The sequence below is a fragment of the Plebeiibacterium sediminum genome, assembly GCF_026013605.1.
In the GTDB taxonomy this organism is placed as follows: domain Bacteria; phylum Bacteroidota; class Bacteroidia; order Bacteroidales; family Marinilabiliaceae; genus Saccharicrinis; species Saccharicrinis sediminus.
Genome location: NZ_JAPDPJ010000044.1, coordinates 1 through 55,502, shown reverse-complemented (window position 1 = coordinate 55,502; position 55,502 = coordinate 1). Strand labels below are relative to the sequence as shown.

At 33.2% G+C, this 55,502-nt stretch carries 56 protein-coding genes; 26 read left to right on the top strand and 30 right to left on the bottom strand.

Annotated elements, in window-relative coordinates:
- The first annotated feature begins 813 nt into the window (after positions 1-813).
- The 5 genes from OM075_RS26105 (at position 814) to OM075_RS16745 (ending at position 2,730) form a co-directional block, all read left to right on the top strand.
- Complete coding sequence (locus tag OM075_RS26105) at positions 814-1,062, top strand: type II toxin-antitoxin system RelE/ParE family toxin (RefSeq protein WP_363321628.1); 249 nt, start codon at positions 814-816, stop codon at positions 1,060-1,062.
- Positions 1,046-1,354, top strand: a complete 309-nt coding sequence (locus OM075_RS16760) for a helix-turn-helix domain-containing protein (protein WP_301191693.1) — start codon at positions 1,046-1,048, stop codon at positions 1,352-1,354. Before OM075_RS26105 ends, OM075_RS16760 begins: the two co-directional genes overlap by 17 nt.
- A 224-nt stretch (positions 1,355-1,578) precedes the next feature.
- Positions 1,579-1,824 (top strand): hypothetical protein, encoded by a 246-nt coding sequence (locus tag OM075_RS16755; protein ID WP_301191692.1) that lies wholly within the window; start codon positions 1,579-1,581, stop codon positions 1,822-1,824.
- Between the two features lie 269 nt (positions 1,825-2,093).
- Positions 2,094-2,438: a type II toxin-antitoxin system RelE/ParE family toxin gene (locus OM075_RS16750; protein ID WP_301191691.1), complete on the top strand. Its 345-nt coding sequence runs from the start codon at positions 2,094-2,096 to the stop codon at positions 2,436-2,438.
- A 1-nt stretch (position 2,439) separates the two neighbouring features.
- Positions 2,440-2,730: a helix-turn-helix domain-containing protein gene (locus OM075_RS16745; protein ID WP_301191690.1), complete on the top strand. Its 291-nt coding sequence runs from the start codon at positions 2,440-2,442 to the stop codon at positions 2,728-2,730.
- 74 nt (positions 2,731-2,804) lie between these two features.
- On the opposite strand, the gene OM075_RS16740 is transcribed toward OM075_RS16745, so the two are convergent.
- The 15 genes from OM075_RS16740 to OM075_RS16670 all read right to left on the bottom strand — a co-directional run bounded on the left by OM075_RS16740 (position 2,805) and on the right by OM075_RS16670 (position 19,831).
- Positions 2,805-3,392 (bottom strand): hypothetical protein, encoded by a 588-nt coding sequence (locus OM075_RS16740; protein ID WP_301191689.1) that lies wholly within the window; start codon positions 3,390-3,392, stop codon positions 2,805-2,807.
- Positions 3,393-3,469: 77 nt separating this feature from the next.
- Positions 3,470-3,919, bottom strand: coding sequence for a hypothetical protein (locus OM075_RS16735; protein WP_301191688.1), 450 nt, complete (start codon positions 3,917-3,919; stop codon positions 3,470-3,472).
- 273 nt (positions 3,920-4,192) lie between these two features.
- Positions 4,193-5,410, bottom strand: coding sequence for a GAF domain-containing sensor histidine kinase (locus OM075_RS16730; protein WP_301191687.1), 1,218 nt, complete (start codon positions 5,408-5,410; stop codon positions 4,193-4,195).
- Positions 5,411-5,546: 136 nt separating this feature from the next.
- Positions 5,547-6,731, bottom strand: coding sequence for an acetyl-CoA C-acetyltransferase (locus tag OM075_RS16725; RefSeq protein ID WP_301191686.1), 1,185 nt, complete (start codon positions 6,729-6,731; stop codon positions 5,547-5,549).
- Positions 6,732-6,776: 45 nt separating this feature from the next.
- On the bottom strand, positions 6,777-7,505 hold the full coding sequence (kamE, locus tag OM075_RS16720) for a lysine 5,6-aminomutase subunit beta (protein ID WP_301191685.1): 729 nt from the start codon (positions 7,503-7,505) through the stop codon (positions 6,777-6,779).
- Positions 7,505-9,094 carry a lysine 5,6-aminomutase subunit alpha gene (gene kamD, locus OM075_RS16715; protein ID WP_301191684.1) on the bottom strand — a complete coding sequence of 530 codons (1,590 nt, stop codon included), beginning with the start codon at positions 9,092-9,094 and terminating at the stop codon, positions 7,505-7,507. Before kamD ends, kamE begins: the two co-directional genes overlap by 1 nt.
- A gap of 11 nt (positions 9,095-9,105) precedes the next feature.
- Positions 9,106-10,707: a lysine 5,6-aminomutase reactivase ATPase KamC gene (gene kamC / locus OM075_RS16710; protein ID WP_301191683.1), complete on the bottom strand. Its 1,602-nt coding sequence runs from the start codon at positions 10,705-10,707 to the stop codon at positions 9,106-9,108.
- Positions 10,697-11,566 (bottom strand): hypothetical protein, encoded by an 870-nt coding sequence (locus tag OM075_RS16705; RefSeq protein ID WP_301191682.1) that lies wholly within the window; start codon positions 11,564-11,566, stop codon positions 10,697-10,699. Before OM075_RS16705 ends, kamC begins: the two co-directional genes overlap by 11 nt.
- Positions 11,567-11,650: 84 nt before the next feature.
- Positions 11,651-12,928 carry a lysine 2,3-aminomutase gene (gene kamA / locus OM075_RS16700; RefSeq protein WP_301191681.1) on the bottom strand — a complete coding sequence of 426 codons (1,278 nt, stop codon included), beginning with the start codon at positions 12,926-12,928 and terminating at the stop codon, positions 11,651-11,653.
- A 97-nt stretch (positions 12,929-13,025) separates the two neighbouring features.
- A complete protein-coding gene (gene kdd / locus OM075_RS16695; protein WP_301191680.1) occupies positions 13,026-14,069 on the bottom strand; it encodes an L-erythro-3,5-diaminohexanoate dehydrogenase in 1,044 nt (347 codons plus the stop codon).
- Between the two features lie 19 nt (positions 14,070-14,088).
- On the bottom strand, positions 14,089-14,913 hold the full coding sequence (gene kce, locus OM075_RS16690; RefSeq protein WP_301191679.1) for a 3-keto-5-aminohexanoate cleavage enzyme: 825 nt from the start codon (positions 14,911-14,913) through the stop codon (positions 14,089-14,091).
- 87 nt (positions 14,914-15,000) lie between these two features.
- Positions 15,001-15,777, bottom strand: a complete 777-nt coding sequence (locus OM075_RS16685) for a CoA-transferase subunit beta (protein WP_301191678.1) — start codon at positions 15,775-15,777, stop codon at positions 15,001-15,003.
- A gap of 153 nt (positions 15,778-15,930) precedes the next feature.
- On the bottom strand, positions 15,931-16,914 hold the full coding sequence (locus tag OM075_RS16680) for a CoA transferase subunit A (protein WP_301191677.1): 984 nt from the start codon (positions 16,912-16,914) through the stop codon (positions 15,931-15,933).
- Between the two features lie 35 nt (positions 16,915-16,949).
- Positions 16,950-18,215, bottom strand: a complete 1,266-nt coding sequence (locus tag OM075_RS16675) for an aspartate aminotransferase family protein (protein WP_301191676.1) — start codon at positions 18,213-18,215, stop codon at positions 16,950-16,952.
- Between the two features lie 326 nt (positions 18,216-18,541).
- Complete coding sequence (locus OM075_RS16670) at positions 18,542-19,831, bottom strand: OmpP1/FadL family transporter (protein WP_301191675.1); 1,290 nt, start codon at positions 19,829-19,831, stop codon at positions 18,542-18,544.
- 343 nt (positions 19,832-20,174) lie between these two features.
- Between OM075_RS16670 and OM075_RS16665 the strand changes: the two genes are divergently transcribed.
- From OM075_RS16665 to OM075_RS16620, 10 genes are all read left to right on the top strand, one after another.
- Entirely contained in the window at positions 20,175-20,477 is a 303-nt protein-coding gene (locus OM075_RS16665; RefSeq protein ID WP_301191674.1) for an ArsR/SmtB family transcription factor, read from the top strand.
- A 90-nt stretch (positions 20,478-20,567) separates the two neighbouring features.
- Positions 20,568-20,804: a thioredoxin family protein gene (locus OM075_RS16660; RefSeq protein ID WP_301191673.1), complete on the top strand. Its 237-nt coding sequence runs from the start codon at positions 20,568-20,570 to the stop codon at positions 20,802-20,804.
- A gap of 6 nt (positions 20,805-20,810) precedes the next feature.
- Positions 20,811-21,290 (top strand): nitrophenyl compound nitroreductase subunit ArsF family protein, encoded by a 480-nt coding sequence (locus OM075_RS16655; protein WP_301191672.1) that lies wholly within the window; start codon positions 20,811-20,813, stop codon positions 21,288-21,290.
- A 2-nt stretch (positions 21,291-21,292) separates the two neighbouring features.
- Positions 21,293-22,003 carry an aromatic aminobenezylarsenical efflux permease ArsG family transporter gene (locus OM075_RS16650; RefSeq protein ID WP_301191671.1) on the top strand — a complete coding sequence of 237 codons (711 nt, stop codon included), beginning with the start codon at positions 21,293-21,295 and terminating at the stop codon, positions 22,001-22,003.
- A gap of 30 nt (positions 22,004-22,033) precedes the next feature.
- Positions 22,034-23,077 (top strand): permease, encoded by a 1,044-nt coding sequence (locus OM075_RS16645; protein ID WP_301191670.1) that lies wholly within the window; start codon positions 22,034-22,036, stop codon positions 23,075-23,077.
- Between the two features lie 163 nt (positions 23,078-23,240).
- Positions 23,241-24,182: a sensor histidine kinase gene (locus OM075_RS16640; protein WP_301191669.1), complete on the top strand. Its 942-nt coding sequence runs from the start codon at positions 23,241-23,243 to the stop codon at positions 24,180-24,182.
- Positions 24,179-24,823 (top strand): response regulator, encoded by a 645-nt coding sequence (locus OM075_RS16635; RefSeq protein ID WP_301191668.1) that lies wholly within the window; start codon positions 24,179-24,181, stop codon positions 24,821-24,823. The genes OM075_RS16640 and OM075_RS16635 overlap by 4 nt, the downstream gene beginning before the upstream one ends.
- A gap of 319 nt (positions 24,824-25,142) precedes the next feature.
- The gene (locus tag OM075_RS16630) at positions 25,143-26,168 is read left to right on the top strand and encodes an inorganic phosphate transporter (RefSeq protein WP_301191667.1); all 1,026 of its coding nucleotides are present in this window, start codon (positions 25,143-25,145) and stop codon (positions 26,166-26,168) included.
- Between the two features lie 118 nt (positions 26,169-26,286).
- Entirely contained in the window at positions 26,287-27,069 is a 783-nt protein-coding gene (locus OM075_RS16625) for a 4Fe-4S binding protein (protein ID WP_301191666.1), read from the top strand.
- Between the two features lie 155 nt (positions 27,070-27,224).
- On the top strand, positions 27,225-28,358 hold the full coding sequence (locus OM075_RS16620; protein WP_301191665.1) for an MFS transporter: 1,134 nt from the start codon (positions 27,225-27,227) through the stop codon (positions 28,356-28,358).
- Between the two features lie 60 nt (positions 28,359-28,418).
- Here OM075_RS16620 and OM075_RS16615 read toward each other — a convergent pair whose 3' ends face one another.
- The 5 genes from OM075_RS16615 to feoB form a co-directional block, all read right to left on the bottom strand.
- Positions 28,419-28,736: a heavy-metal-associated domain-containing protein gene (locus tag OM075_RS16615; protein ID WP_301191664.1), complete on the bottom strand. Its 318-nt coding sequence runs from the start codon at positions 28,734-28,736 to the stop codon at positions 28,419-28,421.
- Between the two features lie 112 nt (positions 28,737-28,848).
- Entirely contained in the window at positions 28,849-31,059 is a 2,211-nt protein-coding gene (locus OM075_RS16610; RefSeq protein WP_301191663.1) for a TonB-dependent receptor plug domain-containing protein, read from the bottom strand.
- Positions 31,060-31,155: 96 nt separating this feature from the next.
- Positions 31,156-31,587 carry a hypothetical protein gene (locus OM075_RS16605; protein WP_301191662.1) on the bottom strand — a complete coding sequence of 144 codons (432 nt, stop codon included), beginning with the start codon at positions 31,585-31,587 and terminating at the stop codon, positions 31,156-31,158.
- A gap of 133 nt (positions 31,588-31,720) precedes the next feature.
- Positions 31,721-31,909: a FeoB-associated Cys-rich membrane protein gene (locus OM075_RS16600; protein WP_301191661.1), complete on the bottom strand. Its 189-nt coding sequence runs from the start codon at positions 31,907-31,909 to the stop codon at positions 31,721-31,723.
- A 2-nt stretch (positions 31,910-31,911) separates the two neighbouring features.
- Entirely contained in the window at positions 31,912-34,410 is a 2,499-nt protein-coding gene (feoB, locus tag OM075_RS16595) for a ferrous iron transport protein B (protein WP_301191660.1), read from the bottom strand.
- 183 nt (positions 34,411-34,593) lie between these two features.
- On the opposite strand from feoB, the gene OM075_RS16590 reads away from it, so the two are divergent.
- Positions 34,594-35,358 (top strand): hypothetical protein, encoded by a 765-nt coding sequence (locus tag OM075_RS16590; protein WP_301191659.1) that lies wholly within the window; start codon positions 34,594-34,596, stop codon positions 35,356-35,358.
- A 47-nt stretch (positions 35,359-35,405) separates the two neighbouring features.
- Here the strand turns inward: OM075_RS16590 and OM075_RS16585 are convergent, their stop codons facing one another.
- Positions 35,406-35,777: a DUF3276 family protein gene (locus OM075_RS16585; RefSeq protein ID WP_301191658.1), complete on the bottom strand. Its 372-nt coding sequence runs from the start codon at positions 35,775-35,777 to the stop codon at positions 35,406-35,408.
- A gap of 354 nt (positions 35,778-36,131) precedes the next feature.
- Here OM075_RS16585 and nusB point away from each other — a divergent pair, with 354 nt between their 5' ends.
- The 7 genes from nusB to OM075_RS16550 all read left to right on the top strand — a co-directional run bounded on the left by nusB (position 36,132) and on the right by OM075_RS16550 (position 40,983).
- Positions 36,132-37,067, top strand: a complete 936-nt coding sequence (gene nusB, locus OM075_RS16580; protein ID WP_301191657.1) for a transcription antitermination factor NusB — start codon at positions 36,132-36,134, stop codon at positions 37,065-37,067.
- The gene (locus tag OM075_RS16575) at positions 37,068-37,484 is read left to right on the top strand and encodes a DUF1573 domain-containing protein (RefSeq protein ID WP_301191656.1); all 417 of its coding nucleotides are present in this window, start codon (positions 37,068-37,070) and stop codon (positions 37,482-37,484) included.
- A 16-nt stretch (positions 37,485-37,500) separates the two neighbouring features.
- Positions 37,501-37,815 carry a preprotein translocase subunit YajC gene (yajC, locus tag OM075_RS16570; protein WP_301191655.1) on the top strand — a complete coding sequence of 105 codons (315 nt, stop codon included), beginning with the start codon at positions 37,501-37,503 and terminating at the stop codon, positions 37,813-37,815.
- Between the two features lie 86 nt (positions 37,816-37,901).
- Positions 37,902-38,927 carry a CdaR family protein gene (locus OM075_RS16565; RefSeq protein ID WP_301191654.1) on the top strand — a complete coding sequence of 342 codons (1,026 nt, stop codon included), beginning with the start codon at positions 37,902-37,904 and terminating at the stop codon, positions 38,925-38,927.
- Positions 38,924-39,511 carry a dephospho-CoA kinase gene (coaE, locus tag OM075_RS16560; protein WP_301191653.1) on the top strand — a complete coding sequence of 196 codons (588 nt, stop codon included), beginning with the start codon at positions 38,924-38,926 and terminating at the stop codon, positions 39,509-39,511. Before OM075_RS16565 ends, coaE begins: the two co-directional genes overlap by 4 nt.
- Before the next feature lie 119 nt (positions 39,512-39,630).
- Positions 39,631-40,362 carry a TerB family tellurite resistance protein gene (locus OM075_RS16555; RefSeq protein ID WP_301191652.1) on the top strand — a complete coding sequence of 244 codons (732 nt, stop codon included), beginning with the start codon at positions 39,631-39,633 and terminating at the stop codon, positions 40,360-40,362.
- A gap of 189 nt (positions 40,363-40,551) precedes the next feature.
- Entirely contained in the window at positions 40,552-40,983 is a 432-nt protein-coding gene (locus tag OM075_RS16550) for a DUF5606 family protein (protein WP_301191651.1), read from the top strand.
- A gap of 77 nt (positions 40,984-41,060) precedes the next feature.
- Here OM075_RS16550 and OM075_RS16545 read toward each other — a convergent pair whose 3' ends face one another.
- The gene (locus OM075_RS16545) at positions 41,061-42,224 is read right to left on the bottom strand and encodes a phytase (protein ID WP_301191650.1); all 1,164 of its coding nucleotides are present in this window, start codon (positions 42,222-42,224) and stop codon (positions 41,061-41,063) included.
- A 73-nt stretch (positions 42,225-42,297) separates the two neighbouring features.
- Positions 42,298-45,063, bottom strand: a complete 2,766-nt coding sequence (locus OM075_RS16540) for a TonB-dependent receptor (RefSeq protein ID WP_301191649.1) — start codon at positions 45,061-45,063, stop codon at positions 42,298-42,300.
- Positions 45,064-45,447: 384 nt separating this feature from the next.
- Here OM075_RS16540 and OM075_RS16535 point away from each other — a divergent pair, with 384 nt between their 5' ends.
- Both OM075_RS16535 and OM075_RS16530 read left to right on the top strand, forming a co-directional pair.
- Positions 45,448-46,083, top strand: coding sequence for a response regulator transcription factor (locus OM075_RS16535; RefSeq protein WP_301191648.1), 636 nt, complete (start codon positions 45,448-45,450; stop codon positions 46,081-46,083).
- Between the two features lie 24 nt (positions 46,084-46,107).
- The gene (locus OM075_RS16530; RefSeq protein WP_301191647.1) at positions 46,108-48,369 is read left to right on the top strand and encodes a tetratricopeptide repeat-containing sensor histidine kinase; all 2,262 of its coding nucleotides are present in this window, start codon (positions 46,108-46,110) and stop codon (positions 48,367-48,369) included.
- 11 nt (positions 48,370-48,380) lie between these two features.
- Here the strand turns inward: OM075_RS16530 and OM075_RS16525 are convergent, their stop codons facing one another.
- Positions 48,381-49,619, bottom strand: coding sequence for an MFS transporter (locus OM075_RS16525; protein ID WP_301191646.1), 1,239 nt, complete (start codon positions 49,617-49,619; stop codon positions 48,381-48,383).
- 471 nt (positions 49,620-50,090) lie between these two features.
- Here OM075_RS16525 and OM075_RS16520 point away from each other — a divergent pair, with 471 nt between their 5' ends.
- Positions 50,091-50,807: a YebC/PmpR family DNA-binding transcriptional regulator gene (locus tag OM075_RS16520; RefSeq protein ID WP_301191645.1), complete on the top strand. Its 717-nt coding sequence runs from the start codon at positions 50,091-50,093 to the stop codon at positions 50,805-50,807.
- 58 nt (positions 50,808-50,865) lie between these two features.
- Here OM075_RS16520 and OM075_RS16515 read toward each other — a convergent pair whose 3' ends face one another.
- The 6 genes from OM075_RS16515 to OM075_RS16490 form a co-directional block, all read right to left on the bottom strand.
- Positions 50,866-51,063 (bottom strand): hypothetical protein, encoded by a 198-nt coding sequence (locus OM075_RS16515; RefSeq protein ID WP_301191644.1) that lies wholly within the window; start codon positions 51,061-51,063, stop codon positions 50,866-50,868.
- Positions 51,064-51,144: 81 nt separating this feature from the next.
- Positions 51,145-51,495: a hypothetical protein gene (locus OM075_RS16510; RefSeq protein WP_301191643.1), complete on the bottom strand. Its 351-nt coding sequence runs from the start codon at positions 51,493-51,495 to the stop codon at positions 51,145-51,147.
- A 101-nt stretch (positions 51,496-51,596) separates the two neighbouring features.
- Positions 51,597-52,178, bottom strand: a complete 582-nt coding sequence (locus OM075_RS16505; RefSeq protein ID WP_301191642.1) for an RNA polymerase sigma factor — start codon at positions 52,176-52,178, stop codon at positions 51,597-51,599.
- Positions 52,179-52,546: 368 nt separating this feature from the next.
- Positions 52,547-53,101 (bottom strand): DUF1016 domain-containing protein, encoded by a 555-nt coding sequence (locus OM075_RS16500; protein ID WP_301191641.1) that lies wholly within the window; start codon positions 53,099-53,101, stop codon positions 52,547-52,549.
- Positions 53,102-53,158: 57 nt separating this feature from the next.
- Positions 53,159-53,533 (bottom strand): DUF1016 N-terminal domain-containing protein, encoded by a 375-nt coding sequence (locus OM075_RS16495; protein ID WP_301191694.1) that lies wholly within the window; start codon positions 53,531-53,533, stop codon positions 53,159-53,161.
- A gap of 519 nt (positions 53,534-54,052) precedes the next feature.
- The gene (locus tag OM075_RS16490; protein ID WP_301191640.1) at positions 54,053-55,117 is read right to left on the bottom strand and encodes a PDDEXK nuclease domain-containing protein; all 1,065 of its coding nucleotides are present in this window, start codon (positions 55,115-55,117) and stop codon (positions 54,053-54,055) included.
- Positions 55,118-55,502: the final 385 nt, after the last annotated feature.

Sequence of the window (55,502 nt, the reverse complement as noted above, 5' to 3'; positions counted from 1 at the left end):
CTTAGCCTCTAATGTAGGGTTGCTTGCATACCCTACAGATTGGAGGGTTTGTTGAACTAAACAATATTCCAGCAACTAATCTGTAAAGTGTTAATCATGTGATTTTTACTTATAGTGTTTTAAATGGCATTTTTAAAGCTTTTTATATGGTTTTATCGTTGTCATTTTTGTGATATTTCAGTTAATAATAAACCATCTTAGAAATTTGCATCAGGTAATTACGGGGTGCAGGAGTCTGATTTTTCAAGTAATGGTGTATTTACGCAAAAAAATTGCTCGCTGATAATTTTAAATTCATGAACTGCTTTACAAGCTTGTTTTAGGTAAGATGCTCTACTCATTACAATTGTATTTAAAAATTACTAATGATAGAAGATGTAATTATCTTACGAATTTTGTTAGTTATAGCCTAAGCTCCCGCTTTGAGGGTTTAGTTCAACCCGCTAGAATAAAGCATATGGGGTTCGTGATATTTAGAGGTTTAGTTTGGTAATCGAAAACCGCCAAATCGCAGATTTTGCTTTAAAATGAAAATGTAAAACAAATATGCGTTTTGGCTCAGTAGAGTTTTGAAAGGTTAGGTTGCTAAATCTCCACACGCTTCATTTTTTCACCTTTGCTAATAATACATGAATATCAGATGCATATAAAATGTTATAAAATTGGAAGTAGTTGTCTAATTAGATAACTTTGTATAGAGTAAAATTTAACCAATTGGAAAACTTTAAACGGACAATACAGGTATTTGAAAATTATTTTTGGGATTTTTATAAGGTTCAAACAAAGAAGGTTCAAGACAAAATAGATTAGACAATTGGACTTGTTCAAAGCTTAAAAATAGTACCGAAAACATATTTTGACCACATTACTGGTACTGACGGACTATGGGAAATAAGGGTGAAAGTAGGTAGTGATATTTATAGAGTGTTTTGTTGTTTTGATGAAGGGATTTTAGTGATATTATTCAGTGGATTTCAGAAAAAAACTCAAAAAACACCGAAAAAGGAAATTGAAACAGCAGAACGATTAAAAAATGAATACTTCGATGGAAAAGAAAAATGATAGCAGATTGACTTCTTGGGATGACCATCTTGATAAGAAGTATGGAAAAATAGGTACAGAATCTAGAGAGAAATATGAAGAAGAGTTTGAAGCATTCAAAATAGGCGTGCTCATTCAGGAAGCAAGAAAAAAACAGAATTTAACCCAAGAGCAATTGGCAAAAAAGGTAGGAACAACAAAAAATTATATATCAAGAATAGAAAATAATGCAAGTGACATTAGGCTTTCAACATTAATGAGAATTATTCGAGAAGGTTTGGGAGGACACCTAAAGTTATCTGTTGACCTATAAAATTACTATTAGCACCATGCGCTAATAAAAAATTGCCAGTACGTTATATTTTGGAGATTTACATCTCGCATCAAGTTAGGTAATACGTCAATTGACAACTCTTTCATCCTGTAAACGTTGGGCAATATACATGTGATAGTTTCCCAATAAATGGAGTAACTGGATTAGAAGGGGTAGTTATTGATAAAAATACAGGAGAGAGGATTGAAAATGTTCAGGTAACCATGGCTTCTAATTATGAAACAATAGAAGCGAGAACTGATAAGAAAGGTTATTTTTATGCTATAGACTTTTATACTTGTGGAGGGATAATAAATAAATGCGATGACAGTTTTACTGCTATTTTCGAGAAAGAAGGATACAAAACTTTAGAACTTAAAGAAAATTATTTGTTGGATTCAGAAACAGGATATCTTAATGAAATAAAAAAAGATACAGTTACTTTTCTTATGATCCCGATAATAGAATAAACTAGTAATGTGAATCAAGGATTGAAACTTCTTTTATAATATCAATCAGTTAAGGATGTCATCCCTAAAACCCAGACTTTCTATCCTTTTCTTGATAAAAGAAAGTAAGCAAAGAAAATCAAGACTGCACCTGCTTCATTATAAAAAACTTGTTTTTATATTCACTAGTCGAGGTCAATAGTGAAACATTTATGCATGACTCAAATTCCCAAACGGTACAAAAAATATAATTGACTTTGAAAAAGTAAACCGAATAGTTAACTTTGTAGATGATTCGAAAGATAATAGCATACAGGAACAACTTTGTAGACTTTTATACAAGTCAAGATTTAAAAGTTCAAGTAAAAATTGAATATGTACTTGATTTAGTAAGGTTTGAAAGACTAGTTCCGAAGAAATTTTTTAAGTTATTAGAGAATACGGATGGAATATGGGAAGTCAGAGTAATAACTACATTTAAGAGTATTCGGATATTATGCTTTCAAGATGAAGGAGAACTTGTTGTATTAACAAATTGTTTTGTAAAGAAAACTCAAAAGACACCGAGAAAGGAAATAAAACTAGCAGAAAGATTGAAAAAAGAGTACTTAACAGAAAAACTTGGAGGACAATAAGATGAAAAACGTTACAGACTTTGAAGACTTACTAAAAAATAAGTATGGAGAAAAAGGAACTCCCAAAAGAGATAAATATGATGCGGATTCCTTAGCTTTTAGATTAGGAGTAATGCTAAAAGAAGCAAGAAAAGAAGCCAATGTTACACAAGAAGAATTAGCAGAACGTACAGGAACTAAGAAAAGCTACATATCCAGAATTGAAAGAGGACAAAGTGATATTCAAATATCCACATATTTTAAGTTGATTGAAATTGGTTTAGGTAAGCACTTAAATATATCAATAGGATAAATAGCTACGATAGGAAATACAAAATCTTATTTATAGAGAAATATGTTGTTGCTTGTTAAGGTAGTGTCTCATAACTATTGATTTAATATTTTATTTAATTTTAGCCCAAAATCACAAAGCAATTTTGTTTCCTCAATATCAACTGATTTAGGGAGTTTAAACAGGCAATATTTATCTTTAAATTCAATTTCAATTTTTGGAGTTTTTTCAAACAGGTTCACTAAATCTTTAGAGATCCAGGATCGTAATTTCTTTTCATCTTTAGTTAATACGTAGAACTTTTTGCTAAAACTTTTATACTCTTTAAAATCAATTTCCGTAGGAGAGAAAAATTCAATCAGTTTATCCATTAAGGTTTCCGGTCGAAAGTAGGAGTGACCAAAATCAATATCAGTGGCTATGAATCCGAATAAATAATCTGAATCATCAGTTTCCTGGTGTCCGCCAATACGATCAACAACCTGATAGCTATAAGAATATTGTACGTGGCATAATATAAAGTTGTTTAGGCCTTTATTAACCTGCCACGTATTTACAATTCTTGGATTTTCCTTCATATTTACCAGATCAAAATATCTTAAATCAAGGTTCTGATACTCGATGATGTTATATTGTTTTGTTAACTCGTTAAAAATATTTTGTATGGTAAGTTGGTTATTCATAATAATAGGTTTTGTTTAGTTTAAGTGTTGATATTTAATAGATTGCAATTAAGTTGTTACCCACCTTATAAATGCCTTTATTCAACAAATATTTTATAAATCGCAGTTTGTGTATCATATTCAAACGCTGAATTTTCAACTGAAATTTCGTTGTATTTTGTATAGCTGCAACATTCTCCCATTTTTCTTTCAGCATCTACATAAAAACTAAATATTTGCTGGTCAGAAATACTAATATTCAAATTCACAATTTCTGTTTCCCAACCAATGGAGCCTATCTGAATGAGGTTGATATTATCTTCAGAAATAAACATATAATCTATAGGTTCATTGTTTTTAAGCGCATTGGTGATGGTTAGGTTTTCAGGATCAAAAGTATTGTTGGTAAATAAATTTTCACCACTGGTTTTGTCCACAATTTCAAAAATAAAGTTTTTAGGAGGAGTAAAGCACTCTCCGCAATCATCATCTTTGCAACCCAAAAGAATACTTACTGTCAGGATTAATAGTAAATGGATGTTTTTCATGTTTATTATTTCTTTATATGTTTTTATTGATGATGATTTGATTTATATGTGGTTGCGTTGCGCGCATAATATTTATTGAAAGCCTATGCGTTATAAAACCTTTATCCGTTTATTGTTTGTGTATTGCCAATAACCACTTCGAATATAATATTTAATAATTCAAAATTATTGATATTTTGTTGTAGAATTATCTTAATTGGAAGATAAAATATGATTTAGATGAAAACAGAATATGGATTTTATAAGATGTGGTTGATATTTTAGATTTGAGTTTTAGATTGTTATTTTAACCGTTGTTCCTACATTGATTGTACTGTCAACATTTATAGTAGCACCAATTTTATCAATAAATTCTTTGGTTAAAATTAAGCCTATTTGTGTACTGATGTGCTCTTTAGAATTTAACGATTGTTTAATACTGTATTTAAATAAATTTTGTAAATCAGGTTCAGGTATACCAATTCCGGTATCTTTTATGGAGATAATATGTTTGTTGTTTTGCCGGGTAACTTTAATATTGATTTTACCTTCTACTTTGTTGTATTTTATTGAATTGGAGATTAGATTTCTCAAAATAGCAGTAAGCATATTTTTATCTGTATTGATCATCATTTCATCAGAATCGAAGGATGTATTTATATGAACGGATTTTAATTTAAGGGCAAGATTAAAGAACGATAAAAGTTCTTTTATGATTTCATTGATATTTACAGGCTCTATATGCGCTTTTAATTTTACCAGATCAATTTTTGACCATTTAAGCAAATTATCAAGAGTAGTAAATGATGAGGAACTAATTTGACTTAGTGATATCAATGTTTTTTTTAATTCAGATGAATTGAATTGATCAAAATTAGAAGTAATTAATTGTAAAAACTGATGGATGGTACCTAGGTTACCTCTGATATCATGCGAAATAAGAGATAGAAATTTTGTTTTTACTTCGTTAATTTCTTCAAGTTCTTTATTGTGCAGAATAAGTTGTAAATCAACCTCAATATGTTGTTTGATTTGGTGTATTAAATCAATAAAGTCATTGCTGAAGTTGTTTTCTTTGTGATCTAAAACACAAACAGTACCGAAGCATTCTCCATCAGGCCAATTGATGGGTACACCCAAATACGAAATCATATTAAGATCAATATCCGGATTGTTTATACGCCATATTGAACTTTTTAATGCATCAGAAACAATAAGTTGTTTTTGAGTACCAATTACAGTTTCGCAATACAAACCATATTTTAGAGGTGTTTTTTCGTGTAAAACATAGGGATTGTTATCGGTGTTACTTTTTAGAAATACTTCAATAGAATCTTTATTCAACCGCATAATCAGTCCCGAAGGAACGTCTACAATTTTAGCTAGTGTATCAATTAATGTCTGCCATTTTGCAATGGTTAAATCATTAATATCAGGTTTGGAATCAGATGTAATATTTACCTTTTTTAATTCGTGCGTATCGCGAATTGTAACATTTGTAAAATTTTCCATACCATTCCCCTCGTATTTTAACCTATTCAAGTTAAGAAATAAACGGGTACGTTACTAATGGTTTTGATATACAGTATTAAAAAATAGATCTATTTACATATAAGTTGATGTTAGATGTAGAGCGTAAATCAGTATGCTATACCCCTTCAATACACATGGCTATTCCCATACCTCCTCCGATGCAAAGAGAGGCTAATCCTTTTTTTGATTTTCGTTTGACCATTTCATGAATCAGTGTAGTTAAAATTCGTGTACCACTGGAACCAATGGGATGCCCCAGAGCAATAGAACCACCATTTACATTGGTGATTTCAGGATTTAGATGTAACTCCTGCATAAGAGCGAGAGATTGGGCCGCAAAAGCTTCATTGGCTTCTATAAGTTCTAGTTCTTCAAGTGACCAATTGGCTTTTTGTAAGGCCTTTTTGATGGCTTCTACAGGTCCCAGACCCATGTATGCCGGATCTGTACCATGCCAGGCGTAGGAGGCAATTTTAGCCATTGGTTTCAAATGATACTTATCGCAGGCTTGTTTGCTGGCAACAATAACAGCAGCGGCTCCATCGTTAATACCTGAGGAATTTGCAGCAGTAACTGTTCCTTCCTTTTTAAAGGCCGGACGGAGTTTGGACAGTGATTCTGGTGTTACCCCAAACCGAACAAATTCATCCTGTTTAAAAATGATTGGATCTTTCTTGTGCTGTGGTATTTCTATTGGAACAATTTCTGCCTCAAAGCGATTTTTGTTAATGGCTCTTTCTGCTTTATTTTGAGAGTTGGCAGCAAACTCATCCTGAGCTTCCCGGGATAAATGATATTTTTCGGCCAGGTTTTCGGCTGTTAGACCCATGTGGTAATGGTTAAAAATATCTGTTAATCCATCATAAATCATTGAATCTACCACGGTTTGATCTCCCATTCTATAACCTGTTCTTGCCTTTGGGAGTAGGTAAGGAGCTTGCGACATACTTTCTGAGCCACCTGCAATTATGAGTTCACTATCTCCGGCAATAATGCTTTGTGCAGCAAGTGCCACACTGCGTAAACCTGAACCGCAAACCATATTTATTGACATGGCTGTTTTTTCAACAGGGATACCTGCTTTAATGGCTATTTGTCGTGCAACATTTTGACCATGACCAGCTTGTAAGATACACCCCATTAATACCTCATCAACTTCGTTTCCTGTGAGTCCGTTTCTTTTAAAAAGTTCTTTAACTACAGTAGCACCCATTTCTGCAGGAGATATATTTGATAATGATCCGCCAAAGCTTCCAATGGCTGTTCTTGCCGCATCAACAATATAGATTTCTTTCTTCATGATTTAAGTTTTTCTTTTAAATGAGATTTTACCAAATTGATAATTTTAGTATTGCATTGCCTTACTAGCCATTTTCTCTACTATAAATGACGCCACGTTTTCCGGATAAGTACCTCTGCCAAATCCGGCATCGTAACCAAGTTCCATAGCCAGTTTATTTCCTATTCTGGGACCTCCGGCAATAACAATGATATCCGATCGGATTCCTTCAGCTTCCATCAGTTCAATTAACTCAGTCATGTTATGAATATGAACCTCTTTTTGAGTGACAACCTGAGATACTAAAATGGCGTCGGCTTTTAGTGCAATTGCTTTTTTTATCAATTCTTCGTTTGAAACCTGGGCTCCAAGGTTATAGGCTTCTATCATAGGATATCGTTCCAGTCCATAATGCTGATCAAAACCTTTCATATTCATAATGGCATCAATACCTACAGTATGTGCATCGGTTCCGGTACAGGCACCAACCACTACAACTTGGCGTTTTATATGCTCTTTGATAAAATCGTTTACCTCATAAAAATCCATTGATTTACTGACATCTTCCACTTCAATCTTATCGTAATCTATTTGTACATGAGTTTTTCCATAAACTACAAAAAAGGAAAATTCATCAGATAAAGCATTCGAATAGACTATCTCCACTTCATAGAATCCCAGCTTATGGGCATATTGTTTTGCAGCTTCATCAGCCTTGGCTGAGTGACGAACAGGTAGTGTAAAAGACAATTGAACTGCACCGTCGTTTATCGTATCGCCGTAAGATTTAATCATCATTTTATTTTCCTCCTTTCAATAGCTATTGATTTAAGTCCCAATTCATTTTCCAGATACTCATACACAGGATTATAATAGTCTGGAGATTTTTCGTAGACTCCATCCAATCCCTTTCCTCCATTTTTAGGGCGACTGATTTCAGCAAACATTTTTTGTTCGATAGCATTAAATAAGCCTTTGTTGTTTACTTCTTCTAAAAACGAAATGGTTTGATCCAGTACTTCTTTAGCTCTGTTTTGAATGAGGCCATCCTTTTTAAACTCAATATCATTGGCAAAGTCTTTTATGTTATTCATGATATATTGGGCGTTTGAAACGGCCAAAAAGCGATCTTGCATAAACGGAGTATGAATGGCTTCGGTAAGCATACCCAAAAGCAAAATGCTTTGATTGGTAGCCTTGGCAACAAAGTTGAACATGGCATTCATAATAAAACCTTTAAAAATATCTCCTGTCATATATTTGGTTGGAGGCATATATTTTAAGGGAGCTTCAGGGAATATTTCTCTGGCCATTTGAGCATGAGCCATTTCATAAAGAAATCCGTTTTCTTTATCAGGATTCATTTCAAAAGCATGTCCCAGTCCCATAAGGCGTGCAGGTAATCCGCTATCGTAGGCAAATTGCTCATTAATAAATTGTGAAGCAGTTACTGTATAAGCCTTTTCGTAGGCATCAGAAGTAGTTAAATAATTGTCTTCTCCAGAGTTGATTGTGATATCAGCAAAGGCGTTGATCATTCTGGAGAACTTCTGATCTACAAAGGTTCGATACATGTTAATATCACGGAATAAGATTCCGTACATCGAATCGTTGAGCATCATATCCAGTCTTTCAAGTGCTCCCATGGCAGCAATCTCCGGCATGCATAAACCGGAGCAGTAATTGACCAGACGAATGTATTTGCCAATTTCTTCTCCAACTTCATCTAATGCCTTACGCATGATTTTGAAATTTTCCTGAGTTGCGTAGGTACCTCCAAAACCTTCTGTTGTGGCTCCATAAGGAACATAGTCCAGCAAACTTTGTCCAGTTGTTCTGATTACTGCAACAATATCGGCTCCCTGTCGTGCTGCAGCCTGTGCTTGTTTTACATCTTCGTAAATATTACCTGTGGCAACAATTAAGTAGAGCAGGGGACTGTTTTCTTTATTTTTATACGCAGTGATCTTTTGATTTCTATAGTCCGTATTTTGTTTTACTCTTCTTGTAAATTCATGAATGAATTCCTGAGCTTTGTTCTCGATTAAAACTTTGTCTGTTAGTGTAATCGTTGATATGTCAAGACCTTCTGCAATCTGTTTGTTGAGTTGTTGCGGAGTCGCATTTTTGCGTATTAATGCATTGATATAATAAGTGGTAGCTCCAAATTCAATTTTATTACCCAGCGCATCAACAATTAAATTAGGAACCGGAATACCATCAGTGTTAATACCGTCAGCACCCAGTATTCTTAGCGTAGCTCTTTCTATAGTATCTGTTGTATGCTTTGAAATATAATCATTTACAGGTTTGACAATTTGTTTAGCTAATTGCCGGGCTTTTTCTATTTTATGCTGATCCAGATTTAGTTTTGAGTATGACATGGTTTACGGTTTTATTCAGTTCCTTTATTATTTAAATATTGATTGGCCTCTTTTAGGATATTTTCATCTAAACCTAATAGTTTGGCAATGGTAAGCGCATCAAAAGAAGGAGGAGAGCCATTGTCCTTTTCAACTTCGTATTGCATGAAAGCATTCATGACTTTTATTTTTTCATTTATGTTAGTTTTCGTTGTGTGGGTATAGAATTTTTTAAAATTGTTATCATTCAATCCTTTCATTTTGTATTTAGATACCCCATTAATATTGGGAACATCGATGAAATGAGTTGAACAGAAGCTGGTTAATTGAGTAGATTCCGATAAGTGCTTTAAAACAGCATATAAAATGGCTTTAGCCTCGGTTGCATTGGTTGTTTGAGCCAATTCATCAACTATAAATAAACCAGGGACATCCTTGCACGATAAAATCTTGTTTAAGAGATAAATTTCTTCACCAAACGAACTCAATCCTTTTGTTTCTGATTTGCTCGAATTACTGAGGATATGTATGGATTTAAAGACCTGAGTTTTAAAATTTATGGCAGGTACATAAAAACCGTATTGAGCTAATAATTGCAGAAAGGTTAGCGTTTTAAGTAAAACTGTTTTTCCTCCCATATTTGAACCAGATAGCAGTATCGTATTACGATCAAAATCTGCTGTTAACGGAGTATATTTTAATCCTGCCTTTGAATGTTCATCTTCCAGAGACAGCCATCTTCCAAGAGATACATTTATAGTTTGATCTTTGCCGAGATGAGGTTTGTTTAGATTAAACAGAACAGCCAATCTAGCTTTAGCCATATTGGTATCAATCCATTCAATATGATTGATGTATTGATTAATTTGTTGTTCTTCATGATGAATAAGACCAGATAATTGCAATAAGACCTGTTTTTCTTCCTCAGCTTCCTCGTTTAACAAATCTTCCTTTGTTAATAGGGCGTTGATATAGTCTGAAGGAAAAGCAGGTTTAACCATCATCATAAGGCTATCATAAAATTCAGTTTGAATCAGACTACTTTTAAATAATTGAGTTTTTGAATTATTTACAAGTAAGAAATCATGATCTGTAAAATCAAGATTCAGGTTACTTTTGATATTCTGGTAGATCGTTTTTTTAAGTTCGGATATTATCCTATCCTGTTCTACAATCTTACTTCTTGTTTTTAGTAAATCATCACTAAATGAAGAGGATAGATAAAATGTTTCACTTTTGTCATTATTGGGAGATAAAGCAATTAATAAAGAGGATGATTTGAAATCAATATCAATGAATTCTTTAATATTTGAAGGTAATGTTTGAGCAATTGCTTTATAATGGATTAAAAGCTTTTTAATAAGCAATAAGTCAGCGGCGTCAAAATCTTCTTTATCTAGTGTATTTAAACGGTCTGTTTTAGATAAATGGTATTCAACTTTTATGGCGTAATCAATGTTGGTTTTGATAAAATCAATAAAAAGATCCGTAGTTGTATATTGTTTTTCCAGCTCATCATAATCCACGATAAATGATGCCCTCTCTTTGGCTTCTAAACCATAAGGAGAGTGTGGTTTGTATAAATTGTAAAACCACTCAAAATTGGAAAATAGTATGGCATCTTTAACAGGCATATGGATTGATAATTAGTTCTGCATTAATGTGTTCCTGATTGTACCTTTCAATAAACTCAGTGCTTTCAATCTCTTTTAAAATCACCACAAAGCCATTCAGATTATATATGGTTTGAACTCGTATTATTACTTGCTTTTGTAATTGTATAATTTGCTTGTAGTTAAGGAAAATAGACGTGAAGTTGTCCACCTCTAAGCAGGCAATATCTTCAGGTATTTCTGTAATTTTTGAAGAGGTTAAGGCACCTTTAAGTTGGTATGTTCTTGCAATGGTATCATAATTACTATTTGATTTTAAGGATGAACTCAATGCAAGTAGTTTGCAGGTTTCAAGAGCTTTTGCAAGTGTTCTTTTATTAATGCTGATGACATAAAAGAACCCTGCGTTTTTAAATGAGCTAAGTGGTGTTTTCCTGTTTGCAGCTCCATCAATTACAATAGTCTTGCAATTGAGCTCATTCCTTAAATAATTAATAATACAGGTTAACTGGTTGTTATTCTCCGGTCCAACCAGTTCAATTTTGCCGCTTCTTAGGTTTTGTGCAATTACTATTTGACCCAAAGTTGTATAAAATGGAAAAGCCTTAAGTAATTTAAATTGACCATCGCTTTTCTTAATCATAGCAAGCGATGTAACCACTATGTCATGGGGGAATGTTGATATTTGAGGTTTGCTTCTACCATCTATCAAATCCCTGATCTCACCATCTATACCTACCGAAAGAAATGTAGGAGTGACCTCTTTTCGAATATAGCTCAAGGCCAGATTCATAAAAGTTGTTTTACCCGCATTTTTTCCATTGCCCAGGATAAATGTAGTGTGATTTAAAAACTGATATGACCAATGATTACTTAACACTTTTATTTCTTTTTAAATCATTTATTTTTAGTCAACTGCCTACTGCCCTCTGCTTACTGTCAACTGCCTACTGTCAACAATATTCTAATGCTTTCCATTTGTTCTTTGCTCTCTTCTTAATTCTTGTGGTTTCAAAGTTCCTCCTTCATTTAATAATTTAGCCACACCATCTTTTGCCCATAAAAACTCATTCTGACAATATTCGCATTTTTGAGGATCGTGACTATGGTAATCAGATGGCTGCGTGTAGCTTGATAACATACCCTCATAATTTCTAAGGACTACTCTTTTTTCAGTTTGAGATATCAAATAATCGGGCATAACAGGTATTTTGCCTCCTCCGCCAGGAGCATCAACAACAAAAGTTGGAACCGCCATTCCTGAAGTATGACCTCTTAGATTTTCAATGATTTCAATACCTTTTGAAATAGTTGTTCTGAAATGAGATATGCCTTCAGATAAATCGCATTGATAGATATAATAAGGTTTCACTCTGATCATTAGTAAATCGTGAACCAATCCTTTCATAATATTCGGACAATCATTAATGCCTTTTAATAGCACGCTTTGATTACCCAGTTGAACACCTGCATTAGCTAATTTTTCACATGCTTTTTGTGCTTCAATAGTTACTTCTTTAGGATGGTTGAAGTGTGTGTTTACGTAAACCGGATGGTGCTTTTTTATAACCTCGCACAAATGATCAGTAATACGCTGTGGAAGAACCACAGGCATTCGACTGCCTATTCTAATGATTTCAACATGATCTATTTTTCTGAGTTCAGTTAAAATATAGTCAATGCGTTCATCGCTTAAAACAAGAGGATCACCACCGGAAATAATTACATCCCGTATTTCAGGAGTATTGCGTATGTAATCAAAATCTCTTTGAAGCTGATCTTTCCCGGAACTAGTATCTGTTTCACCAACAATGCGGCGCCGGGTACAATGGCGGCAGTACATAGAGCATTCTCGTGTAACCATTAACAAAACTCTGTCAGGGTATCGATGAGTAAGTCCTGAAACCGGAGAATCGCCATCTTCATTTAAAGGATCATTAAGATCTGATGGATCAACATACAACTCCTTTAATTGGGGAACAGCCATTTTTCTAATGGGACAATCATTGTTTTCTTTGTCCATTAAAGCTGCATAATATGGGGTAATAGCCATTTTAAACTGATCCAGTGTTTGCGACAAATGATCACGTTCTTCCTCGTTCAGTTCTAGTACCTTTTCAAGCGTAGGAATATCTCTTATGGCATTTCGCATCTGCCATTTCCAGTCATTCCATTCCTCCTCTGTTACATCCTTGAAAAGAGGAATATCCTTATAATTAACATGTGCGAATTTTCTTTTCATTATGTAGATTTTTTTATTTCCTAACCCTTCTCCCTTCTCCCTTCTCCTTTTTCCTTTCTCCTTTCTCCTTTCTCCCTGTTCCCTTCTCCCTATTCCTCTACGTGTACAGCTCTTCATAAAGCGTTCTTATCTTTTCATTTCTTCTGATGATATCCAGGGCCAACTGTGCATGTCCGGCAGCATAGCCATTGCCAATAAGCATGTCAACATCTTTACCTATGCCTTCAGCTCCTAAAGCAGATTTTGTAAACGAAGTAGCCATGCTAAAAAAGTAAACCGTACCACGGTCTTTACACATTAGTATAGAGCCCATTTCGGTATTAGGAATGTTTACATTATTGATGACAACATCAGCCATAGATCCACTAGTGAGTTCTTTTATGGATTGGTAGCATTGCAAAGCATGGCTTGCATTAAGCTTTATTACCTGATGGCACACATCAACTTTTTTTAGCCGGCTTATATTTTCATCATTATAATCAATGCCAATAATCAGCCCTTTATCACCAACAATTTCTTTAGCAGCAGCACAGCAAAGCATTCCTGATTTACCTCCGGCTCCAATCACAACAACTGTATCATCTTTTTTTACCAAACGTTGGGTCTGTGCCGGAGCACCACAAACATCAAGAACAGCAAGCGAGAGTGTTTCTGAAATATCAGCTGGAAGTTTGGCATAAATTCCACTTTCGAATAGAATAGCTTTAGCGCTGACTTTAATCTGATCAATTTCAGGTTTGACTTCAATTATCTCATCGATCTTTAAGGGTGTTAACGATAATGACACCAGTGTTGCTATTCTGTCACCAACTTTGATATCAGATTGCTGCTGAATTGCAGATCCAATTTTTTCAACTGTACCTATGAGCATTCCTCCAGATCCTGTCACCGGATTTTTCAATTTACCATGCTGGGCTACAATATTTTTTATGATAGATTTAATACGGCTGATGTTACCATTTGCCTGTTCTTTTATTTGTGTGAAACTGGCTGAATCAATATTTAAAATATCCACATCAATGCGTATTTCATTGTCATATAACAGATCCATGTTGTTATTGACAACAGTTGCTGGTTGAGGTAAAACGCCTTGTGGTTCAATCACTCTGTGTGTTCCGTATTTATTTCCTTTTAATTCCATATTCTACTAATTAACAGGCTTATATTCCTTTTAATTGAAAAAGTGCTCTTACATCAGTGGGAGTTGCAATTTCATACCCGGCTTCTAAGGCTATTCTTGCAGCTCTTTCTACCATTTGGGCGTTACTTTCAGCCAATACGCCTTTGGAGTAGTAAACATTGTCTTCGAAACCAACTCTTATAAAACCATTACCAATGCTTACCGCTCCATACTGGGCTGGCAGACTGGCTTTTCCAATTCCCATTACAGTCCAGTAGGCTCCTTCTGGTAATCTGTTTACCAAAAATTGTAACAATTCAACATCATAGGGAATTCCTCCGGGTACGTTCATTACTAATCCGTAATGAAATGGAGGTTTTAATAATCCTTCTTTTATTAAAACATTGGCTGCTGTGATGTGTGAAATATCAAAACACTCCAGAGTAGGATGAACATCATATTTTTGCATTTCTTTAGCGAAACGTCTCATTGTTGGTAGGGTATTTACAATGTATTCATTACCAAAATTCACAGTACCACAATCTAACGAAGCCATTTCCGGTTGAAGTGCTTCTATTACAGCAACTCGATCATCGTCGGTCATTCCAACTGCTCCACCAGTAGTTATTTCAATTACGATGTCACACCTTTCTCTAATTAGCCGAATGGCTTCTTTAAAAATCTCAGGATCCTGAGTGGGATTGCCATCTTTATCACGAACATGAAGATGAACGATACCAGCTCCTTTTAAATAAGCTTCATAAGTCGATTGAGCAATTTCGAGAGGTGATAATGGTAAATTGGGATTTTGCTTTCGAGTGGTTTCAGCTCCACAAACAGCGCATGTTATCATCATCTTGTTCATAGTCGTGATTTTTATTTGTTAACAAAACACCCCTGGGGGTTGGGACACATAGATGTATATTTTACATTGGATCAGAAACCTTATTAGCTAGCTTCGTCCTATGATGACTTGCGTAGGATCAACCTTTTCTCTTAGTGTTTTAAGTTCTTCCTCTGTTGGCTCTAATGTTGTTTCAAATTGATCTGGTATTAATATTTCAAATTCAGTATTCTCCTGTACATCTGTCATCGTTTTGCCGGGATGTAAGGATAATAGCATCATTTCCTTAGTTTCGGTATGATAACCATAAACACCAATATCTGTTATTACTTTAAAAGGACCTGTGTTAGCAGGTAATCCGGCATCATATCTGGAATTACCTCCCTGTAAATATCCCGGCGTGGTTATAAAATCAACTTTATTGGCAAATCTTTTCTGGTTTTGAGGCGTTACTACCAGGGTTTTCCAGCAGAGAGATGCTAAGTCGTTGGCTCCACCACTTCCCGGAAATCGTGTTATAGGTTTATAGTAATCATTGCCAATTATGGTTGAATTCAGGTTTCCATACTTATCAATTTGTGCGCCGCCTAAAAAACAATAATCCACAATCCCTGCCTGGCATAATTCCATGATTTCTGCCATAGAAGTAGCTTTAAGCGCTTTATGTGTCGTTCTTGAATCTCCAACAGAAATAGGCATGGTTGGCAGGATAGGAGCGACGCCTCCGGCCTCAAATAAAATGGTGAGATTAGGGGCGTGAGTCATTTGTGCCAACATTGCAGCAGCACAAGGCACTCCTGTTCCAACAACAACCATTGCTCCATCCTCCAGATTCCTGGCTGCAATAGTAATCATGAGTTCCATAGGATTGTATCTTGCCTTCATGGTCGATTTAGTTTATTAGTTTCAAAAACTTCGAGTAAGGCTTTATCGGGCCTGTTATTGCAAAGACGATTAAGGAACGGTTCTTTGTTTTATCCAGCCTTTAAAGAACCGTTCCTTTCTTTATGGACTTTATATTTATTTTTGAGATGCTCATTAATACAAATGTTCCAGTCGTACCAGTTCTTTCATATTATTCATTCCGCCATTCTTTTCCAGATATTCATAAAAGTCTGCAGAGGAGTAAATTTGATGTTCTATAAACTTTTCAAATGTTTCCTGATCTTTTTCTGCTAAAAGCCATTTTTTAAGATGGGTTTCATCAGAAAAGTACTCACCCGGCATATTGCCTGGATAGGAACCATATGGTACTTCAATTACAGCATCTACATACCAATATGGGATGACTGTTTTTTCCGGTTCGCGTCTTATTTCTTCGTTGCTGATGATCGTTTCTGTAGTTATGATAACTTTTCTTGAGGCTTTAGAAATATCATCATCAGCTACAAGTATTCCGTTAATCTGACAATTACCAAATACATCGGCTTTATGAACATGAATAATGGCTACGTCAGGATACAGAGCTGGTAATGCGGTCAGTTTTTGTTGTGTAAAGGGGCATTCCATTTCAATAGCTGCAGAGTATTTAAATGTATCTGTACCTAGCATTACTCTGGCTGGCAGAAATGGAATACCCATGGCTGCAGCCTTAAATCGCCATGCTAATGCCGCATTTGACCATTCTGTAATTTCAATATCTCCGGACTCAAAAATACGTCTTGCATTTTTTGATAATCCCCGAGCTTCCAATCCAACAATATAGGCAGCATCACATCTGTTAAAACATTTGCCTGCACTTAATAACTGGCAATCATGGGTAGAAACATGTCCTGCAAAACCCAGATTTTTTTTCTTTTGACGTAGAATTTCATGGATAATTGCAGTGGGTATTCTAACACCTCCAAATCCACCAATAGCTAAATAATCACCATCCATAACCAGTGAACTTACAGCTTCGGATACAGATGTAAGTTTATTTTTCATGGCTTTATTCTTACCTTTAAAAAATAATCTCATATCATCTGTATTTGGAGCACCAAACAATTTTCCTAGCCCTTTATGTAATTCTTTTTCGTTCATTGTTTTTTGTTGTCAATTATCTCTTGCTTTATCTTTTATAAAACAGCCTTATATTCATACTTTTTTGTAAGGTAAATGAGAGACTCTTCAATGGCGCTTATGGTATAATCCAAATCTTGCTGCGTATGACGATAGCAGATATATCCGTGATGATAGGGTTGAAGAAATACTTTTCTTCTTATTAATTCAGTATAGAAATCATTTCTCTTGGCTTTGTAAATACCATCATTGTCTTTATCGAAAGTGATAAACATCATGGGTGGAATTCCACTAATTCTTGCACCTACAGGATACTTTCTTAACAGATTGCCAACTTGTTCATTAAAATGTGCTCCCTTTTTCCAGATCGCCTCAATTACCTTTTCCCGCTCAAGTATTTCAATGGTTTTAAGTGCTGCAACATAGCTCAAACTGTTTGGGAAAAAAGTAGAAGATATAAATACATTACTTTCACCTTCTTTCATGATATCTGCTTTTCCGGTTACTGCACCTATAGGGTAACCATTGGCCATTGCTTTGCCAAAAACAGCTAAATCAGGTGTTACTCCATAGTATTCTTGTGCCCCTCCTAAAGAAACCCTGAAACCTGTTCTTATTTCATCGAATATTAAAACAGTATGATAATGTTCACACAGTTTTTTAACACCTTCCAAAAATCCTTTTTCAGGTTCTTCGATAGGAGCTGCCAATGGATGTCCTAAAGGAGTAATTATAACAGCTGCTGTATCGTTTATATGCTCCTGTAATAACAATTCCAGAGATTCCAGACTGTTGTATTTAAACTCGTAGACATCTTCGTAAAGTTTTTTGGGGATACCTCCTTTTACCTCAACACACCAGTCGTGCCAGCCATGATAGCCACAGCGCATTACTTTATTTTTTCCGGTATAGGATCGGGCTAAACGTATGGCTGTAGTAGTAGCATCTGAACCAGTACAAACAAATAAACTCATCTCTGCACAGGGGATCAGTTCATTCAATTTTTCGGCAAGTTGATTTTGATACCTTTGAGTTAAAGAAAAGCAGAAGCCTTTATTTTGAATTTGATTTATCACCGCCAGGTCAACTTCTTCTTCTCTGTTGCCTAAAATAGTAGGTCCGTAAGCACACAAGTAATCGATATATTCATTACCATCAATGTCCTTAACTCTGCCGCCTTTACCTTCATCAAAATATATTGGGAACTCACCAGGAACAAAATTGTAAGGACGTCGGATGCCGAGTACACCACCAGGAATCAGCGCTTTTCCTTTTTCAAATTCTGCAAAAGATTTCTTTAAATTTAGTTTCTTTGTTTCCATACTTCAGAAATTGGGCGTTAAACAATAAAACGGGATGATAATGCCCAGCCATGAGTATGTAAACGGAATGTAAATTTTAGATTTTAAATAGTCAAAGTGGGCAATAAGGGTTATAAGGAGCACAGGCGGTCTGTCACCTCGATTCTTTCGAACTTATCATACATAAATTTGAAAATCCAAATCATTGCCTTAGATTGATTGTTAAATATATAACATAAATATACTAAATATGTTAAAAATATAACATGATATTTTGCAGTATTTGACTAAAATGCATAAAAAAAGCCGGAAAAATCCGGCTTAAAATCAAATGGAATAACAATTATTTAAAATGTAAATGCAATTTCTAATTCAAACTGATTCATTTCAAGTTCAATCGTTTGGTTATAACCTACAGGATTACCTGTATTGTCAAATTCAAAATCCAGTGGATTGTCTCCTTTTACAGTTGTTGACGGTGCATATACAATAGAAGCATGAATACCTTTACCGGATTCTCCAAAATATTTTGAACAGCCAATGGTAATATGGTTTTCAATGACTCCGGGAGCTAATATATTGAACATTACTTCAGAACTGGGGATTGGTTGTTCGCAATGTGAATATCCAGCTCTTAAAGTCCAGTTTTCAATTCCGGAATATTCTGTACCGATTTTAATTACTGAAATATCTTCCCATCCAAAACCCGATCCATTATCGTCACCAAGCATTGTAGTCATTACATTCATCTTATTCGATACAGCTGCAACATCCGAATAATTAATCATTTTGTAATCAGCCATCACAGCCCAATTATTGGTTATTTCGTATGCTAAACCCACAGTCCAGGTTGAAGGAATATCAAAGTCTCCCTGTTCAGCAAACAGACCCGCGTAATCATCAAATTCACCCATTAAAAGTTTTGACTGATAGCTTGCTCCAAGGGTTAACCCATCAATAATTTCGCCCATATAACCAATTTTTATTCCATAACCAAAAGAACCATCAGTTCCATTATCAGTAAGTTTTGATGGATTACGTGACATTTGAGAAAAGCCAATAAGCCCTTTTGCTTCAAAATACTGATAGGCGAGAAGAGCTGTTACACCCAAACTGTGTTTTTCTGCAATTTTGCGTGAATAAGTTAAGCCCACAAACATTTGCGCCAGATTTACACCAGTTCTTCCCGGAGCGCCAAAAGTTCCCATTTTAGTCCCTCCCATATCACTCGGTGGATAATCAGTATTCATACCTCCGTTACCAAATAGGGTGGCTGAAAAACTGCTTTGTTCATTAATCATCCAGTTAGCGCCCATACTAGGCATTAAAAATAATTTTGAATCACTTTCAACCGTACCAGGCATTAATCCAAAAGTTCCGGGCTTCATGGATGGATTGCCAGTTACGGTATATTGCCTGTTCGGATTAAAGAATCCAACTCCTATTTGATACTTTTTACCAAGTAAAACATGACCAGCAGGGTTGCCATTTAAAAGTGAGTTTTTGTACCAGGCAATGCCGGCTCCGGCTAAGCCTTTGTTCTGAGCACCATATCCAACTCCAAAATATCCATCAGTTGCATAAGTTGGAGATGATAAAAATAAAAGTACCAGAATTGCTAAATAGATGTTTTTCATGTGTTTAGTTTTTTAAATTGCCACATGGAACTCGCCGAAAAAACAATCATTCTCCTGAGGGAAAAAAGTTTCTCATGGCTCGTTTCATAGATTTAAATTTTTAATTATAGCTGATTCGAGTCTATTATTTATTAAACATCTAAAAATGTATATATAAATAATAACTAATATAGAAATATTTCTCTATATATAAGTATAAAAACGTTACAAAATGTTAAAATAAAATTGTAATCATCAGATATATTGCTTTCTGAGTGTATCAGGTAAAGAGTGTTTTAAAGAAATTTGAGAAATAAAGAGAAGTTAATATATTTGTTCGTAATTTTACGAAATAAAATACTGAATGAGTTTTAAATTAGAAATAGAAACAGTACGACAACAGAAGTTAGCACGATATGCTAAAGCTCTGGGACACCCCGTACGTGTGTATGTATTAGAACTGTTATCAAAGCAATCATGCTGTTACAGTGGTGATATTTCGCAAGAATTGCCAATTGCAAAATCAACTTTATCTCAGCATTTAAAGGAGTTGAAGGATGCCGGACTAATTCAGGGAGAAATAGAAGCACCAAGGATTAAGTATTGTATTAATAAAGAAAACTGGGCAGAGGCTCAACTTTTGTTTAAGGAGTTTTTGAAGATGTAAAAAAATTTAAGAATGATGTTCGTAGATTTGCGAATTACGAATTGAATGGTGTTTAAATAAGGAGATCATTATTTATAAAAAATTTAAGATATGGATATTAAAGTTTTAGGTACAGGATGTACCAAGTGTAAAAATTTAGAAAAAGCAACAAGAGAGGCTGTTGCTGAATTAGGTGTTGAGGCTACAGTTACTAAAGTAGAAGATATGCTTAAAATTATGGAGTTTGGAGTAATGACTACACCAGCACTTGTAGTAGATGGTAAGGTAGTTTCAAAAGGAACTTTACTCAAAGTAGATGAGATCAAAAAATTATTAACCCAACAATAAAAAATTATGAATTTCATAAAAGTATCTTTATTAAGCCTAATTGCTGTTATTGCATTTAGTTGTAATTCTTCCTCACCAAAAACAGAGGCTAAAGTTGAAGAAAAATCTTGTGCTTCAGAAGGATGTTGCTTGGGATCTTGTTGTGAAAAAGCTGATCAGGAAGTTGCTGCAGCTGATGATATCTCAGATTCAAAAGTTCAGGTTTACTATTTTCATGCTACACGTCGTTGTGCAACATGTCAGGCAGTTGAAGAAGTAACAAAAGAAACTATTGAGCAAAACTTTATAGATCAGGTTGGCTTTGTATCTATCAACAGAGAGAATGAAACAGAACTTGCAGAGAAATTTAAAGTGAGTGGTCAGACCTTATTAATTGTGAGTGGAGATAAGAGGATTGACCTTACTTCAGAAGCATTTTTAAATGCACGAACTAATCCGGAAAAACTTACCCAAAAAATTGTAGCTACAATTAACTCTTTATTATAAGTATGGATTTTCTTAATAGTCTACTAGAGAATGCACAAGTGCCCTTTTTATCAGCCTTTATTTTGGGACTGATGACTGCCATTAGTCCTTGTCCTATGGCTACTAATATTACTGCTATTGGTTTTATTAGTAAGGATATCGAAAACAGAAAGAAAGTATTTATAAATGGTATTGTTTATACTTTAGGAAGAAGTATATCATACTCAATTTTAGGTGTTTTGTTTTATGTAGGCATTAGTCAGTTTGCATTTGAAAGTGCCTTGCAACTTTGGGGAGAAAGACTGTTAGGACCTTTATTAATAGTAATTGGCGTTTTTATGCTGGGAATCATAAATATTAATTTCCCAGCATTATCAAAACTGACAAATAAATTAGAAGAGTCCTCAAAAAATAGCTTTTGGGGTGTTCTTTTATTGGGAATTGTATTTGCGCTTGCCTTTTGTCCATATAGTGGGGTGTTATATTTTGGTATGTTGATTCCAATGGCACTCAGTAGTGTCAGTGGATTGTATTTACCTTTTGTATTTGCCTTAGCTACAGGAATTCCGGTTATTATTTTTGCATGGATTTTAGCTTTCAGTATTAATGCTGTTGGTGGAATATATAATAAGATGAAATCTTTTGAATATTGGTTTCGAAGGGTAGTGGCTGTCGTGTTTTTAATAGTGGGACTTTATTATTCAATTACCATTTTATTGGGTATTCAATTATAGATAAATCACACTTTTATTAGAATTAATTTTATGATACAGAAAGTTATAGCAATAAATAAAAGTAATAATGCCTGGGTTCTTCCCTTGCTAATGTTACCAATATGGGTGTTGATTTATTGGAATTTGCAGCCAATGGCCGATTTTCTGACCGAATCAGTATTCAACTTACAATCAGGAAGTCATCTTACTGAATCCATTCGATTTTTGATTTTTGAAGTTCCAAAAGTGTTGCTTCTATTGGTGCTTATTATCTATTTTGTAGGAATAGTACGCACCTATTTTTCTCCAGAAAAAACAAGACGTCTTTTGGAAGGAAAGTCTCTGTTTACAGGAAATATTCTGGCTTCATTGCTAGGAATTGTGACTCCATTTTGTTCTTGTTCTGCCATTCCTTTGTTTCTCGGATTTGTAGAAGCAGGTATTCCTATTGGAGTTACCTTTTCGTTCCTTATTGCTGCGCCAATGGTTAATGAGGTTGCTTTGGTTCTGCTAGTTGGATTGTTTGGCATTAAAGTGGCTTTAATTTATGTAGTAACAGGGTTACTTGTGGCTATTTTATCTGGATGGCTAATCGGAATGTTTAAGCTGGAAAAGTATGTGGCTGACTGGGTATTTCAGGTTAAATCGGGACAAGGTGATTCTGAAGAGGAAAAGATTACATTCACAGATAGAATTCATTCGGGTTATAAAGCAGTAAAGGAGATTGTAGGTAAGATATGGATATACATAGTTTTAGGTGTGGCTGTGGGAGCTGGAGCTCATGGTTATGTACCGGAAGATTTTATGGGAGCTTTACTGGGTGACCAGAACTGGTATTCTGTACCGCTTGCCATTTTAATTGGTGTGCCGATGTATTCTAATGCAGCAGGTATTATTCCTATAGTCAGTGTTTTAATGGAGAAAGGCGTTTCTCTTGGAACAGCATTGGCTTTTATGATGTCTGTAATTGCTTTATCGCTTCCGGAAATTATTATCCTAAAAAAAGTATTAAAGTGGCAGTTAATAGCCATTTTTGTAAGCATTGTAGCATTGGGAATTGTAATGGTTGGCTTTATATTTAATTATCTGATGTAACTAATCGTATCATGATATTTCAAAATCCAAAATGCCTTAGTGTTTTGGATTTTTTTGTTTTATAATCTGAATGCATATTGACTTTTAGCAATCTAATTATAGTTACATGTAAATACGATTAAAAACGTATTCTTTTCATTTATAAATCTGCTAAATTTGTTAAATGATACTTCAAATTGCTATAATTCTATCTGTATTATTACAGTTTGCTGCTTTTGTAATTGCAATAAAACTTATTCCCAGAACAAAATTTAATATTGCCTGGATTAGTATTGCCATTGGATTTTTATTGATGGCTTTACGACGTTTAAACGATTTATATACTTTATTGTATGCTAAGGATGAAAGTTTTCAGGCATATATTGGAGGGTGGATTGCAGTAGTTATTTCTATAACCATGTTTATTGCATCATTTTATATTCATAAGATTTTCAATTTGATTAATAAGTTATCGGATTATAGAAAACAAAATGAAGCAAAAGTTTTGGCAGCAATTATTTCAACAGAAGAAAAAGAACGTAAGTATTTTTCAAAAGAGTTACACGATGGTTTAGGTCCAATTTTATCATCTGCAAAAATGAGTATATCAGCAATTGATAAAGCTGATTTGACAGAAAGAATCTCAGAAATTTTGAGTAAAACAGAGGTTGCTATTGATAGTGCTATTATATCAACAAAAGAAATATCATACCATTTAAATCCTCAGATATTAGAATTTTATGGTCTTGAAAAGGGGATAAAAAATTTTATACATAATATTGTTGTCGACAGAGATCTTGTGGTTAGATTTGATTCAAATCTGAAAGACTTGCGTTTATCATATAATGTTGAAGTTATTTTATACAGAATCTCATGCGAATTAATAAATAATACCTTAAAGCACGCTTCAGCATCTGATGCAAGTATTAAACTATTGGTTGATGACAGCAAATTAATATTTATGTATGAAGATAATGGAGTGGGATTTGATATTGATGAGGCTATGGATCAGGGAATGGGACTTACGAATATTTATTCCAGGGTAAAATCAATAAATGGTAGAATTGAATTAAAAAGTCGTAAGGGTAAAGGTGTTTATGTGTTTATTGAGCTAAATTTAAAATGACAGGTTTACATATAATTATCGTTGATGACCATGATCTTTTTCGCGAAGGTTTAAAGTTTTTATTGTCAACAAGTAGCTTTATTTCTCATATATCAGAAGCTAAAAATGGAGATGAATTTATCAATAGTATTCAATCTACTGTACCTGATATTGTTTTAATGGATATTGAAATGCCGGTAAAAAATGGAATTGAGGCGACTAAAGAAGCGCTTCAAATCTTCCCATCTCTCAAAATCATCGCTCTGTCAATGTATGCCGAAGAAAATTTTTACAGAGATATGATTGATGCAGGAGCAAGGGGCTTTTTGTTGAAAAATTCGAAGTTTAAAGATGTGGAACAGGCCATTGCGGATGTTTATGATGGTAAAAATTACTTTTCGCCGGAAATACTTAATTCAATTATTAAAAATTTAAATAAAAATAGTACTTCCAATAAAGAGAATACAGAGCTTTCAAAACGAGAACAGGAAGTTTTGTTTCACATTTGCAAAGGATTGTCGAATCAGGAAATTGCAGATGTTTTATATATCAGTAAACGTACAGTTGATAAACACAGAGAGAATATTTTACTTAAGTCTCAATCTAAAAATACAGCAGAATTAGTAGTGTATGCTATTAAGAAACAGTATTTTGAATTGTAAATCATAATTCTACGTATATATGCGTATTATAAAAAATACGTTTTTCCACTATTAAATTCGTTGGTTTCATTTATGATCTTTGTTTTGTTCAAAAAATAAGGATATATGCGTTTTCTGGAATCATTTGTTAATCCCGGAAATAAAAAAATAGTATCTGAATTTATCTATTGCAATGCATATGGATATTGACTATTAATATCCTTCATTTTCATGCTTTTTCTTTTAGTAAATGGATTGTAATGTGCAATAGATGAAAGCGTTGTATTAGATAAATGAGCCAGTTTAGAGTTCAGTAGTTTTAACCAATATAAAAAAAAATATGATTATTCCTTTTTTAATTCCTTGTATCATAGCTATGTTTTTAGCTATTAATATGGGAGGTAGTGGAACTGCACCTTCATTTTCTGCTATTTATGGAGCTGGAATTATAAAAAAAAGCCTGATCCCCGGTTTGTTTGGAATCGCAGTTTTTCTTGGAGCTATTTTGGGAGGTAAAGAAACTGCAAATACTTTAGGCAAGAGTATTTTGGCGCCAGAGTTAATGTCATACCCTGTTGTGTCAGTTATTCTGTTTTCAATTTCAATTTCGTTACTAATAGCTAACCTTTTTGGGGTACCTCAGTCCACAAGTCAATCTACTGTGATGGCAGTAACAGCACCTGCCGTTTATTATAATACATTAAATACGCATAAGTTATTCTATGAAATTTTACCCACTTGGTTTATTATGCCATTATTTGCATTTGTTATTTCCTATTTGATTGGTAAGTATATATACAAACCATTACGTAGGAAGGGATTTACCAGTATTTCATCTTTTAATAATAGTTTGTGGCTGAAAAGCATATTAGTGATCATGTCTTTGTTTGTAGCATTTTCTATTGGCACCAATAATGTTGCTAATGCAGTTGGTCCAATGGCTAGTTTAACTTTTAATGTTTTAAATGTTCGTCAAGAGTATTATGTACATGTGTTAATCTTAGCCACTTTAATTATTGCACCGTGTTTTGGAATAGGTAGTTCTTTATTTGGGCATTCTGTTGTTAAAAATACCGGAAAAGAAATTGTTTTATTTGGGAAAATAGAAGCGGCTATTATTGCATTTATTTCAGCAAGTTTATTACTAACAGCCTCATTGATTAAAGGGATTCCAACCTCCTTGGTTCAATTGAATGTTGGTGCTATTATAGGAATAGGTGTAGCTAAATTAGGATATAAAAATATTTTTAGAAAGACTGCTGTAAATAAGTTCTTTATTATTTGGATGGTGTCCCCGGCTATCGCTTTTTCTTTATCATATCTTTTGGTATTTATTGTTGATAATATTGAATTTCAATATCTGTAAATGATTGTTAACTGAATTCAAAATATAAAAATCTAAGCACACTCTTTATTATTTCAATTATAATTAAAATATAATATTGAGAATATTCTTACTTTTGCAGCCCTAAAGAAATAAGATCATGACTCAAAAAGTACATTTAGTATATTTTTCACCAACTAATACAACAAAAAAGGTTTTAGAAGAAATAGCCAAAGGTATTGGGTTGGAACAGATCTCGAATATCGATTTAACAAAACCACTTCAATTAACAGAAGAAATTTCAGATCGTATAGTTTTGTTTGGTGTTCCTGTATACCGCGGCAGAGTCCCGGCTGAAGCCAGTGAACAATTGAAAAAGATTAAAGGCAGAAACTCAAAAGCAGTATTGATCGCTGTATATGGAAACCGGGATTATGATGATGCGCTACTTGAATTGAAAGATATTACTGAAGAATCAGGTTTTAAAACCATTGCCGCAGCAACTTTTATTGGAGAACATTCTTTTTCTACGGAGCAATTTCCAATTGCTGTAAACAGACCAGATGTTAGTGATCTAACAAAAGCAGAACAGTTTGGAAAGAAGATTAAAAATTTACTTGAAGATCCTGCCAGATTAGGTAAAACATTTGATGTTCCAGGTAACAGACCATACAAAGAATTGGGTGTTATGCCAGAAGTATCTCCGGTTACTGATAATCAAAAGTGTGATCAGTGTGGTGTCTGTATTGATGTTTGTCCCACCAATGCAATTCTTTTGGATGAAGCAATTAAAACAAATTCTGCCTTATGTATTTTATGTTGTGCCTGCGTAAAATATTGTCCAAACGAAGCTCGTTATAACGATAGCGATTTTGTACATACTGCAGCTACAAAACTTTACACTTTTTGTTCTAAGCGGAAAGAACCTGAGTTTTTTATGTAAAGTATTTTAGGTTTGAACCTACTTTGTCAGGATATTAATCTCACTATTAACGTTTTTGTTATAGCTTGTTAACTTGATTAATTCACCAAATATTTCCAGTACATTTGTAAGCTCTGAATTTCAATATTGGAATTTCATATAAATCTCAAAAATTTATGCTTAAGGAAATTAGGAAAAATCCTATGTATTGGTATTTGCTATTGTTGACAGTAGCAATAACAGCAGGGTTTCAGGCATGGCGAACTTTATTTAATAATTATGCTGTCGATGAGGTAGGAATCAACGGACTTCAGGTGGGAGTTATTCAGTCAGTACGCGAAATTCCTGGCTTTTTAGCTATGCTTGTCGTTTATTTGTTGCTGATTATTAAAGAGCATAAATTGGCTGCGGTAGGAACCCTCGTGTTAGGAATTGGTGTTGCCACAACAGGTATCTTTCCTTCATTTTTAGGCTTAGTTTTTACAACACTAATCATGTCGTTAGGATTTCATTATTATGAAACCGTTAATCAGAGTCTCACCTTACAACATTTTTCATTACAGCAAGCACCTATAGTTATAGGTAGTATTAAAAGTTATGGAGCATTAACCAATATTTGTGTGGGTGGTATTATTTGGTTGCTATCAAAATACTTTGGTTTATCTGAGTTATTTATTGGATTTGGTATTGTTGTTATGTTGGCTGCCTCTTTTGCATTGACCAGAAAACCTATAAAAAAAGAACTACCAGCACAGCAGAAAAAAATGGTCTTCAAAAAGAAGTACTGGCTTTTTTATGTATTAAATTTTTTAAGTGGTGCTCGTAAACAAATATTTGTGGTATTTGCTGTTTTTATGCTGGTAGAAAAATATCAATTTAAAATAGAAGGTGTTGCCATGTTGTTTGTGGCCAATAACATCATCAATTATTTTATGGCTCCTGTAATTGCAAAGGGAATAAACAGATTTGGTGAGCGTGTTATTTTATCGGTTGAGTATATCTTTTTGATATTAATATTTCTTTCCTACGCCTTTATTGAGGACAGAATAACAATGATTGTGTTGTATATTTCCAATCATATTTTCTTTAGTGCATCCATGGCAATAAATACTTATTTTCAAAAAACAGGTGACCGTGAGGATATTGCACCATCCATGGCCGTTGGATTTACAATCAATCATATTTCAGCGGTTGTTATTCCTGTGATAGGAGGGGCGTTGTGGATGTTAAACTGGAGGATTCCATTTATTGCAGGAGCTGTAATTGCTGTGTTTTCTTTATATTTTGCTCAGAAGGTAAAAGTAGATTAGTAAATACAAAGAAGGGCAGAAAATCATTTCTACCCTTCACAAAATACTTTAGTATTTTTACTACTTCTTTTTAGAAGCTTCTTTTTCTTTTACAGCAGCTTCATAACCTAAATTTTCAAGTGCTTTTTGAATATTTTCAGTCGTATTTTTGTCTTCTTTAAAAGCTACAGTTACTAATTTTTGATCCAAGTCAACCACAACTTTTTTAACTCCTTTTTCATAAGGAATATTTTTCATGATTTTTTCCTTACAAGCATGGCAATCAACAGAACAAGTGTAAGTTACTTCTTTTACTTCTGCTTTTTTATCCTTAGCAAAGGTTGTTGTTAAACCAATAAAAAGGATCATAACTGTAAATAATAATTTTAAATTCTTCATAGTAATTTGTTTATAATGATTATACTTTTTAGCTAAAAGCAGTTGACTTATAGCTTTTTAATTTTTCAAATATTGAGGAAACTACTTTATCCTTGTTTACTTTCTCCTTTGTTTATTCTTTACTTAAATTATATTTGATACCCACATATACCATTCCTCCGTATAAAGGGCCCCAAACACGAGAAGCATCAAACTGGTCTCCAAAAGGATTTTCCGGATCAATAATGGCATTGTCTTGTGTAAATTCACCAATATTTTCGCCGCCAACATAAAAGCTCCAATTGCGATAATTTTTTGTTACCTGAGCCATCATTACCATGTAATTCTCTGACTCATCAGCACGAGTATTTTCTATAGAGTTATTCCCTGTTGAAGGAAGTCGTTGCTTTCCATTGAACTGAGCTGTTAAGTCAAACTGCCATTTATCAAGGTTTGTGCGATAAGAGCCGGACAGAAGTCCTTTATATTTATTTACAAAAGGAACATCGTTTTGCTCGCCACTGAAAGTGCTTTGTACATCATTAATTCTATAAGCAGCAGTCAAGTCAAAACGTTTAAATACTTCCATAGTTGATTCAATTTGGAAAATATTTGAGTATGATTTTCCATCCAGATTATAGAAATGTACCTCTTGGCTATTTCTATCCAGATCCACAACCAATTGGTTTTCAAAATCAGTTCTGTAAAACTCTAAATTTACATTAAGCTTTTTTTCTCCAACAGGAATTTCATTAACCATGGCAATTCCATAATTCCAGGCTTTCTCTTGCTTTATTTCTTCATCGAAAATAAAAGATTTTGAACTGGCTAAATAATTAGAGTTTTCACTAATTGCATCAGGAGTTCTGTATCCTTTACCAGCGCTGGCTCTAAATGTGATATGTTCTCCAATATTGTATTTTGCATGTACTCTTGGTGTAATAAATCCATCATGTAAGCTACTGTAATCATATCTTAAACCAGCCATAAATGTAAATTTATCACTTGGAATATAATTGTACTCAGCAAACACACCGGGAGTAGTTTCAGTGAATCCAACATTTTCTGTACTTCCATTAAATACAGCGTCGTTATTATCATAAACTAAGCTAGCTCCTGCATTGTAGGTATGTCTTGTATCTCCAATGTACGATTGATAAATAATGTTGGCGTAAAAATTTTGCTGAGTTACATTAAATGTGTTATTGCCATAAAATGAGTTTCTGTCAAAATAATTATAAGATAGAATTGTTCCCAGACTGGTAGATGGTCTGTTGAAAATAAAACCATTTTTTGCAAAAGCATTAAAACGCTCTACATCAACATCAATACCATATAAAGACTGTTCTGATTGATCTTTATTGTGATCAAAACCTTTTTGTCCGCCTTCTCTTTTTTCGTTGATATACGAGAAGCCAAACTTAGATGTGAATTTTTCAGATCTATAATTCCATTGATTAATGATGTTTCCCATTTTAGCCAATGGTTTATCTAAAAAGCCATCATCGTTCATATCCATCTCTCTGAAGTTTCCACTTCCCTGAACCATTAATGAGGTAGACCATTTGTCGTTTAAACTAAACGCATGACCAAAAGTAGCTTCAGTTTTGCCATCCTGGTTTCCATACAGATAAAAATGCATTTTTTCTGTACCAGAAGGCTCTTTGAGCTGAATGTTAATTTGACCGGTGATGGACTCGTATCCATTTTTTACAGCTGCAGAACCTTTTGATATTTGAATGCTTTCCATCCATGTTCCCGGAACATATTCCATTCCAAAAGCAGACTCTGCTCCACGTAATGAAGGAATATTGGCCATTGTTATCTGAGAGTATCTTCCGGATAATCCCAATAACTGTATTTGTTTTACCCCGGATACAGCATCGGCATAAGCGACATCAACAGAGGCATTGGTTTCAAAACTTTCAGAAAGGTTACAGCAGGCACATCGTTCCAACTCTTTTCCATTTACCTTTTGCACATATAAAGGATTCATTTTAGAAATGGATGTTGATGCTACTCTTTTGGCAACAACAACTTCTTCTAATTCAGCACCCTGACTCATGTACACCTCGAGAGGTTTCTCATCAATGACTTTAATGGTGTCATTTTGATATCCCACATAACTAAAAACCAAAAGGTTTTGTTGGTTTACAGGATTTAGTTTAAACGCCCCGTTACTATCAGTTATTGTTCCAACGGTAGTACCTGCCCAATAAACATTAACGCCGATAAGGGGTACCTGTTTTTTATCTTTTTTTTCGAGTACTTTCCCTTTAATATCACCAGCATAGGCTGACAATGAGAATAGCATCGAAAAAACTAAAATGTATAGTGATTTCATTACTTTAATAATCAGATGTTTCGTATTATATTTTATAGGCAATCTGAATTCAATACATGATTCTGCAAGAAATCTGATTGGTAGAAAAATAAAATACTAGCAGTCTAATTTTAAAGCTTGTTGTTGAGTTACAATATCTCTTCCTGTAAAGCTGAATTTAGGAGATTCAGGAGGTGAATCAAATAATAAATTCAAGGTTAGAGGATTTGTATCAAGAAGAACTAATACCTCGGTAAATGGCTCAAATAATAAAGATAACTCCAAAGGTTTTGGAGATTTGAGCTGTTTAGAATAGGTAAATGAAGTATTGAGTTTAAATGACTTATGAAAGGTTTTGTGTTTTTGACAACACTTACTATCATTCAATTTATGATCGTGATGATCTAAATCCGGACTACAACAATGATCTTCATGCGGGATAAGATCGTCATACAATATGGCATTTTCAGCACACAACTCTTCTGTTTCATCTATATAGAAAGAATATAAGGTCTGATGTCCATGATTGCAAAAATGATAAAAGAGCACAATTCCACTCGTACTTATTAAGAATAAGCACAACAAAAACAGAGTGAGAATTTTTTTATAGGTCTCTTTAATTATCATTATACAAATAAAAACAATATCAATTAAATAGTGTGTTAATTTTTTGTTAAAGGTTTTAGCCCAGTTTTAATGATTTATGATCAATCTGTTTTAACAAACTTCTTTTTGCGCTGCAACCACCACAACCTGATGAACAAACGCTCCCTTTATTGTTTGACGTATTATAAATTAGTTTCCCTAAGGAAAACAATGCATATACAAAAGCACCAACTACACTTAACCACATTAAAATCTCTTGTATCATAGCTAAAATATTAAATTACCAACCTGATAAACTAAAAACGACATGAACCATGCCAAACCTGTTGTATAGACAATAGTAAATAGGGCCCATTTCCAGGATCCTGATTCTCTACTAATTGTTGCAACAACACCAATACATGGGAAATAAATTAAAATAAATACCAAAAAGCTAATGGCAATAATAGGAGTGAACTCATATTCTCCTTTCTCATTTATAGCTGTTTTGATATTATCTTTTAAACTGGTCTGTTCATCATCAAGATTTTCATTTTCGCGATGATAAATAACAGCCATTGTGCTTACAACTACTTCTTTAGCAGCTACTCCACTTAAAAGACTAACACCCATTTTCCAATCAAATCCCAATGGTTTTATGGTAGGTTCAATAAACTTACCAATTTTACCAATGTATGATTCTCTCTGAAGTTCGGCACGTTTTAAGTTGTTTAGTACTAATATTTCCTGGTTATAATTATTAGTTAAAAGCTCAATGGTACTATCTGGTTTATCAGACGTATTTAAAGTTTCCTGAAGAGTGGCTATTTCCTCAATTTTATGATCATACTTGTTTGAAATTTCCTCGTTTTTAGGGAAGTTCTGTAAAAACCATATAATTATGGAAGCAATCATAATAATGCCACCCACCTTTTTCAAATACTGACCGCCCTTATTCCACATATGACGTAATGTAGATTGAAGCGTTGGCATTCTGTATGGAGGTAACTCCATTACAAAAGGAATATCTTTCTCCTTGAAAATGAATTTCTTAAATAGTTTGGCTACTACTATTGCCAGTAAAATTCCTAAACCATAGATTCCGAATAAAACTGTTCCTGAATGCTCAGGAAAGAAAGCTCCAATAAATAAGATATATACAGGTAATCGTGCACTACACGACATAAAAGGATTGATCAACATTGTAATCAACCTGTTATTTTTATCTTCAATGGTACGTGTTGCCATTATTGCCGGAACATTACATCCAAACCCCATGATGAGTGGAATAAACGATTTACCATGCAAGCCCATTTTGTGCATTAACTTATCCATGATGAATGCTGCACGAGCCATATATCCGGTATCTTCCATGAATGAAATAAAGAAGAACAGAATTAATATGTTAGGCAAAAATACAATAACACCTCCCATACCACTTATAATTCCATCTATTAAAAGATCCTTAAACGGACCTTCGTTCATGGTGGCACTTAACCAATTCATAAGCAGATCAACCCCTGATTCAATCCAACCCATAGGATATTCTCCGAGGGTAAAAGTTGACTGAAACATCAGCCACATGAAAAAGAAAAAGATGGGGAAACCAAATAGTTTATGCGTTAAAAACGTATCTAAAATTTCAGATTTACGAACTCTTACTCTTGGTGATTCTTTATAAGTTTCTTTTAAAGCTCCCGCAATAAAACCATATTTTGCATCGGTAATTAATGTTTCTGTATCTTCATTAATTTCAGATTCAATTCTTTTTATAGTTTTATCTGTTACCATCTTTAAGGATGGATTATCATGATCAAGGTAAGCATGTCTGCACTCCTTATCTTTTTCAAGTAATTTTAGCGCAACAAATCTTGGTGATATATTTTTAGGTACACAATTACATTGCTGAATCTCCTCAACAATTTTTGAAATACCTTTTTCTAATGTTTGACCATAATTAATATGAGTGCGTCTTTGGTTGGGTTGATTGTCTTCATATACATCAATAATGGTATCAAACAGTTTCCCAATACCTTGTCTTTTCGAACTCACTGTGGGAACAAAATGCATTCCCAGCATGCTACCCAATTTTTTATAATTGAATGTATCTCCTTTTTTTTGCAGCTCGTCATACATGTTTAATGCAGCTACAACTCTAAGGTCCATATCAATTAACTGGGTAGTTAAAAATAAATTTCTTTCAATGTTAGATGAGTCAATAACATTTAAAACAATGTCAGGAGATTCCTCTAATATATGTTTTCTAACAAATAACTCTTCTGGAGAATAGGCTGATAATGAGTATGCACCGGGTAAATCAACGATATTGAATTTATATCCTTTTCTTGAAAAGTTTCCAGACTTTGAGTCAATAGTCACACCACTATAGTTACCAACATGTTCTTGTCTGCCACATAGGTAATTAAACATAGTTGTTTTACCACAGTTTGGGTTACCAATCAGTGCAACATTAATGGTTTTTCTTTTCTTAAAGGCGGATTCGCGTAAAATTTCATCAGTGATGGTTCCTTCGAACTTAACCGGTGCTAAATGTTTTGCTTCCTCTTTGCTAATCACTTCAATCATGGCAGCCTCACTTCTTCTAAGTGAAACTTTATAATCCATGATCTCATATTCTATGGGATCTTTAAGCGGCGCATTTTTAATCACTTTTACTTTTTTCCCTTTAACAAAGCCCATCTCTATAATGCGTTTTCTAAACGCACCAAAGCCCTTCACTTTTACAATGACAGCCTCTTCGCTTGTTTTTAATTCAGATAAATTCATCCTATAAAGGGTAAAAATTTAAGTGTGTAATATAAAATAGTTAGCAAAAATAAGGGTATACCTCCACTTTGCCAATACCTACATGTTGGGATTTTTATTAAAAATAGTTATGAATATAAGAGGACTGTAAAGATAGAATCTTTTTTTTATGTTAGAAAGAATGCAAATTATTACTTTTGCTGTATGAATGAACAGGAGCCAGATTTAAATAAAGTATATCAAAAGATACAGGAACTGCTTTCAAAAAAAGGACAAGCAATTACTGTACTTGAGGAGCAGGTTGATGTGGAAATGCAAAGAGAATACTTTAATTTCTCAAAGGAGCTGAGTAAGAATCTTGATAAGAATTTAGTTTTAAAGGAAAAGGATTTGCTTTTTGAAGAAACGACTTCTTATGAAAAGAAAAAAGAATTGCTTTCTTCATTAGCTAAGATTGATAATCCAGAAGCTTTTAGAGCTATTGAAACATTTAAGGATATTGAGGATGAAGATTTAAAACAATGGACAACACTAGCAATGCAGGAATCAAAAATGGTACTTGAAACTTCATTGTTAGGAGAAACTCCCATATTTATATCCACCGGTTTAGGCGGAAGAGGTAATAAATTACGCTACTTTGTTGTTTTGGTTAATAATGAAGATCAGGATTTTTTAGAATGGCAACAATCATTAGTACAAAAGGAGTTAGATTATGCCATTAAAGAAGTAGATGGAGAAACCGAGAGTGTAGATTTTGATGTGGATAAAGTATTGGTAAAGGCGCTTTTACCCATTGATAAAAGTGTAAAAGATGTATTTACCAAGGCCATTAATGAGTGTAATGAATTAGGTAATTTTTTAATGAAATCATTTATTGTAACCAATATAAAAATTTTAGATTCAACAGAAATTGATAAATTGGTTCAGGAATACAGATCAAAGGATAAAGAACCAGAATCTGAAGCATAAAAAAAGCCACTAATAATAGTGGCATTTTTTATATTTAGTGTAAAAAGTTATTCAGCTAAATCTTCAAATTCAACGTTAGTGTATTCATTAGCACCAATTGCCTCCACTAGTTCTTCCTCTGCATCATATTCATCAACAGCAGGTTGGTTTTGTCGAATGTAATCTACTACGTCTTGTAATCCATCAGCAAATTTCTCAAAGTCTTCTTTGTAAAGAAAAATCTTGTGTTTTTCAAAATGGAATCTTCCATCATTTTCAAACTTCTTTTTGCTTTCAGTAATAGTTAGGTAATAGTCATTTTTGCGAGTCGCTTTTACATCAAAAAAGTAGGTTCTTTTTCCGGCTCTAACAGCTTTAGAAAAGATTTCTTCTCTGTCGTTCTTATCAAAGCCATCTCTTTTCTCATATCCTTCCATCATCAAATTGTTTGTTATTTTGATAAAAATTTACTGATTTTGTTTGCAATTCAAAAATGGGAATTATTTTTGAATTATTCTACTGTTTTATCAAAAAAAACTATTGTAAATACATATGCCGCATATATATTGCATGTTTTTAAGAGTGAAGACCTTGTAAATAAAGGGTTCTTAATTGAAAAAACTTTATTACAGTTGAAAATGTATTCAACCAAAGAAAAACTTATGTTATGATATGATTTGGTGTTTGCAAAAAATAATGATGTGAATAAAATGTAAAAATTCATTTTTTTGTGGTTCGAAAATAAAAAAGACCTATTTTTGCCGCAGTGATTAATATAAAAAGTTCTTTGAAGAATGTTAAACAGAAGACTACTTAGAGTTAAAGTGATGCAAGTATTGTATGCACACTACCAAAATAGTGATACATCTATTCAAAACTCTGAAAAGGAAATGTTCCATAGTATCTCGAAATCACTTGATTTATATTATTTATATATCTTGTTGCTTCTTGAATTAAGGGATTACGCCATAGGAAGAATTGAGTTCGCCAAAAATAAAAAGACGGCCTCAAGTGAAGAGAAAAATCCTAATACCAAGTTTGTTACAAACAAAATTTTTAGTAAACTGGCGGATAGTAAAGATGTACAAAAGTACATTGATCAAAATGGAAATAACTGGTCTAATTATCCTGAGATAATAAAAAGTTTATACAACGATATCACTAGTTCCCAACAGTACCAAGATCATTTAGCAAAGAAAGAATCTTCATTTGATGCTGATAAAAAATTTGTAATCAAATTGTTAGAAAAGGTTATCGCTTATCATGAACCTTTATATCCTACATTTGAAGATCAAAGTATTTATTGGAACGATGAAATTGAATTTGTGCTTAGCATGGTTGTAAAAACTGTTAAGAGCATGGAAGAGACTGAACCTGCCGAATTAATGGGAGAGTTTAAGGATGAAGAAGATCGTGATTTTGTAAAAGACCTGTTCAGAAAAGCTGTTCTTAATAAGGAAGAGTATAGAGAACTTATTGATAAATACGCTAAAAACTGGGAGTTAGACCGTGTAGCATTTATGGATGTAGTTTTAATGCAGATTGCCTTAGCGGAGTTAACTCAGTTTCCAAATATTCCTATTAAGGTTACCATGAACGAATACATCGAAATAGCAAAGCATTATTCTACAGAAAAGAGTGGTGTATTTATTAATGGTGTATTAGATAAAGCTATTGTTGATTTAACCAACGATAAAAAAATCAAAAAATCAGGTAAAGGTCTGGCATAAATGATGAATAGATTTTATCAAATTCTTTTTTATTTGTTGGTGGTACTATTAGTTGGATGTAATCAAACCAATAGTGATAAAACGTCAGTAAGTAAAAATTATGCAATTACAACAGCCGAATTTGATAAGTTAATTCATAACTTTGGAAACATTACGCAGGGAGAGACTGTTGGATGTTACTATAAAGTAACCAATACGGGTAAAACACCTCTGGTTATTTATAATGTAAAGCCGGGATGCGGTTGTACAACAGCCAAATATACCAAAGATCCCATTTTGCCAGGCAAAGTTGGTGAAATTGAAATCAGGTTTGATTCCCGAGGTTTTTCAGGTAATCAGTACAAAGTAATCCGGGTGGATGCCAATATTGAAAAAAAATCGAAAGAATTGGCTATAACAGCCAATGTTATTAATTAGATAAATTAGTATAAAAATGAACTTACAAGCATTATTTTTACAACAACAAGCCGCAGGTGGCCAATATCAGTTTTTTATCATGATGGGACTACTAATTGTAGTTTTTTATTTCTTCATGATTCGTCCTCAACAAAAACGTCAAAAACAATTACGTCAATATCGTGAGGCATTAAAAAAAGGTGATAAAGTAATCACAACTGGTGGTATCTACGGAAAAGTATCTGAAGTAAAAGAAACTTATATTAATGTTGAGATCTCAAATGGCGTTGTAATTAAAATTGATAAGTCTGCTATCATTATGGATATGTCAGATGCGCAGCCAAAACGCTAAAAGAATATTTTTTTTTATAAAGCCAATAACTATATTTGATGGTTATTGGCTTTTCTTATTTTATGACAGTTTATAAGAATTAATGTATGGCAATTAATACTTTAAAAAATATAATAAATGACTATTCATCTAAAATTAAGGAGTTGTTTCTTAGTTTAAAGAATAATAGGGATTTATTAGTTTTCCTGGTTTTTTTATTGCTGTCAACAGGTTTGTGGTTTCTAAATGCTTTACGTAAAGACTTTGTTACAACCATTGAATATCCTGTAAAATATAGTGAGTTTCCTGAAGACTTTATTTTGTTGGGAGAACCCCAAACTCAAGTTCAAATCAAAATTCGTTCGTTGGGATATAATCTTTTGCCTTATCATTTTGGTAAGGTTATCGCCCCTGAAGATTTACATGTTTCTGCATTTAAAAGAATGCGTAAAGGCAATGCAGAAGGAGCCTATGTTTTAACCAGAGATTTAAAGAATGTATTTACCAAGAATCTAACTAATGGCATTGACTTGCTTGAGATTTACCCGGACACATTATTTGTATTATTCGAAAAGAAAGAACGAAAAACAGTACCTGTAAAGTTTCAATCTCAATTAAAGTTTAAACCACAGTATTATCAGTCCGGACAAATTAAAATAAAACCAGATAGTGTAGAGATATCAGGTCCGTCAACAATTATTGATACGGTGCAATATGTTTATACTGAAAATAAAGTGTTTGAAGAATTAAGTGATTCATTAATCCGAAATATTTCGTTAGTAGCTGAAGATAAATTAAAGGTTACTCCAGGTAGGGTTGTGCTAACCATACCCGTTGAGGCCTATACCGAAAAAGTTCTTACTATTCCGTTGAAAACGATTAATGTACCAGATAGTTTACGATTAAAATGTTTTCCTTCTGAAATTAAAGTTTCTTTTACAGTTGCAGTAAGTAAATTTAATGATGTGACCAGTGCTGATTTTAATGCTTTGGTTGACTTTAATACAAATACTTCAAGCACACTACCTGACAGGCTGAAAGTGAAAATAACAGATATGCCTCAGGGAGTTAAAAATGTAGATTACTCACCTCTTTTTGTGGATTGTTTATTTGAAAAATCGCAAAGCAAATGATGAATGTTGGAATAACCGGTGGGATAGGAAGTGGTAAAAGTACGGTTTGCAAAATATTTGAAACGCTTGATATACCTGTTTACTATTCCGATTGGCATGCCCGAATATTAAGTGATACACATCCTGATATTGTTTCAGGAGTTACAAAGCTATTGGGTGGTTCCATTTACCAGTCAGGTAAAATGGATCGAAAAAGGGTAGGCGAAATTGTTTTTAATGATAAAGAAAAGCTAAATGCTTTAAATCATATTATTCATCCTGTTGTTGCTGCGCACTTTGAGGAGTGGAAGATGATGCATAATGACTATCCTTATATATTAAAGGAGGCTGCAATTTTATTTGAGAGTGGAGCGTATAAGCAGGTTGATCAGATAATTACTGTTTCAGCTCCGGTTGATTTGCGTATTGACAGGGTGGTTAAGCGAGATGGTATTAGTAGGGAGGATGTTTTATCAAGGATCAATAATCAGATGAAAGATGAGGATAAAATCAAGCAGTCCGATTACGTTATTTACTGTAATGATGTTGACCTGGTTATTCCTCAGGTACTTGAAATACATCATGCGCTGATTGACAGGGATTAAAATATAAGTTAAAATAGTAAGACGAACCTATAAATTTTCTTGTCTAAATTCTTTTTGTATAGGATAATAAAATTTATTTGTGCGTTTCAAGTGGCAATTAAAATCAAATTAGAATTAAAATGAAAAACTTTAAAATTTCAGGTTCTTCACTTTTGGGAGCAGGTTTAGGATGGTGGTTTCTAGGTCCTGTTGGTGCGGTATTAGGATTTGTGGTTGGAACCCTGGCTGATAACTTGTCGCCAGAGGATGTTGCTGGTCAAAAGGGAAATCCAAGAGATGGTTTTGTGGCTTCATTAATGGTTTTAATAGCTGCTGTAATGAAAGCAGATGGTAAAGTTGTTAAAGCTGAGTTGGATTATGTAAAGGTTTATCTGGTTCGTTCGCTTGGTGAGCAAAAATCAGCTCAGGCCTTACTGATGTTGAGAGATATACTTAAAAGAAATATACCGGTTAATGAAGTTTGCTATCAAATAAAAACACATGTAGATTATAATTCAAGAGTTGAATTAACACATATGTTATTTGGTGTAGCTAATGCTGATGGACAAATTCCGCAAAGTGAAATCAATATAATCCGTCAGATTGCTTATGGTATGGGGGTTTCAACACCTGATTTTGAATCACTTTTAAATATGTATGCTAAAAATACAGAATCAGCATATAAAATATTGGAAATTGATTCTAATGCCTCAGACGAAGAAGTGAAAAAAGCTTATCGAAAAATGGCGATTAAATTTCATCCGGATAAAGTAGCGCATTTGGGAGAGGAGTTTCAGGCGTCAGCAAAAGAAAAATTTCAGAAAGTAAACCAGGCTTTTGAAGCGATTAAAAAGGAAAGAGGAATCAAATAAATACCCATTTATCCCAAAAGTATCAATAATAGAAATGTGCTTAACGGATAAGAAATTTGAATATCTTTAAAAATTATTTTAAAACATATTTTAAGTTTCTACTAATCTGTTATTTTTGCACTTTAAAATTTAAAACAATCAGACAGTTGCTTTGGCAACAAAATTGAAAACTGGGAAAAAAGAATTGTAATGAGCGAAATGTTAAAAGGTATATTGGCTGTTTCTGGTCAGGGTGGATTATTTAAGATTGTATCTCAGGCTAAGAATAGCATTATTGTAGAGTCATTAGTTGATGGTAAAAGAATGCCAGCTTATGCTACTTCAAGAATTAGTGCATTGGAAGATATTTCAATCTTTACTGAAGATGGCGATGTAAAACTATATGATGTTTTTAAAAATATTTCAGAAAAAGAAGATGGCGGTCAAGCTATCAGTCACAAAGCTTCAGCAAACGAGTTGAAAAAATATTTTGCTGAAATTCTTCCAGATTATGATCAGGATAGAGTTTATGTTTCTGACATGAAAAAAGTAATACAGTGGTATAACTTGTTACAAGAAAAGGAAGTATTAAACTTTAGCGAAGAAGAAGCTGCTGAAGAAGAAGTGAAAACTGAAGAATAATAAAAGTTTTAGCTATTATACAAAAAAAGTGAGGCTGTTTAGTCTCACTTTTTTTATTGTCGTTTTTCTACCAGGAGTTATTTTGGTATCTCCAAAACCTTTTGAGCAGAAATAATTTTAAAATTCTGGTTTTTATTTTCTCCATTATCTTTATTAAAACCATCCTGTACCACAAGAATCCCTTTAGGAAATTCTGGCCCCATAGGTGTATTACAGATTTCTAAACCATCCGTTTCTTCAATGCCGTCATAAACTCCATCTTTTACAATAAAACTTGTGATATATGAATAGGGTGGATTTATATCAAAAATGGCATAGGAAAAGTTGCCTTGAATAGAAGCAATCAGGTAACCTTTGTCCTTTGAAATTCTATATGTAGTTAGCCCTTCAATATCGTAACTGATATTTGGGTTTGAAGTTGAAGATTCTGTAATACGAAAGCCTGTTTTATCTCCAGCTTCAAGTGCACTATATGCAAATATTGCATTTTCTTCAACACCAATAAAAAGTGTATTGGTAACAGCATCAACTACCATACCTTCTGGTTGACTAGGCATTTGAAGTGTTCTTACCAAACTTGCTTTAATCGTATCGTTTTCAGGACTAAGTAACCATTGTTCAACCAATCCGTTTTTACCATTAGCAAACAGATAATGCTTTCCATTTTCTTGATTAAAATAAGTGCAAAAACCATAAACATCATCAACTGTAGATGTAATTTTGCAGATGGCTTTTTCTTTTAAAACAAGGTTCTGCTGGTCTATTTCATAAACATCAATGGTTTGAGTTGTTCTATTGGTACAGGCTACATAATCAATAGATCTGTTACCCATTTTTAAGCCGTATCCGCACTCAGCATTATTGATTTTACCTACATGTATAAATTGTAATTCTTTACCGTAGATATCATATACATGTAATCCTGCTTTTTTGTTTGTACCAAATATTAAACTCTTTTCGGTATCTTTCTTATTAATCCAAATTGCAGGATCATCAGCTGCATCTTCATCAATTTCAGAAAGAACCGGAGGTGTTTCATAATCTGCTGTAATTGCGTTTTTAAATTTAGCACGAAGCGCCTGAGCTTCAGCCATCTTTAAAGAGTCTTCTCTGGCTTCTTTATTTCGCTCTACAACTTTCGAATCAACAGTGTTTTGAGAATTTGTATTTGAAGTCTTGTTTCCACAAGATGATAATAGCGTAACAATTCCCAGAAGTGTAATTGAAAATATATGTTTCATAAATATATTTAGTATATGTAAAGGGATTCTGTAATCGAGAATCCCAATATTAAATGAGTTAAACTTATGTTTTTTAAAAGTTTACTTTAATTCCAACTTTAGCTGTTGTTCCATAATATTCCATTTGCATAGTACGATTGCTTTCACCCTGGAAATATCTTAATGGTTGATTTAAAATATTGTTGCAATCAAAATATACAATATAGTTTTTCTTTAAAGCATAAGTCAGGTTTAAATCAAGGTAAGTTACTTCATCGTAATATCTGTCCAAAGCTGCTTCGTCACCAAATTCATCAATAAAATCACTTGCGTAATTAAAAGATAAACGACCGGTAAATTTCTTTGTTTCATAAGATAAAGAAGCGTTTAATGTATGTTTTGGAGAACCAGGCATATCTAAAGTTTCATCTTCTCTGTCTTCAATATTAAAGTCTGTAATTTCTGATTTAGTATAAGTATAGTTAGCATAGATGCCAAATCCACTTAAAAATCCTGGTAAAAAGTCAAGTTGACGTTGTGCAGAAAATTCTAATCCTAAAAGCGTTGCATCACCACCATTAATCGGGTGTTTAAAATCTTTATATTCAAAGCCATTGTAAACATAGTCATCATGAGTTTCATCAACAATAAAGTCTTTGATGTCCTTATAAAAGAATCCTCCGGAAATGATACCAATCGTTTTAAAATAATGCTCAAACATTACATCAATGTTGTTGGATGTTGTGGCCTTTAGATCTGGATTACCAATAGAAATTTCTTCCTGATCTTCAATTTGTTGATAAGGTATTAAGTCAAAATATCCTGGGCGGGCTATTGTTGAAGTATAAGCAAATCTGGCAATGCTGTTTTTGCCTAATTCATATTTTAAGTGAAAGTTGGGTAATACGTTTGTGTAATCTGTTTTAACGGTTCCAGTTGGAATTAAAGACTCAGGACCATCCACAGAATCATCAAATTCATATCCTTCACCTTCCGTTTTGGTGTTTTCAACTCGAATACCCAAAACAGCAGATATTTTTTTACCTAGATTCTGATTGAACATTAAATACCCGGCAGTTACCGTTTCTGAAGCATCAAAGTTTCCTGCAAATTCTGAGTAATCAGCTTCTTTTTCAAATAAGGAGGTGTTGTTCAGATCAAGTTCTCCAACATATTCTTTAGTAACAAATGTACCTACATTATATTTATCTCCAGGCATAAAGTTGTCTCTTGACATTTCTTTTGTGTTAGCAAATGCCTGGTTCATGAATGATCCTTCATCAATAGGAGTATATTCATAAAAGTCATTTTCTCTGCTTTTGCTTTTGGATTTGTATTTACCACCAATTTTTAAAGCGTTTTTGAAAGCTCCTTGTGCCAATGGAATTTCCAGATTTAATTTGGCTACAACATCGATATCTTCTGTATATTGGTTTTCTTCAGTTAGTTCATCCAATTCCCAATTACTATTTAAATCATGGTTGCTTTGATCTTGTACATACATTAATGGTTTCTTAGAATCGGAGAAGTCATCAACAAGATATTGACCATCTTCATCCAATTTAAGATTAAGGTATCTTTCTTCAGGTCTGTCTTCAGAAGCTTTAGAATAAGAAAAGCCCCAATCAGCTTTTACTTTACCAAAAATATGATCACCGCTTAAAGAGAATTGCATCATTTGCTGATCTTCTAAACGAGCATTTTTATCATTACCTCCCGATTTAACTTCACGTTCTATTTTGTCGGCAGAATATACATTACCATTTTCCAGTTCATCTACTTCAGCCACAAATCTATATCTGTTTTCCCAGTCTTTTCTGCGGTTGTACATACCTTTTAAGTAAATGGTATGGTTGTCGTTTAATTTAAAATCGAACGAACCTGAGTAGCTCTGACGAAGACGTTGCAAATAGTACTGACGAATCTGAAGTTCTTTTAAATAAATATTATCGTTATCATCTAAGTCCCATTCTCCTTCAACATTATCAGAACCAAGTTTATTATTGTTGATAGAAAACCCTAATACCATACCAATGTTGTCATTTGCAAATCTGTTGCTGTATGAAAGGTTTGCTGTGTAATTTGGTTTTTCAGAAATCTGATTGTAACCAGCACCAAATGAACCTGATATTCTTCTTCCTGCAGGATCAGATAGTGTTACAAGGTTGACTGAAGCACCTATAGCATCTGCGTCCATATCCGGAGTAACCGCTTTATTTACTTCGATAGACTGAACCTGATCAGAAGGAATCAGGTCTAATTGTATGGATCTCATTTCAGCTTCAGCAGAAGGAATCCTTTCGCCATTGATGGTTACAGAGTTGTACTGAGGAGCTGTTCCTCTGATGTTACCAAAGCGGGCTTCTCCCTGATCGTATTGCACATTAATACCCGGAATACGTTTTAAAGCATCACCAATATTTGCATCAGGAAATTTACCTACCTGATCAGCTGCGATTATATTAGTAATATTCGAACTTGTTTTTTGTTGGTTTAATGCTTTTGACTGGCCTTGCAACGAACTAGATACAACTACTTCTTGCAGACCAACAATACCGGCTTTTAATTCAAAATTTACTACAGATGTCTGACTCTCTGTAATGCTGATTTTATTTTCTACAGGAATGAATCCGATATAAGAAACTTTCAGATTATAATCACCAGAAGGCATTCCTGTAATGGTATAATTACCATTTACATCAGATACGGCATAAAATTTTTCGTCGTCTGAATAAATATAGGCTCCAGGTACTGAAAGTTTGTTTTCATCAACAATCTTCCCCTTTAAAGCACCACTTTGCGCTTGTATTGAAGTCAATACAATTAAGAATAAGGCTATTAAGCTAAATTGTTTTTTCATGTTTTAGGTAAATTATTTTTATTTGTTTTTTTCATTTAAATTCTGATGCAATGTTATACCGGAATGCGGTCATTTTCAATAGTGTATGTTAGCAGGAGGGTATAGTAACTTTTACTATGACACAATTGCATACATGTTTAAGCGCTTTGTTTTAAGGGGATACAGGAGTGTTGTTGTCAAATTGACACAGGGAGTTTCAGATGATTGATAATGATAACTTAATCCAGGTGTTTTTTATTAATGATATCTTAATAATTTAAAAAGGGATAGGATATTTAAACACGATATTTTTGCTTACAATGTGAGAAGTCTTGCTTTATAAAATCACGCGGTCATAAAGAGGATTTTTACATTCGTAATTTAGTTAATAGTAATTTTTAGTTTATGAAGTCGGTAATAGTAGCTGATGATCATGCTGTAGTTCGTACAGGTTTACAAATCATTTTTCAGGGCGAAAGTGATTTTAGTATTAATGCAGAAGCAGCTAATGGCGCGGATTTATTGAATCAATTAAGCACCCAGCAATTTGATGTGGCTATTGTTGATGTAAATATGCCCGGCATAAGCTCAATTGATTTAGTGGCAGAATTGCGACGATTATATAGTGAAATGCAAATCGTTATTTTTTCAATGAATACGAGTGATGATTTGGCCATGAGGATGTTTAAAAACGGAGCTTTAGCCTATATAAATAAAGAAGAGAATCCTGAGGAATTACTAAAGGCTGTTAGATTTGCATCACAAAACAAGCGTTATCTTACCAAGAGTCAGGAGTGTTTTTTCGCAAATCAGTTTATATCAGGAAATCAAGAAACTATTCCTATTGAATCATTAACTGATCGCGAATATCAAATTTTGTGCTTAATGGCTTCAGGAAAGTCAAAGTCAGAGATTTCGGATAAGTTACTGATTAGTAAAAACACATTAAGTAATCACAGAACCAATATTCTCAAAAAATTGAATTTAAGCAATAATGTAGAGCTTACAAAGTTTGCTATCCACCATAACCTGGTTCATTAATTCATTTCTAAATCAGGGTTAGGCATGCTTCGTTTCTCTCAAAAATTAAATTCGATTCTTGTTTTTATATTTACATTATGCTCCATTGGTACTTATGCTAAAGGAACTTCAGATCGCTCTCGTGTTTTTCTCCATAAAATAGAACAAAGCATATATAGTAATACCGACAGTACCTTACATTATTTTGAACTCTATTCAAAACTAAATCCTGTATTTAAAGAAGACTCATTATATGCAGCATACCTTAATTATAAAGGGATTTACTATTCAATAGTGGGAGATAATTATAAGGCATTAAATTGCTATAAACAAGCTAAATATATTTTTGAGTTGAGGGGCGTTGATGATGCAGCTTTAAATTTGGAACTAAATATAGGAGAACTCTTGTATAATTGGGGACAGTATGATTATGCATTGAAAAAGTTTAAGCAGGTATTACTTCATTCTCAGGTAAAAGAGCGTCATTCCCTGAAGATAAAAGCGCTGAATTATATAGGAAAATACTATCATTCTATGGGAGATTTTGATACATCATTTCATTACTATGAAGAAAGTTTTCAGCTGGCACAAAAGTATAAGGATACCCTGGCAATAATCTCTGTTCAGAATAAAATAGGTAAACATTATGAAACTATAGGGAAGTATGCTGAGGCAATGGAATACTATCTGATGTCAGAAAAACTTGTGTACAGAACCGGTAATTGTATTGAAATGGGGACAACCTATAATAGTTTGGGGAACATGTACCAGGAAATTAGTGAGTATGAACGAGCATTGTATTTTCATAACAAGGCTTTGGAATGCAGAAAAAAGATACATTACCGTGAGGGAGAAGCTAAATCTTTAAATAATATAGGAGAGGTGCTTATTGCATTGAATAAACTACAAGATGCTTATGATAATTTCTCCAATTCATTAATTATTTGTTCTGATTTAGGATATAAAAAAGGCATCGTTAAATGCCTGCATAATGAGGGAATTGTATTGCTTAGGCAGGGAAAAAATAACTACGCTATTAGTAAATTGAAGGAAGCTTTAAAACTGGCTACAGAAATTGGTTACGATAAAGGAATTATAAGTGCCTACTATAGATTAGCTGAAGGTTATCAGATAACACATCAACTGCCAAAGGCTCTTCAAGCTGCCAGTAAAGGATTAGAGCTTGCTGTAAATGAAAATATTTTAACAAAGGAACGCGATTTTAATCTGATTATTTCAAGGATATTATCGGAACAGGGCGATTATAAAATGGCATTGGACTACTATAAACAATATACAATAGTAGGTGATGAAATCATAAATATTAAGTCTGCCAACAAAATAGCAGAGTTAAAAACTCAGTTTAATGAATCACTTAAAATCAGAGAAAATGAGGTTTTAAAGAGAGAGAATGAAATTAAAGCCCTGATGATTAATCGTAAAAATCAATTTATCATTTTTGTTACTGTAGTTTTAATTTTACTTATCGCTTTAATTATTATTGTATATGGCAGGTTCTTACATAATAAAAGAGCAAATGTTGTTTTGCAAAATCTACATCATTCAGTTGTAAATAAAAATATGGAGTTGGATACTTTAAATAAACAGCTTAATATTACCAAAGATCAGCAATTAAAGTTGTTTAGTATCATTTCTCACGAACTGCGTAATCCATTATATTGGTTTCGAAGTCTCACTCATATGTTGTCGGCTAAAATTGATTCTTTGGATAAACAAATGATATCAAAATCCCTGAACTCCATCAATGAATCAGCAACCAATACTTTTCATTTAATGGATAATCTGTTAAACTGGTCCAAATCGCAATTGGGAAATATTCAGTATGTACCTGAAAATATTAACATTACTTCATTGATAGATGAGAACGTAAAATTAATTGCACACTATGCCGAAATTAAAGGCATAACACTACATGTAAAAGCAGATAAGGAGCTTGTTGTTAAGGCTGATAAAGCAATGGTTAAAACTGTTATTCGTAATTTGTTGTCGAATGCAATTAAGTTTACACCACAAAATGGGAAGGTTGATATTGAAGTAATTAAAAAAGGAGAGAAAGTTAAAGTTGAAGTATCGGATAGTGGAGTAGGAATGGGGCATGATGAAGTTCATAGAATCTTAAATTCGAAGTCTTCAGAATGCTTACCAAGCACCGATAAAGAAACAGGTAATGGATTGGGATTAATTCTTACAAAAGAATTTATTGAAAAAAATGGAGGAGAACTCTTTATTTTAAGTTCTCCTGGTAAAGGTTCTATATTCGGATTTGAATTAAATTTAGCTCATTAATCCAAATTATTTTATTGCTCTTTTCTTCTGCCTGCACCCGGAATTTTTAAATACATTACAAATGTAATTGCTATAGTAATCAATAATACAGCCAAAAATACTATGCGTGCATTAAAAACACTTTCAACTAAAGAGAATAATCCTGCCGAAATTAAAATGGATACAAATACCATTTGATTATTGTAAGCAAGTACAGGTCCTAGTTCACGGCCTTTAACTCTGTCTTGAATAAATGAGTTCAAAGGAATTTTAAAAAGGCCGGCAAAAAATGCAAAAATCACGATTAAAATAGTAAACAATGTTGTACCAGGATTAAGCGTAAAAATAAGCAACATCGATAAAGTCATTCCAATTCCTCCAATAGGTATAAGTTTAGTTTTTACCTGATGGTTCGATACAACTCCGGCAACATAACATCCAATACCAATACCAATAGCAACAAGAGCCATAATTGTACCAGTTGCAGTATTTGAAAGGTGAAGAAATTTGTCGCAATAAATATAAAGGTTCAACTGAATTAACGACCCAATTAACCAGAAAATAGATAAGCCAAGTACGGTATAATTCAAACCGGCAATGCGTTTACTCCATTTAAACCATTTTATTGGGTATAAAAGTGGATTTAAGGTATCATCAGAATCATCTTCAGGTTCTGTTTCTTTAGGATCTATATTCATACTTGTTAGCCAGCCAATAATAGCTAAACCCATCAGTGCAACAGCAATAATAATGCTTTCTGTTTTAGGATTTGAAAAGTACTCATGTGTATCTGAAATAATACCACCAAGAAAGGTACCCATCAAAACTGCCACAAAAGTGATCATTTCCATGGCTCCGGTACCAAAAGAAATCAGTTCTTTACCACCAATATCTCTAATAATACCGTATTTACTTGGAGAATAGATACAACTTTGCAAACCCATTAAAAACATACCAATTAACACCACATAAACATTATAAATGAAGAAACCAGTAATGGCAACAATCATTATCAGTATCTCAGAAAATTTAGCCCACTGAATAATTAAAGCTTTAGGATGTTCCTTGGCTAATTTCCCTGATAGGGGAGAAAGAAATATATATGGAATTACCAGTAGCGCAGCAGCAGCAGATACTAATGTTGCTTTGTGTTCCTGACCAATCCATGCTACACCTACAAAACCAATTAATGTTTTTAGCAGGTTGTCGTTTAAAACACCAGCAAAGTTGGTGCTAAACAAAGGAAACCACTTTAATCTGTCTTTTTTCATGTGTCTTAAATTTGTTTTCTTTTACCACATGGAACTCCCAATGAATAATGGTCCTTTTGTGAGAAATATTTTTCCAGGTTTGTTCCATAGCCTTCATATTTGATGATTATGAGTAAAATAGCTTGGTGAACATACAATTATTATTTCGAATTTTAAAACACTGATTCTAAAACGTTAGTTTTTCAATAAAATTGTATCATCATATTTTATGTTAAAAACTAATTGGTAATAAAGATTAATAAGGTGTTTTGATTGATTTACAATTACATCTGAAAATGTTAAAAAAAGAAGAATATTATTATTTTTGTCGCCTCAAAAGGGTTAAGACTTAAATCAAATCAATAAGTCTTGATCTAAAACTGAATAATAATAGTATATAAGTCATTAATACCTTGATATTTTTTTGATTTTTTTGCAAAGGAATTATAGTTTTGTGAGTTCAAAAAAAGTAAGTAAGATAAAATTAAATAAATGGGACGCGCATTTGAATATAGAAAGGCCACTAAGCTTAAGAGATGGGCTGGTATGGCAAAAACATTTACCAAGTTAGGTCGACAAATTACAATGGCTGCTAAAGAAGGGGGACCAGAGCCGGATGCTAACCCTCGTCTTCGAATGTTAATTCAAAATGCCAAGGCTGCCAATATGCCTAAAGATAACGTTGAAAGGGCAATTAAAAAGGCAACTGAAAAAAATAATGAAGACTGGAAAGAAGTTGTTTACGAAGGGTATGGACCTTTTGGTATTGCGGTATTGGTAGAAACAACAACTAACAATAATACCAGAACTGTAGGTGCGGTTCGTAGTTATTTCAATAAAGCAGGTGGTTCTTTAGGAACAACTGGTAGTGTTGAATATATGTTTGAGCATAAATGTCATTTTAAAGTAGCTAATAAAGAAGGTTTAGACCTTGAAGAATTAGAGTTGGAAATGATTGATGCTGGTGCTAATGAAATCTTTGAAGAAGATGGTAGCATTATTATTTATGGTGAATTTGAAAGCTACGGTTCAATTCAGTCTTTTCTTGAAGAAAATGACTTTGAGATTATCAGCTCAGAATTTGAAAGAATGCCTACAACTTCAAAAGAACTAAACGAAGAAGAAGTAAAAGTATTTGAAAAAATGCTTGCTAAATTTGATGAAGATGATGACGTAACCAACGTTTATCATACTGCAACAGGATTATAAGAGATAAGATATATAATCACAAAAAAACCGTTTCTGAATAGAAACGGTTTTTTTTATATCATTTAATCATTTGTCCACTAGGCATCATGTCATCCGGAGGGGGAGTTCCTGTCTCTTTTTTATATTGTAATCTCTTACAATCATTCATTTTACTTCCTTTACAATACATGCTTATAAACCCTTTGCAAGCCAGGTCTTTGGTTTGGCAGTATTTTTTAAAAAAACCGCACGCTGAAAGATTAACACATTCACTCATAAGTATAGATTTTGAATTTAAGTCTAAATTAAATCTTTAAAACCAAAATATAAAATGTTTATGAGGCTGTTCATCAAACAATTATCCTTTTTTATCATATTTTTTAATAAGTATTTTAAGTAATACCTGGTCAACCCAAAATACAAATAGTACAATTATAATGGCCAGTAGTATAAAAAATGAATTTTTATCTTTTATAAATTCTATAAGTTTTACAGGCGAATAGAAATAAAAAGCACCTGTAATACATAATGAGATTCCGATTATCACCATGATTTTAGCTCCCCATTCCTTAAACAGCATGTTTTTATATGATCTAAACTCAAATTTACGACCGAGTTTTTCTGTAAAATCAAATGGAATTTTTGTCATATCAAAATCCTCTATTGATTCGGAAATCAGTTTGTCAATTTCATTGTTTTTAATACTCATACATTAAATGTTTGCATCGGTTTATTTTTTCTCTCAATTGCCATATGGAACTCAAATATAAATTTGATCATCCTCCTGAGTGTAAATTTGTATCATCAAATTTACATGTTCGTTTCGTTGTATAAGAGGTTTGTGACCTCATATCCCAAATCATTTTCAATGATTTCTTTGAACGTTTTGCGAGCTCTGTTTAAGTAACTTTTAATAGTACCCAAAGGCATCGATGTTATTTCCTCAATTTCAGGATAACTGAACTCTTCAAGGTAAAAAAGCGTTAATACCGTTCTGTAATTGGGAGGTAGCTTATTGATGGTTTCTCTAACAATGGTTTTTAACTCAGATTCATTCGTGTTTTTATTTATAGTGAAAGTGAGATTTTCAAACACCTCTAATTCATCGGTATAATTGATTTTATGTCGGGTTCTTTTTCTATTAAAATCAATGGCAGTTTTCCATGTTATGGATGCAATCCAGGTTGAAAGTTTAGATTCTTTTCGGTATTGTTTAATGTTTTTATAAACCTTTATAAAAACTTCCTGAGCAATATCTTCCACATCACTTTGGTTATCAAAAGATAGTTTAAAGGCAATATTGAATACCAGCCTTTGGTATTTATTTACTAAATACTTATAAGCATTGGCATTGCCTTTTTTTATTTGATTAACCAGTTCAATATCGTTCATGTAAGTATATGTCGCTCTACATTACTTAAAGGTTACAATTAAATGAGAAAAAATTGCTTTTCTTATTATTTTTGAAAATTACAGATAATCTATTTATACACCTGTATGTAAAACTGATTTTATCTACTGGTTAAAACCTTTTTGTGTGCGGGGCAATATATTATTGATGTGTATAAAGAAAAAAGTAATGTGTTAATACCATTATCATAAATACTTATTAGCAGATATGTAAACTCTGTTGCTTTCTTTTTTTTGCTTCTAATTCAATTCTGTATTTTCTATGATGTAAAGAAGGAGCGAAGATCTCGTACGTACTGTGGTGAGAGGTCCTTAGCCTATCGGCGATCTACAATTGTAACCTGTTTTTATTATTCTTTTTTATTGTCAGAATATAATGTTGAAGCAAGCTCCTTTTCAATTTCTGCTATTGTTGGTAAATCACTTTTTATTTCATCCGGAATAGCTTTGCTTAATTGATATTCTGCAACTCCAACTGGTTGTGAAATTCCACGAAGTGCGTATTCTGCCTCAATCTTGTTTTTCTCTTGACATAGAACAATTCCAATTGTTGGATTATCAGCATCAGTTTTTAACTTGTCATCAACTGCAGATAAATAAAAACTAAGCTTTCCTGCATATTCTGGTTTAAAACTCTTAGCTTTTAATTGTACAACTACATAACATCGTAGTTTAGTATGATAAAATAGAAGGTCTATATAAAAATCTTTGTCCCCAACTTCTAACTTATATTGACGACCTATAAATGCAAATCCAGTTCCTAATTCAAGTAAAAACTGTGTTATATGTTTTGTCAATAGGTCTTCGATACTACGTTCATCAGCATTCCTTTTTAAAGTCAGGAAGTCAAATAAATATGGGTCTTTTAAAGATTGATTTGCTAAATCAGATTCTGGACTTGGCAATGTATTTTTAAAATTTGTAATCGCTTTGCCTTGCCTAGAGAATAAATCAGTTCCAATTTACATATCTAATATGCTCCTTGACCAGTTATTCTCTATTGTTTCTGAAAGATAAAACAGAGCTTCATCAATTGAATTAGACTTACTATAAATCAAGATATTATGTCCCCAAGGAATTTGTGCAACAAGTTGTTGCACTTTTTCAAAATCTGATTGATAAAATGAATAGAATCCTTTCATGTAAAATAGATTCCTTCTTGAAAAACCTTTCAAATCAGGAAATTCTGCAATTAAATCTTTCTCAAGGCTATCGACAACAGAATTTCCCCATCCCTCATTCTCTTGTTTTTCATACAGTTCTTTTCCTATCTCCCAGTAAAGTAATATAACCTCTTTATTTGCAGATAAAACAGCTTTTATTTGAGTTCTCTTTATTTTACTTTAATCCTCCAAGCCACTTTGTATATTCGGAATCGTATCTTTTTCTCACTGTCATAATTCAATCTTTCCTCAAATATATTCATTTATGATATGAATATATTTACAAGCTGTGAATTTTTAAATAGGTTACAGCGGTGATTGTATGAGTAGTTGTAGATTACGTGGCAGTTCTCTGTCAAACAGCTACAAAGTTTGAGAGGACTACAAACCTTGATGTTTTCCACTTTGCCCGTCATTACTTATGCCATCAAAAGAAGACTAAAATTTACAATTAAATACCAAGTGCAATAAATTAATATAATGGTTTATTATTAACAGAAATACCTCAAAAATGACAATGATAAAACCATACAAAAAGCATTAAAAATGCCACTTAAAACACTCTAAGTAAAAAACACATTATTAACAACTTACTGATTAGTTGTTGGAATATTGTTTAGTTCAACAAACCCTCCAATCTGTAGGGTATGCAAGTAATTTTAAATTAGAAGGGCTAAGTGTTGTAATCAGTTCTTATTCTTTAGAATCTCCACTTCCCTTAATTTCCAACGTTATTGCAAGTTCTTTTTCTATTTCTTCAATTGTCGGTAATTCTCCTTTCAAATCTGCTGGAACTGATTTTATTATTTCATATTCAGCAACTCCAATTGGTTGAGTTGTTCCTCTTAACGCATATTCTGCAATCACTTCGGATTTATCTTTACACAATAAAAGTCCAATTGTTGGATTTTCATTTTCTGTTTTTATCAAATCATCAACAGCAGATAAATACAGATTCATTTTGCCTGCATATTCAGCTCGAAATTTTACTGATTTCAACTCTACAACAACATAACATTTCAACTTAATATGATAAAACAATAAGTCAATGTAGAAATCCTCTCCATCAATTTTTAAAGGAACTTGCCTACCTACAAATGAAAATCCACCTCCAAGTTCTAATAAAAATGCAGTAATATGTTTCACTAACTGCTCTTCGATGTCTTTTTCTAAAGCTTTTTCTGTTAATGTTAAAAAATCAAATTTATAAGGGTCTTTGAGCGTTTCACGAGCTAATTCAGAATGTGGCTCAGGTAAAGTTTCCTTAAAATTGGTAATTGCCTTTCCTGCCCTTGAATAAAAATCTAAATCTATTTGATGAGCTAATACTGTTCTGGACCAGTTATTTTCAACTGTTTTATTGATATAGAAAATTGCTTCTTCTATGGAGTTAGATTTTGAAACAATCAATATATTTTGTCCCCACGGAATTTGTCCAACAAGTTGTTGGACTTTTTCTATATCAAGACCCGAATTAACATAAAATTCATACCATTTACGCATTGAAAACAGATTAGACCTTGAGAATCCTTGCTGATTTGGGAAGTGTTTTTTCAAATCTAATGACACTTTTTCAACAACAGAAGCACCCCATTTTTTTCGACTTATTGTTTCTGAAATTGATTTTCCTATTTTCCAGTACAAGTCTAATAATACGTGGTTTACAGAAATTGAAGCTTTAATCTGAGCATTTTGAATCTCAGATTTTAATTCCTCAATCCATTGTTTATATTCTGAAGTATGTTGAATCAAATCCATGTCCTAACCTTTTGCACAAAGATATACTTTTTAGTCGATTAGGTGATTTCGATCTTTCGTGCTCTAATTTGTTACAACAAGTGAAATTTGTTCGTAAGTGATTGACGCAGCATATACCACGGCAAATTAGTATTCGCTGATCATAGATTCCATTACTGAAGAATAGATTGAAAATTACTTATGCCATCAAAATAAGACTAAAATTTACAATTAAATACCAAGTGCGATAAATTAATAAAATGGTTCATTATTAGCTGAAATATCACAAAAATGACAATGATAAAACCATTTAAAAAGCTTTAAAAATGCCATTTAAAACACTATAAGTAAAAATCACATTATTAACACTTTACAGATTAGTTGCTGGAATATTGTTTAGTTCAAC

Coding starts and splice junctions, on each gene's coding strand:
- kamC (WP_301191683.1), bottom strand. CDS start 10,707: ATGCCTGTTAAAGATGCCATACTATTTTCCAATTTTGAGTGGTTTTAC.
- OM075_RS16585 (WP_301191658.1), bottom strand. CDS start 35,777: ATGATGGAAGGATATGAGAAAAGAGATGGCTTTGATAAGAACGACAGA.
- OM075_RS16545 (WP_301191650.1), bottom strand. CDS start 42,224: ATGAAACATATATTTTCAATTACACTTCTGGGAATTGTTACGCTATTA.
- OM075_RS16550 (WP_301191651.1), top strand. CDS start 40,552: ATGAGCGAAATGTTAAAAGGTATATTGGCTGTTTCTGGTCAGGGTGGA.
- OM075_RS16665 (WP_301191674.1), top strand. CDS start 20,175: ATGAGTTTTAAATTAGAAATAGAAACAGTACGACAACAGAAGTTAGCA.
- OM075_RS16635 (WP_301191668.1), top strand. CDS start 24,179: ATGACAGGTTTACATATAATTATCGTTGATGACCATGATCTTTTTCGC.
- nusB (WP_301191657.1), top strand. CDS start 36,132: ATGTTAAACAGAAGACTACTTAGAGTTAAAGTGATGCAAGTATTGTAT.
- OM075_RS16755 (WP_301191692.1), top strand. CDS start 1,579: ATGGCTTCTAATTATGAAACAATAGAAGCGAGAACTGATAAGAAAGGT.
- OM075_RS16625 (WP_301191666.1), top strand. CDS start 26,287: ATGACTCAAAAAGTACATTTAGTATATTTTTCACCAACTAATACAACA.
- OM075_RS16650 (WP_301191671.1), top strand. CDS start 21,293: ATGGATTTTCTTAATAGTCTACTAGAGAATGCACAAGTGCCCTTTTTA.
- OM075_RS16530 (WP_301191647.1), top strand. CDS start 46,108: ATGCTTCGTTTCTCTCAAAAATTAAATTCGATTCTTGTTTTTATATTT.
- OM075_RS16640 (WP_301191669.1), top strand. CDS start 23,241: ATGATACTTCAAATTGCTATAATTCTATCTGTATTATTACAGTTTGCT.
- OM075_RS16660 (WP_301191673.1), top strand. CDS start 20,568: ATGGATATTAAAGTTTTAGGTACAGGATGTACCAAGTGTAAAAATTTA.
- OM075_RS16490 (WP_301191640.1), bottom strand. CDS start 55,117: ATGGATTTGATTCAACATACTTCAGAATATAAACAATGGATTGAGGAA.
- OM075_RS16745 (WP_301191690.1), top strand. CDS start 2,440: ATGAAAAACGTTACAGACTTTGAAGACTTACTAAAAAATAAGTATGGA.
- OM075_RS16535 (WP_301191648.1), top strand. CDS start 45,448: ATGAAGTCGGTAATAGTAGCTGATGATCATGCTGTAGTTCGTACAGGT.
- OM075_RS16670 (WP_301191675.1), bottom strand. CDS start 19,831: ATGAAAAACATCTATTTAGCAATTCTGGTACTTTTATTTTTATCATCT.
- kamA (WP_301191681.1), bottom strand. CDS start 12,928: ATGAAAAGAAAATTCGCACATGTTAATTATAAGGATATTCCTCTTTTC.
- feoB (WP_301191660.1), bottom strand. CDS start 34,410: ATGAATTTATCTGAATTAAAAACAAGCGAAGAGGCTGTCATTGTAAAA.
- OM075_RS16555 (WP_301191652.1), top strand. CDS start 39,631: ATGAAAAACTTTAAAATTTCAGGTTCTTCACTTTTGGGAGCAGGTTTA.
- OM075_RS16645 (WP_301191670.1), top strand. CDS start 22,034: ATGATACAGAAAGTTATAGCAATAAATAAAAGTAATAATGCCTGGGTT.
- OM075_RS16575 (WP_301191656.1), top strand. CDS start 37,068: ATGATGAATAGATTTTATCAAATTCTTTTTTATTTGTTGGTGGTACTA.
- OM075_RS16565 (WP_301191654.1), top strand. CDS start 37,902: ATGGCAATTAATACTTTAAAAAATATAATAAATGACTATTCATCTAAA.
- OM075_RS16590 (WP_301191659.1), top strand. CDS start 34,594: ATGAATGAACAGGAGCCAGATTTAAATAAAGTATATCAAAAGATACAG.
- OM075_RS16725 (WP_301191686.1), bottom strand. CDS start 6,731: ATGAAGAAAGAAATCTATATTGTTGATGCGGCAAGAACAGCCATTGGA.
- OM075_RS16620 (WP_301191665.1), top strand. CDS start 27,225: ATGCTTAAGGAAATTAGGAAAAATCCTATGTATTGGTATTTGCTATTG.
- coaE (WP_301191653.1), top strand. CDS start 38,924: ATGATGAATGTTGGAATAACCGGTGGGATAGGAAGTGGTAAAAGTACG.
- OM075_RS16540 (WP_301191649.1), bottom strand. CDS start 45,063: ATGAAAAAACAATTTAGCTTAATAGCCTTATTCTTAATTGTATTGACT.
- OM075_RS16525 (WP_301191646.1), bottom strand. CDS start 49,619: ATGAAAAAAGACAGATTAAAGTGGTTTCCTTTGTTTAGCACCAACTTT.
- OM075_RS16680 (WP_301191677.1), bottom strand. CDS start 16,914: ATGAACGAAAAAGAATTACATAAAGGGCTAGGAAAATTGTTTGGTGCT.
- OM075_RS16685 (WP_301191678.1), bottom strand. CDS start 15,777: ATGAAGGCAAGATACAATCCTATGGAACTCATGATTACTATTGCAGCC.
- OM075_RS16520 (WP_301191645.1), top strand. CDS start 50,091: ATGGGACGCGCATTTGAATATAGAAAGGCCACTAAGCTTAAGAGATGG.
- kdd (WP_301191680.1), bottom strand. CDS start 14,069: ATGGAATTAAAAGGAAATAAATACGGAACACACAGAGTGATTGAACCA.
- OM075_RS16740 (WP_301191689.1), bottom strand. CDS start 3,392: ATGAATAACCAACTTACCATACAAAATATTTTTAACGAGTTAACAAAA.
- OM075_RS16735 (WP_301191688.1), bottom strand. CDS start 3,919: ATGAAAAACATCCATTTACTATTAATCCTGACAGTAAGTATTCTTTTG.
- OM075_RS16610 (WP_301191663.1), bottom strand. CDS start 31,059: ATGAAATCACTATACATTTTAGTTTTTTCGATGCTATTCTCATTGTCA.
- OM075_RS16760 (WP_301191693.1), top strand. CDS start 1,046: ATGGAAAAGAAAAATGATAGCAGATTGACTTCTTGGGATGACCATCTT.
- OM075_RS16750 (WP_301191691.1), top strand. CDS start 2,094: ATGATTCGAAAGATAATAGCATACAGGAACAACTTTGTAGACTTTTAT.
- OM075_RS16505 (WP_301191642.1), bottom strand. CDS start 52,178: ATGAACGATATTGAACTGGTTAATCAAATAAAAAAAGGCAATGCCAAT.
- OM075_RS16730 (WP_301191687.1), bottom strand. CDS start 5,410: ATGGAAAATTTTACAAATGTTACAATTCGCGATACGCACGAATTAAAA.
- OM075_RS16600 (WP_301191661.1), bottom strand. CDS start 31,909: ATGATACAAGAGATTTTAATGTGGTTAAGTGTAGTTGGTGCTTTTGTA.
- OM075_RS16675 (WP_301191676.1), bottom strand. CDS start 18,215: ATGGAAACAAAGAAACTAAATTTAAAGAAATCTTTTGCAGAATTTGAA.
- OM075_RS16630 (WP_301191667.1), top strand. CDS start 25,143: ATGATTATTCCTTTTTTAATTCCTTGTATCATAGCTATGTTTTTAGCT.
- kce (WP_301191679.1), bottom strand. CDS start 14,913: ATGAACAAGATGATGATAACATGCGCTGTTTGTGGAGCTGAAACCACT.
- kamE (WP_301191685.1), bottom strand. CDS start 7,505: ATGATTAAATCTTACGGCGATACGATAAACGACGGTGCAGTTCAATTG.
- OM075_RS16515 (WP_301191644.1), bottom strand. CDS start 51,063: ATGAGTGAATGTGTTAATCTTTCAGCGTGCGGTTTTTTTAAAAAATAC.
- yajC (WP_301191655.1), top strand. CDS start 37,501: ATGAACTTACAAGCATTATTTTTACAACAACAAGCCGCAGGTGGCCAA.
- OM075_RS16655 (WP_301191672.1), top strand. CDS start 20,811: ATGAATTTCATAAAAGTATCTTTATTAAGCCTAATTGCTGTTATTGCA.
- kamD (WP_301191684.1), bottom strand. CDS start 9,094: ATGTCATACTCAAAACTAAATCTGGATCAGCATAAAATAGAAAAAGCC.
- OM075_RS16510 (WP_301191643.1), bottom strand. CDS start 51,495: ATGAGTATTAAAAACAATGAAATTGACAAACTGATTTCCGAATCAATA.
- OM075_RS16615 (WP_301191664.1), bottom strand. CDS start 28,736: ATGAAGAATTTAAAATTATTATTTACAGTTATGATCCTTTTTATTGGT.